We start from the raw sequence: 57,671 nt of genomic DNA on the forward strand, positions 1-57,671 counted from the left end.
GCGCCGATGATAGTGCGGATTCCCGTGTGAAAGTAGGTCATCGTCAGGCTATTAAACCGGAAACGCCCAGTCTAACGACTGGGCGTTTTTTTTCGTCTGAATAACTAGCATTCTGAACCTGCGTGTGCTGGACGATAAGCGCACGGCCTACACACGTTGACGCTGTGGGTGCTGCGATGAATTGTCGTAAACCACCTCAAACCAATTCAATTCAAAATTGGCCTAGCCTTTGTAAGATGATCTTTGCTTTGGGTTGGCTGCTCTAGGGAAAACCCGTATAGTTCAACCCATGTTTGAAACAAAGGCTTTAGTCAAGGAACCGTTGCAAGTTGAAAGGGCGCCATTACGCTCAGATACAGAGGATTTCATGTCGCCATTTGAATCTAGAAAATCGTCTGTGCTGGTGCCCATTCGCTCGCTTGGATCCAATCATCGCGTGCGTATCGCCCGTCATTTGCTGGCGCTTGATCCGCCTGACCGTTATTTGCGCTTTGGATTTTCCGCCAATGACGAGCAAATTCAACGTTATGTGGACAGCCTGAACTTTGAACGTGATGAGATTTTCGGTATTTATAACCGGCGTCTTGACTTGATTGCCATGGCTCATCTGGCATTCTCCGCCGATAGCAACCTGGACGCTTGTGCTGAGTTTGGTGTTTCTGTTTTGAAGTCGGCCCGTGGCCGTGGTTATGGCGCCCGCCTGTTTGATCGGGCGGCCATGCATTCCCGTAACGATGGCGTTAGTCGAATGTTCATTCACGCGCTGAGCGAAAATTCCGCCATGCTCAAAATCGCCCGCAATGCCGGTGCGGTGGTTGAGCGGGATGGTTCTGAATCCGAGGCCCATTTGCTGCTGTTGCCCGCCACCCTTGACACCCGTTTGACGGAAATGCTTCAAGAGCAGTTGGCCCAGACCGATTACCGCATCAAGGTGCAGATCAAGCAGTTCTGGGACGTTCTGGCCGGGGTGCAGGCGCTTCGCCGGGGTGTGCAGGACGCACAACAAATCACCCCAAAGTAAGGCAGAACCAGACCCTGATACAAAGGGGTCGCGGTAATCCGCTATCCTAGAGGGTCGTAAACAACTGCATGTCCTGCTCCCCCGTCTGTGTCAGACCCCCATTTCCCGAGAATTCCCGATAGGGAAGACAAGCGTACTTTCCTGCAAAAACTGGCCGAGTTCATCCACCCGGGACCGGACTCTACCGCCGAGTTGATCGAAACGTTGGCGGAAGCTGAAGAAAACAACATCATTGGGGCTGAATCGCGGGCGATGCTCGAAGGCGTGCTGCGCATGGCCGATATGACGGCCGGTGATGTGATGGTACCCGCGACTCAAATGGACATCATCAACATTAACGAGCCGTACGATGCGCTGCTACACGGGGTGATTGACACAGCGCACTCCCGTTTCCCGGTGTATGAGACCGACCGCGAAAACATCATTGGCATCTTGATGGCCAAGGATTTGCTCAAACTCCAGCGCGCCCCGGAACTCAATATCCGGGCGTTGTTGCGCCCCGTCGTATTTGTGCCAGAAAGCAAGCGGCTGAATGATCTGTTGCGCGAATTCCAGGGCAACCGCAATCACCAGGCAATCGTGATCGATGAGTTTGGCCGGGTCGCCGGTCTTATTACCATTGAGGATGTGCTGGAGCAAATCGTCGGCGAGATCGAAGATGAGTTCGATATTGCCGAAGATGAAGGCGATATTTTTGGTCTGGCGGACCGCACCTACCGCGTCAGCGGCGACACCACCATCGAGCGCGTCGATGACGCCTTTGGTGTCAAGCTGACCAGTACCGACCCGGAAGACGAGTTTGACACCATTGGCGGCTTGATTGCCCATGAAATGGGCCATGTGCCCAAGCGCGGTGAGCGCTACACCCTGGCTGGGCTGGATTTCGTGGTGTTGCACACCCGCGGCGGTGCCGTCAAATGGTTCAAGGTGTCGCCGGTAGTTGATGAAGCCACTTAGAACGAAACGCAGGTGGCCCATCCTGTCGGCTCATGTGACAGGGTGGCAAGTGGCAATCGCTTTGCTCGCTGGCGGCGCCCAGGCGGCCAGCTTGGCTTGGCCCTTGGTCCTGCCGACATTCCCTTTTCACCTGCTGGGCTTGCGCTATGGCCAGCCTGTTTGGTGGCTGCAGTGGTTGGCCCTGGGCTTGCTGGCATGGTTGCTGGTGGGTGGCCGCCGGCAGGAAGCCGGTAATTGGCGACCGGCCGCGCTGTTGGGCTGGTTGTTTGGCACCGCCTGGCTGACCGGCACCTTTGGCTGGACCTTTGTCGCCATGCACACGTACGGCGGCTTGCCGTTCATGCTGGCGGCGCTGGCGGTGCTGGCCCTGGCCGGTCTGCTGGCTATGTTCTATGCCGCTGCGTGTGGGCTATTTGTGGTGCTAGCCCCCGTCAATCGGGCGTGGGCAGCTATTGTTTTTGCAGCGCTTTGGTTGTTGGCCGAATTGGCGCGCGGCACTTGGTTGACCGGTTTTGGCTGGGGCGCCACCGGCTATGCGCATGTGGACGGACCGCTGGCGGGCTTTGCCCCCTGGTTGGGCGTGTTTGGGTTGTGTGCCATCACCGCCTGGCTGGCCATGACCCTGGCGCAAGCCGGACTGGCGCGCTCCTGGCGCCCGCGCGCGGCCAGCCTGATTGCTGTGCTGGTGGTGCTGGCCTTGCCGCTGGGTTACCGGCTGCTCGTGCCGGACTTGTCGACGTCAACGGGGCGCTTGGGCCTGACCCTCCTGCAGGGCAACATTCCCCAGGATGAGAAGTTTGAAGTCGGCAGCGGTGTGCCGCTGGCCCTGCAGTGGTACGCCGAGCAACTGCAAAACAGTCGCACCTCGCTGGTGATCGCGCCGGAAACGGCGATACCGGTGTTGCCGCAGCAGCTGCCGCCCGCTTATTGGGATGCACTGCAGCAACGGTTCGCCACGGGCCCGCAGGCGGCGCTGATTGGTACGCCCTTGGGCAACTACCAGCAGGGCTATACCAACTCGGTGGTGGGGCTGAAACCCGGCCTGGCGCTGCCTTGGCAATACGACAAGCAGCATCTGGTGCCGTTTGGTGAATTCATCCCGCCGTTTTTCAAATGGTTCACCGCAATGATGAACATTCCGCTGGGGGACTTCAATCGTGGCGCGTTCATGCAGGCGCCCTTTGACTGGCAAGGACAGCGGCTAGCCCCTAATATTTGCTACGAAGATCTGTTCGGCGAAGAACTGGCGCCGCAATTTAGCAACCCGGCACACACCCCCACTATCTTCGTCAACGTCAGCAACCTGGCCTGGTTCGGCCGTAGCATGGCGATGGACCAGCACCTGCAGATTGCACGCATGCGCACGCTCGAGTTCGCGCGGCCTTTCGTGCTGGCCACCAACACCGGTTTGAGTGCCATCGTGGACCATCAAGGTCGCGTGGTCAGCACCATTGCCCGCGACACCCGGGCGGTGTTGGTGGGCGAGGTGGAGGGGCGCGCCGGGGTGACGCCTTATGCGGGGTGGGTGGCCCGTTTCGGGCTGTGGCCATTCTGGCTGCTGGCGCTCGGCATCGTCTGGCTGGCGCTGCGTCGCCACCGCTTGCGAAAACTCTAATTCGTCGCCCGGCCGCCGTGTTACGGTGGCAAGCTCGAACCCCCGTAAAATCAATTTTTTACGCACGACCCCGTGTGTATTTCCAAACCCCAGGGCCGTAGCCCGCCGAAGCCCACTCAAGTCATGTTGACCTTCCAGCAAATTATTTTGAAACTGCAGTCGTACTGGGATGCCCAGGGCTGCGCGTTGTTGCAGCCCTACGACATGGAAGTCGGCGCCGGCACCTCGCACACCGCTACATTTTTAAGAGCGCTCGGGCCGGAGCCCTGGAAGGCGGCCTACGTGCAGCCGAGCCGGCGCCCGAAAGACGGTCGTTATGGCGAAAACCCGAACCGGCTGCAGCACTACTACCAGTACCAGGTGGTGCTGAAACCCGCCCCCAGCAATATTCTGGAGTTGTACCTCGGCTCGCTCGAAGCGCTCGGCTTTGACTTGAAGAAGAACGACATTCGTTTCGTCGAAGACGATTGGGAAAACCCGACGCTGGGCGCCTGGGGTCTGGGCTGGGAAGTCTGGCTGAACGGCATGGAAGTCACGCAGTTCACCTATTTCCAGCAGGTCGGCGGCATCGACTGCAAGCCGATCACCGGCGAGATCACCTACGGCCTGGAGCGCCTCGCCATGTACCTGCAGGGCGTCGACAGCGTCTACAACCTGAAGTGGACCGACACGCTGAGCTATGGCGATGTCTATTTGCAAAACGAAAAAGAGCAGTCGGCCTACAACTTTGAGCACAGCGACGTGGACTTTTTGTTCACCGCCTTCGCCGCGCATGAAAAGCAGGCCAAAAACCTGATCGAGCAGCAACTCGCGTTGCCGGCCTACGAACAAGTGCTGAAGGCCGCGCACAGCTTTAACCTGCTGGACGCCCGTGGCGCCATCAGCGTGACCGAGCGCGCTGCCTACATGGGGCGCATCCGCAATGTGTCACGCGCCGTGGCGCAGAGCTATCTGGAAAGCCGGGAACGGCTGGGCTTCCCGATGGCCCCGCCCGAGTGGGTGGCACAGATGCCAAAGAAGGCTGCATAAAAATGACAACTAAAAATCTTCTCGTTGAATTGTTTGTGGAAGAGTTGCCGCCCAAGGCGCTCAAGAAACTGGGCGAGGCGTTTGCCAGCCAGTTGGCGGACCAGCTGCGCGCGCAGGGCCTGGCCACCACCGACTCCGTGGTGACGGCCTATGCCTCGCCGCGCCGGCTGGCGGCCCACATCAGCCATGTCTGGCTCAAGGCCGCTGACAAGGCGGTGCAGCAAAAGCTCATGCCCGTGAAGGTGGGGCTGGATGCCGACGGCCATGCCACGCCCGCGCTCATCAAGAAACTGCAAGCGCTGGGCGCCGATGTGTCCGACCCGGCCGCCGCGGTGGCCGCGCTCAAGCGCGCACCCGATGGCAAGGCCGAAGCCCTGTTTTATGACAGCCTGGTCACTGGCGCCACGCTCGACACCGGCCTGCAAAAAGCGCTGGAAGAAGCGCTTGCCAAGCTGCCGATCCCGAAGGTCATGAGCTACCAGCTGGAGACCGATTGCGACTTGCCCGGCTGGAGCAGCGTGCATTTTGTGCGTCCGGCGCACGGCCTGGTTGCGCTGCACGGCAGCACCGTGGTGCCGGTCAAAGTACTGGGTCTCAAAGCCGGTAACAGCACGCAGGGCCATCGTTTTGAAGCCAAGGTGTCGCCGGTGCTGATCGCTGACGCGGACAGCTATGGCGCCACGCTGACGAATGATGGCGCGGTGATTGCCTCGTTCGCGGACCGCCGCGCCGAGATCGTGCGCCAGTTGGCCGCTGCGGCGGCCCAGGTCGGCGGTGGCGTCAAAGCCATTGACGACGAGGCTTTGCTCGACGAAGTGACCGGTTTGGTCGAGCGCCCGAACGTGCTGGTTTGCGCGTTTGAAGAACAGTTTCTCGGCGTGCCGCAGGAATGCCTGATCCTCACGATGAAGGCCAACCAGAAGTACTTTCCGCTGCTCGATGCGTCCGGCAAACTGACCAACAAGTTTCTCGTCGTCAGCAACATCAGCCCGGCGGATGCGAGTGCCGTGATTGGCGGCAACGAGCGCGTGGTGCGCCCGCGGCTGGCCGATGCCAAGTTCTTCTTCGATCAGGACCGCAAGAAAACGCTGGAGTCGCGTGTGGCGGGGTTGGACAAGGTGGTTTATCACAACAAGCTCGGCACGCAGGGGGAAAGGTCAATTCGTGTTGCCTATTTCGCCCAGACCATTGGCGCTCTCATAGGCGGCGATATATTAGCAACTCAGGCAGATAAAGCAGCTCGGTTGGCTAAAACAGACTTGCTTACTGACATGGTGGGCGAGTTCCCCGAGCTGCAGGGTGTCATGGGACGTTACTACGCAATTAACGACAAGTTATCGGCTGAAGTTGCTGACGCAATAGAAGACCACTACAAGCCGCGTTTTGCCGGCGATGAGTTGCCGCGCAACAGCGTGGGTCTGGTGGTAGCGCTGGCTGACAAGCTGGAAACGCTGGTTGGCATGTTCGGCATTGGCAATGTGCCGACCGGTGACAAGGATCCGTATGCGTTGCGTCGCCATGCCTTGGGCGTGATCAGGATGCTTATCGAAGCAGATCTGGACTTGAGGTTAGACCAGTTGCTTGATGAGGTATTGCTTTCTTCCGATGCGCTCGGACTGGGCAACGACCCCCAAAATGTAATGTGGGCAAGACAGCGAGATGACGGCGTAGAGCTTATTGAATTGAACCCTGAAACTGGAACCAAATTGATGGGTTTCATCTTCGACCGCCTCGCCGGGTCCCTGCGCGAGCAGGGCTACAGCGCGCAGGAAGTCGATGCGGTCGTGTCTCAAAAACCGCAACGTCTGGGCGACGTCCCCAAGCGCCTCGCCGCCGTGCGCGCCTTCGCCGCCTTACCCGAAGCCGCCGCGCTGGCCGCCGCCAACAAGCGCATCAGCAACATCCTGAAAAAAGCCCAGGACGTCGATGCCCATGTCAGCGAAGTGCTGCTCAAGGAGCCGGCTGAAATCGCCCTGTTTGCCGCGATGCAGGAGGTGGCACCCAAGGCGAAAGCACAATTCGAGGCCGGCGACTACACCGCCTCGCTGCAGACCCTGGCCGCGCTGCGCGCCCCGGTCGACTCCTTCTTCGATGGCGTGATGGTCAACGCAGAGGAACTGGACCTGCGCCTGAACCGCCAGGGCCTGCTGAAAAGTCTGCACGACGCCATGAACCGCGTGGCCGACCTGTCGCGGCTGGCGTCGTGAGCGTGGCCACAGCATGAAGCTTGTCATCCTCGACCGCGACGGCACCATCAACGAAGACAGTGACGATTACGTCAAAACGCCGGACGAATGGGCGCCCTTGCCCGGCGCGCTGGAAGCGATCGCCCGGCTCAACCATGCCGGCTGGCATGTGGTGATCGCCTCCAACCAGTCCGGCCTGGGGCGTGGCCTGTTTGATGTGTCCACCCTCAACGCCATGCACGCCAAGATGCACAAGTTGCTGGCGGCGGTGGGCGGGCGGGTGGATGCCGTGTTTTATTGCCCGCATGCGCCCGACGAGGGCTGTCGCTGCCGCAAGCCGGAGCCTGGCTTGTTCGAGCAAATTGGCGAGCGCTACGGCCTGGACCTGAGCGGTGTGCCAATGGTGGGTGACTCGGCGCGCGATGTGCTGGCCGGCTTGGCCGCCGGTTGTGAGCCGCACCTGGTGTTGACCGGCCGGGGTGCCGCGTACCGAGGCCGCCAGCTGCCCGACACCTTCCCCAAACAAACACGGGTGCACGCCGACCTTGCGGCCTTCGTCGACTTTCTGCTGGAGCGCGAAGCGGCCACCGTCTGAGTAGTTGGTTTGCTATAAAAATAATAGCTGCTTGCGCAGTATCAACGGGGGCTAGACGCCTAAATAACCCTAAATGTCCTTGATTCGATCGATCCTCCACATGGCGTGGATACTGCTCACCGTCATTCCGTGGGGCCTCACGCTGGTAGTCATTTCCGTGTGGGTGCGCCGCACGCCGCTGTGGTGGTTTGCCGTCAACTGGTTCCGGCTGGTTATTTGGGGCAGTCGCGTGATTCTGGGCATTCAGGTGCGCGTCAGCGGGCTGGACCATCTGCCGGTGGGCGCGACCAGTCCCGCGATTTTGCTGTCCAAACACCAGTCCACGCTGGAAACCCTGTTGCTGCCGACCCTGATGCCGCACCCGCTGGCCTTTGTGTTCAAGCGCGAACTGCTGCGCATTCCGTTCTTCGGCTGGTCGATGGCGCGGCTGGACATGATCCACATCAACCGTGAATCGCGTGCCGCCGCCATGAAGCATGTGATTGCGCAAGGCAAGGCGCGGCTGGCGCAAGGCACCTGGATCATCATGTTCCCCGAAGGCACGCGCATCGCCCGCGGCGAAAAAGGCACTTACCAGACCGCCGGCACCCGGCTGGCGGTAGAAACCGGCGCCCCGGTGTTCCCGATTGCGGTGTCGTCCGGCAAATGCTGGCCGCGCAAGGGCTTCATCAAGTACCCCGGCGTGGTGGAAGTGTCGATTGGCCCGGCCATTCCCAGTGTCGGCCGCGAGCCGAAAGAGCTGATGCGCGAGGTCGAGGCCTGGATCGAGGCCGAAATGCACCGGATTGACCCCGAGGCCTATCCCTGAACAGGACACCATGCATCCGCTGTTGAAGTTCACTCGCGATCTTTTTGAGTCAAATAAGCCGCTAGCCCCCGTCGTTAGTGCGAAGCCAGCTATTGAATCAATAGCGAAAATACCACGCCCGCCAGTGCAGCCGTTAGCCGGGCTGGGCCGCGCCGCCACCTTTCACCATCCGCGCGCCAATCGCGAACTGCAGTTGTGCAACGCCGTGGTGGCGTATGAATTCAAACGCGGTCAGCGCCGCACCATTGGTTTTTCGGTCGGGCCGGAAGGCCTGGTGGTGCGTGCACCCAAGTGGGTGCCGCTGCACGAGGTGGATGCCGCCCTGCAGAGCAAATCCGACTGGATCATCCGCAAGTTGGGGGAGACGACGGCGCGTCACGCGCGGCTGCAGGCCCAGCGCATTGAGTGGCGCGATGGCACGCGGATTCCTTTTTTGGGGGCGTCGCTGATGGTGGTGCTGACGCCGCCTTCGGCCGCAGACGCGGCCTTGAAAAAGCGCCGCGGCTACGCGCCGCGGGGTGTCGCCGAGGCGGTGCTCAGCCCGGTGGCCGATAGCGCCGCCCAGACCCTGCAGCTGGCGCTGCCGCACAGCGCGACGCCGGCGCAGATCCGGGATGCCGTGCAGGCCTGGCTGATGCACCAGGCCAGGCAGGTCTTCATCGAGCGGCTGGACCACTTTGCGCCGCAGTTGCAGGTGCAATGGCGCAAATTGGCCCTCAGCAACGCGGCGACGCGCTGGGGCAGCGCCCGGATTGACGGCTCCATCCGGCTCAACTGGCGCCTGATTCATTTCCGGCCGCCCATCCTCGACTATGTCGTGGTGCATGAACTCAGCCACTTGCGCGTGATGGACCACAGCCCGCGTTTCTGGGCCACGGTGCGCGCGGTCGTGCCCGACTACGCCACGCTGCGCGGCCAACTGAAGGACGAGGCGACGCCACGCTGGGACTAGCGGACGCGGCAACCCCAGGCGGCCAGTCTGCCCGGCCGGCGGCGACCCACGGCGTCGCATCCCCAGCATGGTGCGGAAGCCGCCGGCGTGCGGCCGCATTGGTCCGGCGTCTGGCGCTTGAAAAATTGTTTTACGGAGGGAACGCGTGCCCATGAACGGGTGGGCGCTGCCGCTGGCGCGCTACTTGCTCTGGTTTGACTGGAGTCAATAAATGCACCAATTCAACCCAGGACCTGCCATGACGCATCAAACTTTCAAACGTGCCGCTGTTTTCACCGCCATGGCGGTCTGTGGCCTCACGGCCCAGGCCGCCGACTGGAGCGATACCGCCATCGGCTACCGCTACGGCACCGATTTTGCCGAACCGTTCAACAACAACGCCATCCGCAAAAACATCCTCAATCTCAGTCATGTCAGCGGCTACAAGTACGGCATCAACTTTTTCAATGCCGACGTGCTCCTCTCCGACGAGAAAGACCCGTCCGCCGTCGGCGCCAGCAGCGGCGCGCAGGAGGTGTATGTGGTCTACCGCCACACGCTGGATCTGGGAAAGGTCAGCGGCAAGTCGTTCAAGTTTGGCCCGGTGCGCGGTGTCGGCGTCACCGCCGGCTTTGACGTCAACACCAAGAGCGACGCGGGCTACAACTCCAAGAAACGCATGCTGGTGGCGGGCCCGACCTTGATGCTGGATGTGCCCGGCTTCCTCAACGTCAGCCTGCTGGCGCTGTGGGAAAGCAATGCGCCCTTTAACGGCTACACCGGCATCTCGACCAACCGCTACACCTACGACACCCATCCGATGATCAATCTGGCCTGGGGGATTCCGTTCAGCATCGGCACCGTGCCGTTGTCCTTTGAAGGCTTTGCCAACTTCATTGCCGCCAAGGGCAAAAATGAATTTGGGGCCGACACCGCCGCCGAAACCAACATCGACATGCAGGTGATGTACGACCTGAGTGCCGCCGTCGGCGCCAGCAAGAACACCTTCAAGCTGGGCTTTGAGTACCAATACTGGAAAAACAAGTTCGGCAACGACACCGCCGGTGCGGCCGGCCAAGGTGCCACTGCCCGGACCCCGATGGTCCGCGCGGAATACCACTTCTAGGCCGGACTGGCCTGAAAGCGGTACACGCCGTCCTCGCCGAGGCTGCGCTGCAAGCGGCCCTCAAACCACAGTTTGTGCAGGTGAGCGATCGACTCGCCCATGGCAAAGGTGGTCTGGTGCAGGTCCAGCACCCGCTTGAACAGCACCGGCAGCATCTCGGCCGCACTGCCGGGCTGGGCGGTGCAGGCCTGCAGCACCTCGGCCAGACGGTCGCGGTGGTGGTCGTGCAATTGCTGAATGCGTTGGTGCAGGCCGGTGAACGGCTTGCCGTGCGAGGGCAGGGTGAGCGTCTGGGCATCGAGGGTGCAGAATTTGTCGATGGAGTCCAGGAACAGCTTGAGCGAGTTCGCTTCCGGCTCCATGTCGTACACGCTGACGTTGGTGGAAATGCGGGGCAGCATCATGTCGCCACCGATCAAGACCTTGCTTTCCTGGCAGCACAAGGCGATGTGTTCCGGTGCATGGCCGTAGCCGCTGATGCAGCGCCACTGGCGCCCGCCAATGCTGAGCGTGTCGCCGTCCGCCAGACGCCGGTATTGCGGCGGCACTGCGGGCACCAGCGAGGCATAGTAGTTGGAGCGTCGCTGTATTTTGGCCACCGAGGCCGGGTCGGTCAGCCCGTGCGAGGCGAAAAATGCCGCCGCCGAGTCACCGCCGAAACCGGTCGAGCCGTCGACGCTGAGGCGCGCCAGGCCGTAATCCGTGGCGCTGATCCACAAGCGCGCATTCCAGCGTTCACACAACCAGTGCGCCAGCCCGATGTGGTCCGGGTGCATGTGGGTGACGATGACGCGCAGGATCGGCAGGCCGTCGAGTTCGGTGGCAAAAATCTGCTCCCAGTGCGTTTTGACTTCGTCCGTGCTCACGCCGCAGTCGACCACGCTCCAGCCCGGTTGGCCGTCGATTTCATCGCGCAACAACCAGAGGTTGATGTGGTTCAGCGCAAACGGCAAAGGCATGCGCAGCCACTTCACCCCGGGCGCCACCGTCACGGCGGCGCCGGAGGCGGGCAGGGTATCGCCCAAGGGATAATGCAGCTGTTTTTCGAGTTCGTTGACGGCGTGGTTCAAAGGCGGCTCCTGATTTGCTCCATAATTGACGTTTACGTAAACGTCAATCAATCTTGACATTGTAGGTGGGGGTAGCCTCTGGCGCCGTCACCGTTGTCGACCACCACCTATGGCTATCACCTTCAGCATCAGCGATTTGGCGAAAGAGTTTGACCTGACCACCCGGGCCATTCGCTTCTATGAAGACATGGGTCTGCTGCAGCCGGAACGTTCCGATCCGGGCGGGCGCACCCGGGTTTACAGCGGGCGCGACCGCACCCGCCTGAAGCTGACGCTGCGGGCCAAGCGCCTGGGCTTGAGTCTGACCGAGGCCAAGGAAATCATTGACATGTACGACAGCCCGCGCGACACCGGGCCGCAGTTGCAGAAATTTCTGGTGGTGATTGCCGCGCACCAAAAACAGCTGGAAGCGCAAATGGCGGACCTGCAGGACAACCTGGATGAACTCAAGGTCCATCAGCGCGAAGCGAAGGCCTTGTTGGCAAAGGGCCTCACGCCCAATGACGCTAAAAGCGAATCAAAAAACAGTGTTGTCAAAGGAAAATCATGACCGATGCAAGTAGGTTGGCGCGGGTGCAAAGCAGCTTTGACCGGCAGGGTTTGATGCAGCATCTGGGCGCCCGCGTGGTGCGGGTGGCGTCGGGGCTGTGCGTGATCGCGCTGCCTTACTCGGACAAAGTGACGCAGCAGCAGGCCGGTTTTCACGGCGGCGCGATCGGCGCCATCGCCGATATTGCCGGCGGTTATGCCGGGCTGACGCTGGCGCCGGACGGCATGGAAGTCACCAGCGTCGAGTACAAGATCAACTTCCTGGCCGCCTTTCAAGGCGGGGAACTGCGCGCCACCGGGCATGTCGTCAAGGCCGGACGCCGCCTGATCGTGACCACCGCCGAGGTCATTCACATAGACGCCGAGGGCCGCGAGAGTGCCTGTGCCGTGATGCAGCAAACGCTGATGGCCGTCCCTCAAAGTTATTGAAACCCAAGCTAGCCAGTTAATTAATATAAAAGGAGCAATCATGAACATGCCAGGACTCAACTTTCAACTCGGTGAAGACATTGACGCTTTGCGCGACGCCGTGCGCGAATTTGCGCAAGCCGAGATTGCGCCGCGCGCCGCCGAGATTGACAAGAACGACCAGTTTCCGATGGACCTGTGGCGCAAGATGGGCGACCTCGGCGTGCTCGGCATCACCGTGAGTGAAGAGTTTGGCGGTGCCAACATGGGCTACCTGGCGCACATGATTGCGATGGAAGAAATCTCGCGCGCCTCCGCCTCGGTCGGCCTGAGCTACGGTGCGCACAGCAACCTGTGCGTGAATCAGATCAAGCGCAACGGCACCGATGAGCAGCGCAGCAAATACCTGCCCAAGCTGGTGTCCGGCGAGCACGTTGGTGCTTTGGCCATGAGCGAGCCTGGGGCTGGCAGCGACGTCATCAGCATGAAGCTGAAGGCCGAAGACAAGGGCGGCTACTACGTCCTGAACGGCACCAAGATGTGGATCACCAACGGCCCGGACGCTGACACGCTGGTGGTTTACGCCAAGACCGAACCCGAGCTGGGCGCCCGCGGCGTCACCGCCTTTCTGATCGAAAAAGGCATGAAAGGCTTCTCGTGCGCGCAAAAGCTCGACAAGCTCGGCATGCGCGGCAGCCACACCGGCGAGCTGGTGTTCAACAATGTTGAAGTGCCGGCGCAGAACATTCTGGGCGGCCTCAACAGCGGCGCCAAGGTGCTGATGAGCGGCTTGGATTACGAGCGCGCCGTCCTGACCGGTGGCCCGCTCGGCATCATGCAGTCGGTGATGGACAGCGTGCTGCCTTACATCCACGACCGCAAGCAGTTTGGCCAGAGCATCGGCGAGTTCCAGCTGATTCAGGGCAAAGTGGCCGATATGTACACCGTGCTGCAAGCCGGGCGTTCCTTTGCCTACACCGTGGCCAAGAACCTGGACCTGCTGGGCGTCGAGCATGTGCGCCAGGTGCGCAAAGACTGCGCCTCGGTCATTCTGTGGTGCGCCGAGCAGGCCACCAAAATGGCGGGCGACGGGGTGCAGATTTTTGGTGGCAACGGCTACATCAACGACTACCCGCTGGGTCGCCTGTGGCGCGATGCCAAGTTGTATGAAATCGGTGCAGGCACCAGCGAAATCCGCCGTATGCTGATTGGGCGCGAGCTGTTTGCCGAGACTTGCTGACATGATTTCTTTCTTCAGCCGGGGTGTGAGTGCTTTGTTGCGTGGCATCTGGCGTGCCTGGCTGTTGATTGTGCCGCTGGTGCTGGCCTTGTCGCTGGTCCGGCTCGGACAGTTGGCCTATTTTTGGCCGGCGGGGTTCAATGTGCCGGCGTCCGACGTGGCGATGATGGCTTTTCAGGGCCTGCGCTTTGACCTGAAAGTCAGCGCCATTGCCGGGGTTTTGTTGCTGCTGGTCTTGCCTTGGGTGTCTGGCCGGGTGAATGTTCGCATCGGCGCGACGGTGGTGTTTTTGTACGTCATGCTGTCGCTGGTCAATCTGCATTACTTCGGCTTTTACAAAACCCCCATCGATTCGTTGGTGTTTGGTTTGATGGAGGATGACACTTCGGCCGTGCTGCACACCATCTGGCACGATTTTCCGGTGATTTTTACGCTGCTGTTGGGGCTGCTCCTGAGCGCTGCCACCGTGACCCTCCAGCATGGACTGCTGAAGCGGCTGAACCCGGACACTATTTTGCAGACGCGTCATGTCGCGCTCAAGCTTAGTTGCGTGGTGATTGCTTTCTTCGCCCTGATTTTTGCGGGCAAGGGCACGCTGCGCGAAATGGCTTTGCAGCGGCAGCACATTACGGTCACGACCTCCCAGTTTCTGAACGACATGGTGCCCAATGGTGTCATCGCCCTGAAGTACGCATGGGACAGTCGAGGTCTATCCCAAAATTTACAGAATCCGTTGGCCGGTTTGCGCACCATGGGATTTGACTCGCCCATGGCCGCCGCCGAGGTGCTGGGGCTGCCGCACCACAATGAAGCCGAGGTCAAGGCCGCCTTGTCGGCCCACGCGGCGTTGCCGGCGGGAACGCCGAAGAAAAACCTGGTGTTCTTTTTGATGGAATCCTGGAGTGCCGAGCCGATGCTCTACCAGGGACCCAAATTCGATGTGTTGGGGCGACTGGCCCCGACCCTGGACACCGCCTGCCATTTCAGCAATTTTGACTCGGCACACGGCGGCACGCATCCCTCGCTGGAGGCGATTTTGTTTTCGACGCCCATCACGCCTTTGACACTGGGCGACGTGGGGCGCAAACCCATTCCCTGGGCGATTGCGCAAGTGGCACGACAAGCCGGCTATAAAACACTCTTTGTCTCGTCGGTCCGTTCGGGCTGGCGGGACCTGAATCGGGTTTTAAAAGTCCAGGGCTTCGATGAGGTCGTGGATGCCAACACCCTCAAGGAAGCCTATCCCGATGCGGAATTGGGCCTTTGGGGGGTGTGGGATACCTATGTGTTCAAGTACCTGAGCAAGCGTTTGGCGGCCCAGCCGGTGGACAAGCCGATTTTTGTGTTTGTGCTGACTTCCACCAACCACCCGCCGTATGACTTGCCCCGTGACTACCAGCGGGTGCCCCGCGACATGAGCCTGTGGCGCGGCGAAACCAGCTCGGAGTTCTTGCAAATGAATCTGGACTCTTATCACTATGCGGCCGATCTGCTGGGCGGCTTTGTGCAAGACGTGCAAAAAGGGCCGCAAAAAGATCGCACCATCATCGCCGCCACGGGCGACCACAACGTGCGTTCCTTCGGCGTCTACGCCGAACCCCAGCGCCGCTACCTGGTGCGCCAGGTGCCCTTTGTCATCTGGGGCGCGGGCGCGTCCTGCGGCCCGCAACGGGCGCTGCCGGCCAGCCACCGCGACATGTTCAGCACCTTGTTTCCGCTAGCCGGCATCGACGGTCAGTACATCAATGCCGGGCGCGACCTCTTGCGCAGCAATGTCAGCCCGGATGACCCCGTTAATGCGCCACGGGCCATGTTTTTCACGGGCGAAGCGCGCAATGACCAAGGCATTTGGCAACTGGGAAACAAAAGCTCTTTTGTTTGCTCATCGGCACAAAAACCAGCGGCCAATTGCCAATTCAATGCCTTGGACGATCAACAGGAGCGCGCACGTTTTGGCTTATTGGACTGGAATGTGCGCGTTTCGTTGAAAAAGCAATCTGCCATCGCCCCCCAATCCCTTGAGCGCTGAAAGTAGCCTCGCCCATTGTTTAACATCGACTCATGACTACATCCTTAAAAAACCTCTTCGATCACAACCGTGCCTGGGCCGCGAGAATGGAGAGCGAGCGCCCTGGCTTTTTCCGCAACCTGAAAAGCCAGCAAAACCCCAAATACATGTGGATCGGCTGCTCCGACAGCCGGGTGCCGGCGAACCAGATCACCGGTCTCGAGCCGGGTGAGGTGTTTGTGCACCGCAATGTGGCCAATGTGGTGGTGCATTCCGACCTGAACGCCCTGTCCACCATCCAGTTTGCGGTGGAGCGCCTGAAGGTGGAGCACATCATGGTGGTCGGCCACTACGGCTGTTCCGGTGTGCAGGCGGCGCTGGAAGGTGTGCGCATCGGGCTGGCGGACAACTGGCTGCGCCACATTCAGGATGTGCGCGACATGCACCGGGGCTTGCTCGACGCGCTGCCGGAGCCTTGCCGCTACGACGCGCTGGTGGAACTGAATGCCATCGAGCAGGTCATTAACGTGGCGCAAACCACGGTGATGCAAGACGCCTGGCAGCGCGGCCAGAAGGTCACCTTGCACAGCTGGGTCTATGGCGTGCATGACGGCCTGCTCAATGACCTGCACATGACGGTGACCTGCGCCGATGATCTGGAGCCGCGTTACCGGGCCGCGGTCGCCCGCGTCGCGTCGACCAGCCGCCCGCTGTAAATTATTCATGAAATTGACCTCTGGCCCCCGTCGGTATTGCGCAAGCAGCTATTAAAAAAAGAGCAATCATGTTCCCCACCCGTCTTGACTCCTCGCTCGCCTACGACATCGCCAAAGCCATGATGGATGGCTTTAACCGCCACTATCAGCTGTTCCGCACCGAGTCGGCGCGCGCCAAGCACCGGTTCGAGACCGCGGACTGGCATGGCCAGCAGCGGGCACAACGGGAGCGGATCGAGTTTTACGACCTGCGGGTGCGCGAATGCTCGAACCGGCTGGAACACGAATTCAAGGCCGGTGAGCAGCCGATGGACATCTGGCAGCAGATCAAGCTGCATTACATCGGCCTGCTGGTGAACCACCACCAGCCGGAGCTGGCGGAGACCTTCTTCAATTCGGTCACCACCAAAATCCTGCATCGCAGCTATTTCCAGAACGACTTCATCTTTGTGCGCCCGGCGGTCAGCACCGAGTACATTGAAAACGGCGAGTCCGAAGCGCGCCCCACCTACCGCTGCTATTACCCGACGCGCGACACCATGACCGCGGTGCTGGTGCAGATGGTGAACGACTTCGACCTGCGCAACCCCTTCGTCGACCTGGCGCGCGACGCCGCCCTGGTGCAAGAGGCCATGGTCGAGCGGCTGGGTGACGCCAAGCTGCGCGCCAACTTTCAGATCCAGGTGCTGACCAGCCTGTTCTTTCGCAACAAGGGCGCCTACATCGTGGGCAAGCTGATCAACGGTTTCAACGAATTTCCGTTTGCGCTGCCGGTGCTGCCGAACAAAGAGGGCCAGGTGGCGATTGACGCCGCCCTGTTTGGCGAGGATGACCTGCTGATGCTGTTCAGCTTCGCCCGCGCCTACTTCATGGTCGACATGGAGATTCCCTCGGCCTATGTGCTGTTTCTGCGCAGCATGATGCCGCGCAAGCCGCGCAACGAAATCTACAACGCGCTGGGCCTGGCCAAGCAGGGCAAGACGCTGTTTTACCGCGACTTTCTGCACCACCTGAGCCACTCCAGCGACCAGTTCCGCATCGCACCCGGCATCAAGGGCATGGTGATGCTGGTGTTTGACTTGCCGTCTTTTCCCTACGTGTTCAAGGTCATCAAGGACTACTATCCGCCGCAGAAGGACACCACGCGCGAGCAGATCAAGGGCAAGTACCTGCTGGTCAAGCAGCATGACCGCGTCGGCCGCATGGCCGACACGCTGGAGTACAGCGAGGTCGGCTTTCCACGCGACCGCTTCAACGACGAACTGATTGCCGAGATCGAACAGTTTGCCCCGAGTCAGCTGGAAATTGTGGACCGCGATGGCGATGGCCGCCTTGAAGTCATCATCAAGCACGTCTATATTGAGCGGCGCATGATTCCGCTCAACATCTACCTGCAGGAAGCCTTCGACGCCGGCGGTGCGGAGCCGAATCCGGCCGAGGGCGCCGCGGCCCGGGCGCATGAGCAGATTGAGCGCGGCGTCATCGAGTACGGCAACGCCATCAAGGACTTGGTGGCGGCCAACATTTTCCCCGGTGACATGCTGTGGAAGAACTTTGGCATCACCCGCAATGGCAAGGTGGTGTTTTATGACTACGACGAGATCGAGTACATCACCGACTGCAACTTCCGCCGCGTGCCCCAGCCGCGCAACGAAGAAGAAGAAATGTCGGGCGAAATCTGGTACAGCGTCGGCCCCAAAGACGTGTTTCCCGAGACCTTTGCCCCGTTCCTGCTCGGTAACCCGGCGGTGCGCGAAGTGTTCATGAAGCACCACGCCGACTTGCTGGATGCCGCCTTTTGGCAAAGCCACAAGGAGCGTATCCAGCAAGGCTATGTGTACGACGTGTTTCCCTATGAGCAGGACAAGCGCTTCCACGTCGCTCATCCGGACGCGCCACTGCCGGCCTCGATTTGAGATTCGCTCTTTATTTGATAGCTACTCACGCAGGCGCTGCCTGCGCTCCACCTGATTTTCATTGAAAGGACTAAAAATGACTGACTCCATCGCTGACCCTGTCGTTATTGTCGGAGCCGCCCGCACCCCCATGGGGAGCTTCCAGGGCGAGTTTTCTTCGCTGGCCGCGCATGACCTGGGTGGCGTTGCCATCAAGTCGGCGGTGGCGCGCGCGGGGGTGTCCGTCGAGCTGGTCGATGAAGTGCTGTTTGGCAACTGCCTGATGGCCGGCCAGGGCCAGGCGCCAGCGCGCCAGGCGGCCTTCAAAGGCGGCTTGCCGATCAGCGCCGGGGCGGTGACGCTGTCCAAGATGTGCGGCTCCGGCATGCGCGCGGCCATGTTCGGCCACGACATGCTGCTGGCCGGCAGCGCCGATGTGGTGGTGGCCGGCGGCATGGAAAGCATGACCAACGCACCTTACCTGTTGCAAAAAGCCCGTGGCGGTTACCGCATCGGCCACGACCGCGTGATGGACCACATGATGCTCGATGGCCTGGAAGACGCGTACGAGGCCGGCCGCTCCATGGGCACCTTTGGCGAAGACTGCGCCGCCAAGTACGGCTTCACCCGCGAACAGCAAGACCAGTTCGCCATCACCAGCGTGCAGCGGGCGCAGGCCGCGACCAAGTCGGGCGCGTTTGCCGCCGAAATCACGCCGGTGACGGTCAAGGGCCGCGCCGGGGATACCGTGATCTCGACCGACGAAGCCCCCGGCAAAGTCAAGCTGGAAAAAATCCCGACGCTGAAACCGGCGTTCAAGAAAGACGGCACCATCACCGCCGCCAGCAGTTCCAGCATCAGCGACGGCGCCGCCGCGCTGGTGATGATGCGGGCCTCGACCGCGGCCAAGATGGGCCTCACGCCGCTGGCGCGCATCGTCAGCCACGCCGTGCACGCGCAAGAACCCAACTGGTTCGCCACCGCCCCGATTGGCGCGGTGAACAAGGTGCTGGCCAAGGCCGGCTGGAGCGTCGGTGACGTGGACCTGTGGGAAGTCAACGAAGCGTTTGCCGTGGTGCCGATGGCACTGATGCATGACCTGAAACTGAGCCACGACATCGTCAACGTCAATGGCGGCGCCTGCGCGCTGGGCCACCCGATTGGCTGCAGCGGCGCCCGCATCATGGTCACCCTGATGTACGCGCTGCAAGCGCGTGGCCTGAAAAAAGGCGTGGCTACCTTGTGCATCGGTGGCGGCGAAGGCACGGCCGTGGCGCTGGAAATGCTATAAATTAAATAGCTATCTGCGTAGGACGGACGGGGGCTAGCGCCCCCTTTTTTATAAATTTGAAGAATGTTGGAGTGTCTGAACCATGTTGTTAACCCAAGACCAGGAAATGATCCGCGACGCGGTGCGCGACTTTGCCCAAGCCGAACTGTGGCCGCACGCCGCCAAGTGGGACAAGGAGCACACCTTTCCCAAGGAAGCGCACAAGGGCTTGGCCGCGCTGGGCGCCTACGGCATTTGCGTGCCGGAAGAATTTGGCGGCGCCAATATGGACTACCTGACGGTGGCGCTGGTGCTGGAAGAAATCGCCGCCGGTGACGGCGGCACCAGCACCGCCATCAGCGTCACCAATTGCCCGGTCAACGCTATCCTGATGCGCTACGGCAATGCCGCGCAAAAGAAGCAGTGGCTGACCCCGCTGGCACAAGGCCAGATGCTGGGCGCTTTTTGCCTGACCGAGCCGCATGTCGGCTCCGACGCCTCCAGCCTGCGCACCACCGCGGTGAAAGCGGGCGACGAGTACGTCATCAACGGCGTCAAGCAGTTCATCACCAGCGGCAAAAACGGCGATGTCGCCATCGTCATTGCCGTCACCGACAAGGGCGCCGGCAAAAAAGGCATGAGCGCCTTCCTGGTGCCGACCAGTGCCCCCGGCTACGTGGTGGCGCGACTGGAAGACAAGCTCGGCCAGCACTCAAGCGACACGGCGCAGATCAATTTTGACGACTGCCGCATTCCGGTGGAAAACCTGATTGGGGCTGAGGGCGAAGGCTACAAGATCGCCCTCGGTGCGTTGGAGGGCGGCCGCATCGGCATTGCCGCGCAAAGTGTCGGCATGGCGCGCAGCGCGTTTGAGGTGGCGCTGGCCTATTCCAAGGACCGGCAAAGCTTTGGCACCGCCATCTTCAACCACCAGGCGGTCGGTTTCCGCCTGGCCGACTGCGCGACGCAAATCGAAGCGGCGCGCCAGCTGATCTGGCACGCTGCCGCCCTGCGCGACGCCGGTCGCCCGTGCCTGAAAGAAGCCGCCATGGCCAAGTTGTTCGCCAGCGAAATGGCGGAGAAAGTCTGCAGCATCGCCATCCAGACGCTCGGCGGCTACGGCTATGTGAGCGACTTCCCGGTCGAGCGCATCTACCGCGACGTTCGCGTGTGCCAGATTTATGAAGGCACCTCCGACGTGCAGAAAATCATCATCCAGCGTTCGCTGGCCTGAGCGGTGGCGGGACAGTCGCCGCGCTGGGCGCCGGCGCTGTCTTGGCCTGAGCAGGGGGCGTGTAACAATACCGCCAGCAAGGTTATTGCTGTCCCCTAAAAAAAAACGAGTCACACCCCCTCATGGTTTCCGTTCATCGTATTTTTGACGGCCGGCGACTGCTGGCCTTGCTCAGCCTGCTGCTGGCGGCGGGCTTTTTTGCCACCACCCTGGGCAGCTACTTCGTTTCCAAAAACGTCATCCGCCAGGCCATCATCGGGCAGGAGCTGCCGCTGACTTCCAGCAATATCTACGTCGAGTTGCAGAAGGATCTGGTGCAGCCGGTGGTGATTTCCTCCACCATGGCGCACGACACTTTCCTGCGCGACTGGGTGCTCCAGGGTGAGCGCAATGTGGACGAGATGAACCGCTACCTGCAGGAAATCAAGATGCGGTATGGCGCCTTCAGCAGCTTCTTTGTCTCCGAGCGCAGTGCCAACTACTACACCGGCAGCGGTGTCCTGAAGAAAGTGTCGGCCAGCGAGCCGCGCGATGCCTGGTACTACCGGGTGCGCGAGCTGAAGGACGCTTACGAAATCAATGTCGACCTGGACCTGGCCAACAAAGACGCCATGACGATCTTCATCAACTACCGGGTGTTTGACTTTGCCGGGCAGTACCTGGGCGCCACCGGCATCGGCCTCACGATCGATGCCATGCACCGCCGCATCAAGGATTACCAGCAGCGCTACCAGCGCTCGATTTATTTCGTCGACACCAAGGGCCAGGTCGTGTTGGGGGGGCAAAAAAACCTGCAGCAGCAGCCGGACCTGCACGCCCGGCCCGGCCTGCGCGACATCATTGACGGCATCCTGCGCGACAAAAACGGCGGCTACCAGTACGAGGCCGATGGCGTCACCTACCTGCTCAATGTGCATTACATCCCGGAGCTCAACTGGTACCTGTTTGTCGAAAAAGATGAGTCTGAGGCCCTGGTCGAAGTGCGCAAGACGCTCTATATCAACCTCGCGATCTGCCTGTTCGTCACCCTGGTGGTGGTGATGCTGATGAACGTGTCGCTGACGCGTTACCAGCGCCGCATTGAGCAAATGGCGTCCACCGACAAGCTCACCGGCATGCTGAACCGGCAGGCCTTCACCATCCTGATGGACAAGGTGCTGGCCGAGTACGAGCGCCAAGCGCGGCCGGTGTCGATGTTGCTGCTGGACCTGGATCATTTCAAGCACGTCAACGACCAGCATGGTCATGCGACGGGCGACCGGGCGCTGTGCCATGTGGCGGCGCAACTTCAGCAGGGCTTGCGCAAGTCCGACATTGCGGTGCGCTGGGGCGGCGAAGAATTTCTGGTGGTGCTCAACAACTGCGGCCTGGAGGAGGCGCAGCTGATTGCGGAAAAAATTCGCCAGCGCATTGCCGAGGGCAAGCTCGAAGTCGACGGCCACGCCCTTGCGCTGACCGTCAGCATTGGGGTGAGCCAGTTCAGCGGCGCGGAGCCGACCGAGCAGACCATCAGCCGGGCCGACGCCGGGCTTTACCTGGCCAAGCAGGGCGGGCGCAACCAGGTCGCGGTGGCCCCCGCACCGTCGTCGTCGTCGTCGGCGGCGTGACATCCGGCTCGCAGACCTGTTAATTCGATTAATCCCAAGGAGACGTTCATGCCCATTACCAAAAGCTGTCAACAACTCGTGGCCGAAGCCATGGCCCAGGTCACCACCTATTCGGTGGCCGAGGTGCAGGCCCGCATGAACGATGGCCACACCCAGATCGTCGATATCCGCGACCCGCGCGAACTCGAGCGCGACGGCACGGTGGTTGGTGCCTACCCGGCGCCGCGCGGCATGCTGGAGTTTTGGGTCGACCCCGGCTCGCCCTATCACAAGCCGCTGTTTGCCGATGAGTCCAAAGAGTTCATCCTGTTCTGCGGTGCCGGCTGGCGCAGCGCGCTGGCCGCCAAGGCGCTGCAGGACATGGGCATGACCAACGTGGCCCATATCGACGGTGGTTACGCCGCCTGGGTCAAGCAGGGCGCCCCGACCGAAACGCTGGACGCGCAAAAAGCACGGCGCCAACCCAAGGCCTGAGTGCCTGCAGTTATCAATAAAATAAGCCTCTAGCCCCCGTCCGCTATGCAGGAGTAGCTATTAAATTTGAAGCGCCCGTAATTTGACGGCGACGGCGTGCTGGTAGACCGTGAACCGATCACCAACGCTGTCTTGCGCGACATGCGAAAAGAGCGTGGCCCAAGCTCCTGCCTGTTTGGCAGGCATCACGCTGCAGCCCGCGCCCGGTCTGGCTTTGCCGGGGTTGTTCCGGGGCTGGTACACAAAGTTATCCACAAAAATTGTGCATGAGAAATCAGGCTTGCGACGCCGCCCGCGGTGGGGCTCCGGTTGATTATTTATTTTGCAAAATTTGTGGCCGGTCTTTGGGTTTAGAGGTCTTTGGGACGATCTTTCTGGTATGGGTTTTCATATCTTTGGCCTGGAATTCACGACTTATACGGTCTGCCTATTTGCTAGGCATCGTGTTGCAGCCCTTGCCGAATAAGGCTTTGAAGGGTTTTCCCTAGGCTGATGCACATAGTTATCCACAGAAGCTGTGGAATCAAATTTATTTGATTTAAATTTCGTGCTATTTTGGGCTGCCTGTTTGGCAGGCATCGCAGTACAGCCCGCGCCGGGCCTCGCTTTGGCGGGGTTGTTCCGGGGCTGGTGCACAAAGTTATCCACAATAATTGTGGAGTGTCGGTCGAGTGTTTTGTGTTAGGCCGAGAAACCCTTAAAACCCACTAAATCCGCAAATCACACCAGGGGTGCGCCGGCGCGTCGGAACTCCGCCGGTGATTCGCCGGTCCAGCCGCGAAAGGCGCGGATAAAGCTCTTTTCGTTCTGGAAACCTGCCGCTTCGGCTACCTGCTTGATCGGGCGCGCGGTGCGCAACAGCAACTCCAGCGCCCGGTTCTTGCGCACGTCATCTTTGAGCGCCTGCAGCGAGGCGCCTTCGTCTTTGAGTTGCCGGTGCAGGGTGCGTGGCGAGACGTGCAGCAGGGCGGCCAGGGCCTCAGCGCTGTGGGTCAGCGTGGGATGGGAGACCAGCGCTTGGCGCACGCGCTGCACCAGCAGGCGGTCGCGCCGGTATTGCAGCACGGTCAGCGGCAGGGCGCGTTTCAGCATCTGTTGCAGGGCGGGCTCGTCCCGGCGCAGTGGCAGCGCCAGGTAGCGGGCGTCGAAACGGATGCCGGCCGGCGCGGTGTCGAATGCCGTCGGGCCGGAAAACAGCACGCCATACACGTCATGGTGCGCTGGTGCGGCAAACGGGAACTGCGCGCTTTGTAGCGGGATGCGCGAGTCGACCAGCCAGCAGGCCAGGCCGTGGATATTGCACAGCACCGAGACCAGACAGAACTCGCGCAGCGCGCCCAGATCCCGGTGCTCGGTGATGGTCAGCGTTGCCACCTCCCCGGCCACCGTCAAATTCAGCGTAATGTCGTCCGTCAGCAGGCCGTGATGCCGGCACCAGCGCTTGAGCGCCACGTCCAGCGTCGGTGCGCTGAGGGAGGCGCGGGCCAGCATGCCGTAGCTGCCCCAAGGCAGGCGGCGGCTGAACCAGCCTAAGGCTTCGTCGTCCAGTTCCAGCATGGCGGCGCCGGAGATGCGCTCCATTTGTGCGGCGGTGATGCGGGCGGCCGGATCGGTCAACGCGGTTGGCGCAATTTGTGCCAGCGCCAGCGCTGCGGCCGGGTTTTGGTTGCGCTGGGTGTAGGCTTGCACAATCGCATGCACAAAAGCAATCGGCGTGACCGCCGGTCCAGGCGTGAGAGGAGCCGCCACGAAAGGCGCCGGGGGTGCGTAAAAAGACATGGGTTGGAGTATGTGGCCATGTGGCACGATTTGCAACCTATGTGGCCGGCGCAAAGAGGCGTAAGCCTCTATGCTTCCATTTGAGATGGTTTCTGGGGTCCGTGCCCTACAAGGAAATAAACATGACAGCAGCATCTGTAAACACCCTGACCGCGCCACTCTTGACGCGCAGTTTGTCCCGTGGCGCCACCGACGTACCCTTGATCGAACAAACACTGGGCGACTTCTTTGATGCCATGGTGGTCCGCCAGCCGGAACATGAGGCCCTGGTCAGCGCCCACCAGCGGGTGCGCTACACCTACCGCGAGTTGCAGGCCGCCAGCAACCAGCTGGCCAGTGCCTTGCTGGGGCTCGGGCTGGCGCCGGGCGACCGGGTCGGCATCTGGTCGCACAACAACGCGCAATGGCTGCTGATGCAGCTGGCCACCGCCAAGGTCGGCCTGATACTGGTCAACATCAACCCGGCGTATCGGGTCGCCGAGCTGGACTATGCGCTCAACAAGGTGGCGTGCAAGGCCTTGGTGACCATGGCCCGCTTCAAGACCAGCGACTATGTCGGCATGTTGCGCGAACTGGCGCCGGAACTGAGCACGGCGCAGCCGGGCGCGTTGCAGTCGGTCCGCCTGCCACATCTGCGCAGCGTGGTCTGGATTGACGAGCCGGGGCAGGGCGATGAGTTGCCGGGTCTGCTGCGCTTCTCGGCGCTACTGGCAACCGGTAATGCCGCGGACCCGCGCCTTGCAGCCACGGCCAAACTGCTACACGCCACCGACCCGATCAACATCCAGTTCACCAGCGGCACCACCGGCTTCCCGAAAGGCGCCACGCTGACGCACCGCAACATTCTGAACAACGGTTTTTTCATTGGCGAAGCCATGAAGCTGACGCCCAAGGACCGCTTGTGCATTCCTGTGCCGCTGTACCACTGCTTTGGCATGGTGCTGGGCAACCTGGCCTGCCTCACGCACGGCGCCACCATTGTTTACCCGAACGACGGCTTTGATGCCTTGAGCGTGCTGCAAACCGTGCAGGACGAGCAATGCACCGGGCTGCACGGCGTGCCGACCATGTTCATCGCCGGCTGGATGCACACCGGCGACCTGGCGACGATGGACGCCGAGGGCTACGTCAACATCGTCGGCCGCATCAAGGACATGGTGATCCGTGGCGGTGAAAACATCTACCCGCGCGAGATCGAGGAATTTCTCTACCGCCACCCCCAGATTCAGGACGTGCAGGTGGTCGGCATTCCAGACGCCAAATACGGCGAAGAACTGTGCGCCTGGATCATCCTGAAGCAGGGTCAGACCCTCACCGAAGACGATATCAAGGCCTTCTGCAAAGGGCAGATTGCGCACTACAAGGTGCCGCGCCACATCCGCTTCGTCAGTGCGTTCCCGATGACCGTGACCGGCAAGATCCAGAAGTTCAAAATCCGAGAAGAAATGAAACTGCAGCTGGGACTGCAAGAAGACAAAACCGCCTGAAAGAAGTTGTATGCCCATTCTTGACACCAAACTCAACGCCCGCTCTGCGGACTTCCTGGCCAACGCCGCCGCCATGCGCGGCCTGGTCGATGACCTCAACGCCCAGATCGCCAAGGCTTCGCTGGGGGGCGGCGACGCCGCCCGCGCCAAGCACACCGGGCGCGGCAAGTTGCTGCCGCGCGACCGCGTGCAGATGCTGCTCGACCCCGGCACGCCGTTTCTGGAGCTGTCGCCATTGGCCGCGCTGGGCTTGTACCCGGACCGCGACGGCAGCGACAGCGCCCCCAGCGCCGGGGTCATTGCCGGCATTGGTCGCGTTAGCGGGGTCGATTGCATGATCGTCTGCAACGACGCCACCGTCAAAGGCGGCACCTATTACCCGATGACGGTGAAAAAGCATTTGCGGGCGCAAGAGATTGCGCAGCAAAACCGCCTGCCCTGCATTTACCTGGTGGACTCGGGTGGCGCCAACTTGCCGAACCAGGACGAGGTGTTTCCGGACCGCGACCATTTCGGCCGCATCTTCTTCAACCAGGCCAGCATGAGCGCGCAGGGCATCGCCCAAATTGCGGTGGTGATGGGCAGTTGCACGGCAGGCGGCGCCTATGTGCCGGCCATGAGCGACGAAGCGATCATTGTCAAGAACCAGGGCACGATCTTTTTGGGCGGCCCGCCGCTGGTAAAAGCCGCCACCGGTGAAGTGGTGACGGCGGAAGACCTGGGCGGCGGCGATGTGCACACGCGCCTCTCCGGCGTGGCCGACCATCTGGCCGAAAACGACCTGCACGCGCTGGCGTTGGCCCGCCTTGCGGTCTCGCATTTGAACCAAAAGAAGGCTCTAGCCCCCGCGCTGCTTGCGGTGACAGCTCCTAAATTTGAAGCAGAAGAGTTGTACGGCGTGATCCCGACCGACACCCGCAAGCCGTTTGATGTGCGCGAGATCATCGCCCGCATCGTCGATGGCAGTGAGTTGCACGAGTTCAAGCCGCGTTATGGCACCACGCTGGTCACGGGCTTTGCCCACATCGAAGGCATGCCGGTCGGCATCATCGCCAACAACGGCATTTTGTTCAGCGAGTCGGCCTTGAAGGGCGCGCACTTCATTGAGCTGTGCTGCCAGCGCAAGATTCCGCTGGTGTTCCTGCAGAACATCACCGGCTTCATGGTCGGGCGCAAGTACGAGAACGAAGGCATCGCCCGCAACGGCGCCAAGATGGTCACCGCCGTGGCGACCGCTGCCGTGCCGAAGTTCACCATCATCATCGGCGGCAGTTTTGGCGCCGGCAACTACGGCATGTGCGGCCGTGCCTTCAGCCCGCGTTTCTTGTGGATGTGGCCGAACGCGCGCATTTCGGTGATGGGCGGCGAGCAGGCCGCCAGCGTGCTGGCCACCGTGCGGCGCGATGGCATCGAACTCAAAGGCGGCGCCTGGAGCGCGGAGGAAGAAGAAGCCTTCAAGGCGCCGATTCGCCGCCAGTACGAAGAGCAGGGCCACCCCTATTTCGCCACCGCCCGTTTGTGGGACGACGGCATCATCGACCCGGCCGACACGCGCCGCGTGCTGGCGCTGGGCTTGAGCGCGTCACTGAACGCGCCGATCCCCGAGACCCAGTTTGGCGTGTTCCGGATGTAATGAAAAGAGACTCACATGTTTAACAAAATACTCATTGCCAACCGGGGCGAGATCGCCTGCCGCGTGGCGGCCACCGCCCGTCGCCTGGCCATCAAGACCGTCGCGGTGTACTCCGATGCCGACGCCAACGCCAAACACGTCAGCGTCTGTGACGAGTCGGTCTATATCGGCGGCAGCGCGCCCAAAGACAGTTACCTGCGCTGGGAAAACATCATCGCCGCCGCCAAGGCGACCGGCGCGCAAGCGGTGCATCCCGGCTACGGTTTCTTGAGCGAAAACGTCGAGTTTGCCCAGGCCTGCGCGGACGCGGGGCTGGTGTTCATCGGCCCGCTGCCGTCCAGCATCAAGGCGATGGGGCTGAAAGCCGAGTCCAAGCGGCTGATGAATCTGGCCGGCGTGCCGCTGGTGCCGGGTTACCACGGTGCCGACCAGGACCCGGCGCTGCTGCAGCGCGAGGCCGACAGCATCGGCTACCCGGTGCTGATCAAAGCCAGTGCCGGCGGCGGCGGCAAAGGCATGCGCGCGGTCGACAGCTCGGCCGAGTTTGCCGCGGCGCTGGCCAGTTGCAAGCGCGAAGCCATCAACAGCTTTGGCGACGACGCGGTGCTGATCGAGAAGTACGTGCAGCGGCCGCGCCACATCGAAATTCAGGTGTTTGGTGACACACTGGGCAACTATGTGTACCTGTTTGAGCGCGATTGCTCGGTGCAGCGCCGCCACCAGAAGGTGCTGGAAGAAGCGCCGGCACCCGGCATCACCGAGGAATTCCGGCGGCAAATGGGCGAGGCGGCGGTGGCGGCGGCCCGCGCCGTGGACTATGTCGGCGCTGGGACGGTCGAGTTCATCGTCGAGCAAAAGCCCGATGGTTCGATGATTTTCTTCTTCATGGAAATGAACACCCGCTTGCAGGTGGAGCATCCCGTGACCGAAGCCATCACCGGCCAGGATTTGGTGGAGTGGCAATTGCGCGTCGCCTCTGGCGAGCCGCTGCCGCGGGCACAGGACCAACTCAAAATCACCGGCCACGCGATCGAAGCGCGCATCTGCGCCGAAAACCCGGACAACAACTTCTTGCCCGCCACCGGCGCGCTGCACGTCTATGGCTTGCCGGAGTGCGTGACCTTTGCGCGCAACAGCGGCGGCGTGCGGGTTGATTCCGGCGTGCGCGAAGGCGATGTCATTTCGCCGTTCTACGATTCGATGGTGGCCAAGCTGATCGTGCATGGCGAAACCCGTGAGCAGGCCCTGTCCCGGCTCGACTCCGCGCTGGCGCAGACCCACATTGTCGGCTTGAGCACCAACGTGCAGTTCTTGCGCAACGTGGTGCAAAGCCGCTCGTTTGCGCAGGCCGATCTGGACACGGGCCTCATTCCGCGTGAAGAGGCGGTGTTGTTCAAGCAAGAAAAAGTGGGCTTGAGCCTGGCCGTGGCGGGTGCCATTGCGCACACGCTGCTGCAGGAAAAAGCGGCGGAAGCGCAAGTGGCCAGCCGCGCCGTCTGGCTCGACCCGTGGGCGCGGCAGGATGGCTGGCGCTCGCATGGGCCCAGTTCGCGCCGCTTTGACTACGCGTTCCAGGACGTGGTGCAGGTCGTGCACATGACCACGCTGCACGACGGCGCGTTGCAGCTCAACGTGGCGGGCGAGGTTGGCGTGTTTTCGTTTACGCCCGTCATCCATGGCATCGACGTGCGTTTTGCGGAAAAGCGCCAGATTGTGAATGTGTATACCAATGGGGCTGTAGCCCATGTCTTCACTGCGCAAGGCGCTACGCAAATCATAGCGATTGATGCGCTGGCGCATGCCGGCGACACGCAGTCGGAGGGTGGCCGCCTGACCGCGCCGATGCCGGGCAAGGTGGTGTCGTTCGCCGTCAAGGCCGGCGACACGGTCACCAAGGGCCAGGCGCTGGCGGTGATGGACGCCATGAAGATGGAGCACACCATTGCCGCGCCGATGGACGGCGTGGTGGCCGAGTTGCTCTACGCGCCGGGCGACCAGGTGACGGAGGGCGCGGAGCTGCTCAAGCTGGTCGCGGCCTAAGGCCGGTTACGCCGGTTACGCTTGGTGTCCATGAAAATCACTTTTTGTTGCGCCGAGACCAAGTCCGAGCCCTGGCTGGCTGGCCTTCAATCGGTTTTGCCAACGGCTCAAATAACCGTTTGGCAACCCGGCGCGCCGCTAGCAGACCATGCCGTGGTGTGGACGCCGCCGCAACAGTTTTTTGACGAACAGCCACAACTCAAAGGCGTGTTCAACATCGGCGCGGGCGTTGATGCGCTGCTGAAATTGCGCCTGCCGCCGCAAGCGGTGCTGGTGCGGCTGGATGATGCCGGCATGTCGGTGCAGATGGCCGAGTACGTGTGCCATGCCGTGATCCGGCACTTTCGCGAGTTCGACGCTTACGAAGCGGCGATGCGGGCCGGCCAGTGGTCGTACCGCAAGCCGCGCCGCCGGGCCGATTTCGCCGTTGGCGTGATGGGGCTGGGCGTGCTGGGCGAGCGCGTGGCGCGGGCGCTGCAAATGTTCGAGTTCCCGGTGAACGGCTGGAGCCGCAGCGCCAAAAGCATCGACGGCGTCCGGAGCTTCTGTGGCGCGGAACAGTTCAACGACTTTCTGGCGGCCACCCAAGTGCTGGTCAACCTGCTGCCGTTGACCCCCGAAACGCGCGACATCATGAACCGGGAAACCCTGTCCCAACTGCAGCCGGGCGGTTATGTCATCAACGTGGCACGCGGCGCGCACCTGGTGGACGAGGATCTGATCGCGCTGATCGACAGCGGGCATCTGTCAGGGGCCACGCTCGACGTCTTTCGCACCGAGCCCTTGCCTTCGGATCACCCGTTCTGGCAGCACCCCCAAATCACGCTCACGCCGCACACCTCGGCCCGCACGCTGCGCGAGGAATCGATTGCGCAGATTGCTGGCAAGATACTGGCGCTGGAACAGGGCTATTGCGTTGCCGGTATCGTGGACCCCGTGCGCGGCTACTGAAATACGTTGCGCCGGTCAAAATTTAGGAAAACAAGATGAGCATTCCCACCCGAGTCAAACTGGTCGATGTCGGCCCCCGCGACGGCCTGCAAAACGAAAAACAACCGGTGCCAGCCGCCATCAAGATCGAGCTGGTGCAGCGGCTGCAGGACGCCGGCCTGACCGAGATCGAGGTCACCAGCTTTGTCTCGCCCAAATGGGTGCCGCAGATGGCCGACAACGCCGAGGTCATGGCCGGCCTCCAGCGCAAAGCCGGTGTGCGCTATTCGGTGCTGACGCCGAATCTGCAGGGCTTCGAGGCGGCACTGAAGTCGAAACCGGACGAGATCGTGGTGTTCGGCGCCGCCAGTGAAGCCTTCAGCCAGAAGAACATCAACTGCTCGATCGCCGAAAGCATTGAGCGCTTTGCGCCCGTGGTGCAGGCGGCCCGCGCTGCCGGCATCTACGTGCGCGGCGCCATGTCCTGCACCGTTGGTTGCCCGTATGAGGGCGAGATTGCGCCGGAACGGGTCAGCTACCTGGCTGGTCTGATGAAAGGCATCGGCGTGCAGCACGTCGGCGTGGCGGACACCATCGGCGTCGGCACCCCGCTCAAGGTGCAGCGCGCGATGGAAGCGACGCTGAAGCATTACGACATCAATGACGTGTCGGGCCACTTTCACGACACCTATGGCCAGGCCTTGGCCAACACGCTGATCTGTTTACAAATGGGCGTCTGGCAGTTTGACACCTCGGTCGCCGGTTTGGGTGGCTGTCCGTACGCCAAGGGCGCGACCGGCAATGTGGCCTCCGAAGATGTGGTCTACCTGCTGCACGGCATGGGCATCGAAACCGGCATTGACCTGGATAAATTGGTTGACGCCGGCAAATTCATCAGCGATTTTCTGGAGCGCAAGCCCAATTCGCGCGCCGCCACGGCCCTGCTCAACAAGCGGGTGGCCTGAGATGAGTGCGCTTGAGTTGACGCCGCCCGCCGCTAAAGAAGAGATCAATGCGCCTGAATTAATAGCTGCTCGCGCCATACTGGCAAGGGCTGCAATTGATAATGTGCCATCACCCTGCATCTCGGTGTGCCGCATGAGCAAACTGACCGATTGGTGCGAAGGCTGCTACCGCACGATCGACGAGATTCGTCAGTGGAATAAATCGGATGACGCGGCCAAGCGCGCGCTCTGGCTGCAGATTGAACAGCGCGTTGCGAAGAGCTTGCCATGAAACACATCACCTGCTACCTGGATTTCATTTCGCCCTACGCCTACCTGGCGTTTGAGAAGCTGCCGCTGGCCCTGATGGGCCACAGCTACAGCATGACCTACAAACCGATTCTGTTTGCCGCGCTGCTCAAGCACCACGGGCAACTGGGTCCGGCCGAGATGCCGCCCAAGCGCGACTGGACTTACCGCCAGGTGCTGTGGCTGGCCCACACCCAGAAGGTGGCGCTGCAATTGCCCGCGAGCCACCCGTTCAACCCGCTGCCACTGTTGCGCCTGGCGGTGGCCAGCCATGCCGAGGGCCTGCCCAACCGCTATGTGGTGGAAACCTTGTTCAAACATGTCTGGCAGGGAGGGGCCGAGGCCGCCGACCCGGCGCGGCTGGAGGCGTTGACCGCGCAACTGGCGCCACCGCGCGCCGTCAACAGCGACGAGGTCAAGGCCCAGCTGAAGGCGCATACCGATGAAGCCATCGCGCTCGGTGTCTTTGGCGTGCCGACCTTTGTTGTGGACGGCAAACTGTTTTGGGGTTTTGATGCGCTGCCCATGCTGCAGTCCTACCTGGCGGGCGATCCGTGGTTTGATGAGGCATGGACCTCGGTTGCAAGCGTGGCGCAAGGCATCCGGCGTTGAATCCCATGACTTATGCCCAATGCTTTCAATTTTTCCGCCTCGCCGTTTGACTGCCTGAACCCGGACGAGCAACGGCTGGTTCGCGACAGCGTCGACGTGGTTTACTTCCGCGCGACCGAAACGATTCTCGACATCGGGATCGCGCCGACACACCTCTTCGTCATCATCAAGGGTTTCGTCACCCAGCTCGACGGCGACGAGGTCATCACCACCTACGGGCCGGACGACTGTTTCGATGGCCGGGGCCTGGTGGCCGGCAAGGTCAGCAGCCGTTTTGTGGCGGCCGAAGAAGTCGTGGCCTACCAGTTGGCCCATCAGGCGGTCAGCGACCTGATTGCCTCGAACGCCACCTTTGGCGCACTGCTGTTTTCAGACCTCAGCAACAAGCTCAGCGCCCTGTCGGCGCGAACGAGCCAGCACGAGCTGCAATCGCTCACCTTGTCCCGGGTGGACGAGGCCTTTTTACGGCCGGCGCATGTGGTCGAGGCCGAGACGGACATTCTGTCGGTCGTCAAACTGTTTCAGGCCGAGCGCACCTCCAATGTGCTGGTGCGCGACACCAAGACGGAGCCGCCGCGCTTGGGCATTTTTACCGCCACGGCGCTGCAGCGTGCCATTCTGGATGGCCGCCCGCTGGACCAGCTGGCGGTGGGCGAACTGGCCAACTTTTCCCTGATCGAAGTACGCCCCTCCGACCAGCTCGGCGACGCCATGGCGGTGATGCTGCGCCATCGCGTGCACCGGGTCGTGGTGGCGGAGGGCAAGCAGGTGGTGGGAATTCTGGAGGCGCTGGACCTGTTCAGTTTCCTGTCCAACCAGTCGCACCTGATCACGGTGCAGATCGAGGAGGCAAAAGACCTGGCGGGTCTGAGTCAGGCGGCGGCCAAGATTACCCGCATGATTGTGTTGCTGCATCGCGGTGGCTCGCGCGTCAACCTGATCGCCAAACTGGTGCAACAGCTCAATGCCCGCCTGTTCGAGCGCGCCTGGCACCTGGTGGCGCCCGCGGACCTGGTGGCCAACAGCTGCCTGTTTGTGATGGGCAGCGAGGGCCGCGGTGAGCAGCTGCTGAAAACCGATCAGGACAACGGCCTGATCCTGCGTGACGGCTATGTGCCACCCGCAGAGCTGGACGCGATCTGTCAGCAGTTTTCCAGCGCGCTGCAGGATTTTGGTTACCCGCCCTGTCCGGGCCACATCATGGTGAACAATCCGCAGTGGCGCAAAAGCGCCAGCGAATTCGGCCAGATGACGCGCCAGTGGCTGATCCTGCCCGACACCGACAGCCTGATGAATCTGGCGATCTTCATGGACGCGCACACCGTCTGCGGCGACGCCCATCTGCTGGAGACGGTGCAGAAAGGTCTCATGGCGCTGGCCATCGACAACGACGCCATGCTGAGCCGGTTTGCCGCCGCGATCGACGCCTTTGGCAGCAGCGCCGGCTGGTGGAACCGGCTGCTGGGCATGGGCGACGCCAACCAGCAACTCAATCTCAAAAAAGAAGGTATTTTTCCGCTGGTGCATGGTGTGCGCAGCCTGGCGCTGGCGCACCGCGTGACGGAAACCGGCACCACCGGACGCATTGCCGCCTTGGTGAAGGACGGCAAACTGGAGGCGAACCTGGGCGCTGACCTGACGGACAGCCTGTACTTCTTCATGGGACTCAAGCTCAAGGCCGGGCTGGCTGAGCTGGACACGGGCAAGCCGGTCACCGGCACGATCAACGTGAGCCGACTCAGCAGCCTGGACCGGGACCTGCTGAAGGACACGCTCGGTGTGGTCAAACGCTTCAAGGTGCAGCTGCGCCATCGCTTCCATCTGGAAGCTGTTGCGTGAACGCCTTATTCTCCCCGCCGCGCTGGTGGCACACGCTCAAACGCGAGTGGCTGCTGTACCACCTGGGCGACCCGGCGTTTCGCTTCATGTTCGACGAACCGCCGGCCAACGAATGGGTTGCGCTTGACTGCGAGACGACCGGCTTGAATACGCGCACGGACGAGATCATCTCGATTGGGGCGGTGCGGATTGTCGGCAACCGCATCATGACCAGCGAACGGCTGGAGTTGCTGGTGCGGCCCGAGCGCGGCATCTCCAGCGAGAGCGTGCGCATACATCGATTGCGCGAAAGCGACGTGGCCCAGGGCCTGCCGATTGAAGACGCCATGAAGCAGCTGCTGCATTTCATCGGCAGCCGGCCGCTGGTGGGCTATTACCTGCAGTTTGATGTCGCCATGATCAACCGGGCGCTCTTTCCCCTGCTGGGCCAGGGCCTGCCGCAAGCCAAAATCGAAGTGTCGGCGCTGTATTACGACTACAAGTTCCGGCAGTTGCCGGCCTACCGGCAGCAGGACAATGCCGACATTGACCTGCGCTTTGCCACCTTGATGAACGAGCTGAACCTGCCCCTGCGCGAGGCGCACGATGCCCTGAACGACGCGGTAATGGCGGCGCTGGCGTTCATCAAGCTGCGCCAGTTACGCGGCGAGTGACCGGAAACGGATAATTGACGGGGGCTTTAAATCTCAGAGATACTTCGCGAAGTTACAAATTACGATCTTCTGAACCGAGGTCTGCGCACATGGTCTTTTTATCTCGGAAAATCCTTTGCCTCGCCTTCCAATCGGCCATGCGCCTTCCGTCCTGGGTTGCGCCGCTAAAGCGTCGTGCGAAGGCGATGGTTCGCGGCGGCCTTGGCGGTATGTTGCTCGCGCTGTGTGGACTCAGTGGCGCGTACGCCGCCGCTCCTGATTGCGCCCGGACTTACACGCTGGCCTTGCATGATCACGGCTTGCTTTATTCCGCCATTTCCGACACCGGCATCGATAAGGATTTTGCTGATGAACTCATGCGCCGCAGTGGCTGTAAATTTGTCGTCAGCTTCATGCCGCGCGCCCGCATCTGGCAACTGATCGAATCCGGCGCACTCGATTTCAGTCTGTCCGGCATCACCAATGCCGAGCGCGACCGGTTCGCGTCTTTTGCCTGGTACTTCAGCAATAAATATTATCTGTTGGTCCGCAAAGATGCGGGCGTGCGCAGTCTGGCTGATTTCGAGCGCAACGAGCGTCTTCAGTTGGGCGTCATTCGCAGCTTCCGTTACAGCGAAACAGCCAATCGGTTTGTCGACAAACTGCATGCCGAAAATCGCGTCAGTCAGGCGGGCGGACTTTCGCCGTTGTATCAGACACTGATCCTCAACCGCATCCAGGGCATGGTGATCGAGCCCTTCGATTACCCGGCGCTGGAGGAAAAAAAGATCCGGGATTTCACCGCCATCATCGAGTTCAACGATCATGCCGTGCCCCACGGCCTCATCATGTCAAATAAAGCGCTGTCGCCGCCAGAGCAGGAAAGTTGGCGGCTGCTGGTCAATGGCATGCGGGCCGACGGCACCGTCCGGCGCATTTTTGAAAAATACTTTACGCCTGATCTGGCGGCCGCCTTGGTTGATTTTCAGGCACCCCGGTGACCGCCGCGCGCCTGCTCCTGCTGCCCTGGCTGATCTTGATCGCCGGGGTGGGTGTCACCTGGATGGCGTGGGATCACGAGCGCGAGGCGACCCGCAAGGAACTGCATTCGCAGTTTGATTTTTCCCTGCGCGATGCGGTCAATCGGGTTGAGCAGCGCATGGCCGCTTACGAGCAAATGCTGCGCGGGGTGCAGGGCCTGTTTGCCGCCACCGACATGATGGATCGCGCCACTTTTCGCGATTATGTTGGCGCGCTTCAATTTGATGCCAATTTTTCAGGCATTCAGGCCATTGGCATCGCCGATGCATGTGACGGCTGGGCGAAAGAACGCCCATGTTGATGCGATGCGCCGACTGGGCTTCTTCGACTACGCCATCACGCCTGATGGCTTGCGTGAAAGCTACGCGCCCGTTATCCAGCGCGAACCTTATGTTGGACCGAATCAAATCGGATCGGGTTTCGATGCCTGGAGTGACCCCGTGCGACGACTCGCCATGGCGCAAGCGCGCGATTCCGGCATGGCGACGATTTCCGGCAAGGTCCGCCTGACGGTGGATGCCGAGGCCGAGGTCTCACCTGGTTTCATCATGTACCTGCCGATTTATGCCCGTGGACAGCCGCATGACAGCGTCACACAGCGTCGTGAGCACCTTGTTGGCTGGGTCTTTTCGTCCTTTCGCATCAAAGACCTCATGGCCAGCCTGTACGGCGAGCAATCGCCGGGCCTCGCCTTCGCTATTTACGACGGCGTCGAACCGTCGGACGCCGCGCTTCTTTATCGCACGGCTGAAACAGACCCGCGGCATCAGCAGAGCGCCCTTGCCGCCAATGAGTACCTGGTGGTCGCGGGCCATACCTGGACCCTTGCCATGAACGCCCAAGACGACTTTGAGGCCCGCTTTGGCCGTGATGCTGCCACGCTGATTGCCGTCGCCGGCACGGGGCTCAGCCTGTTGCTGGCGTTGCTCGCCTGGCTGATGGCCACTGGGCGTGCCCGGGCGCTGCAACTGGCCGCCGAGATGACCCTGGAGTTGCGTGAGAGCGAGCAGCGCTGGAAAGACATTGTGGGTCGCGATGTCAACACCATTGACGATTGGGAAAAATTGATTCATCCCAACGACCAGTCGCAGGTCATGGCGGCCATCCAAATTTGTTTTGCCAGTCGACCTGGCTCTAGCGTCACCTGCATTGCCGAATACCGTATCCGGTGCGGTGACGATCAGTGGAAATGGGTCCTCTCGCGCGGCATGGTGGTCGAGCGCAATGCCGACGACCTTCCGCTGCGCATCATCGGCACCATCACTGACATCAGTGACCGCAAGCTGGCGGAAGAAAAGATCGAGGAATTGGCTTTTTTTGATTCCCTGACCCATTTGCCCAACCGGACACTGTTGATGGATCGCCTGAAACAGGCGATGACGGTTGGCAACCGCAATGGAACTTGTGGTGCTGTTCTGTTCATCGACCTGGACCATTTCAAAACGCTGAACGATACCCTGGGGCATGACAAAGGAGACTTGCTGCTGCAGCAGGTGGCGCAGCGTCTGGTGGTCTGCGTCCGTGAAGGTGACACGGTGGCGCGACTGGGCGGCGACGAGTTCGTGGTCGTACTGGGAAGCCTGGACGAGAGTGCCCAGGAGGCGGCGACCCAGACCGAAGTCGTGGGTGAAAAAATCCTGGCCTCTCTCAGTCAAATATATCGGCTGGGCGATATTGATCACCGCAGCACGGCGAGCATCGGTGCCACTTTGTTTTGTGGCCATCAGTCCTCCATTGACGATTTGTTAAAGCAGGCCGATCTCGCCATGTACAAGGCCAAGGAAACAGGACGCAATGCGGTACGTTTTTTTGATCCCGCCATGCAAACCGCCGTGATAGAGCGTTCCATTCTGGAGTCGGGTTTGCGCCGGGCCATTCAGGAAAATCAGTTGGTACTCCACTATCAGGCGCAAGTGGTCGGCGAGGGCCGCGTGACCGGTGCCGAGGTGCTGGTGCGTTGGCAGCACCCCGAGCGCGGTTTGGTGCCGCCGGCCGAGTTCATCCCCTTGGCCGAGGAAACCGGATTGATCTTGCCCTTGGGGCATTGGGTTCTGGAGTCTGCTTGTTCCCAGTTGGCACTTTGGGCTGGGCAGCCCGATCTGGCCCTTTTGACCGTCGCGGTGAATGTCCGTGTTCAACAGTTTCGCGAGTCTGGCTTTGTTGCCAAAGTCTTGGCGGTTCTGAGTCAGACCGGGGCCAATCCGAACCGGTTGAAGCTGGAGCTGACCGAGAGTCTGTTGGTCGACAACGTGGAAGACATCATCGAAAAGATGCACTTGCTGAAAGCAAGAGGCGTGGGTTTCTCGCTGGACGACTTTGGAACCGGCTATTCCTCGCTGTCCTATTTGAAGCAACTGCCGCTGGATCAATTGAAGATTGACCAGACGTTTGTCCGCGATGTGCTGGTTGACCCCAACGATGCGGCGATTGCCAAAACCATCGTGGCGCTGGCCCAAAGCCTCGGACTCGGGGTGATCGCCGAGGGGGTTGAAACACAGGCGCAACGAGACTTCCTGGCCAAGGCGGGCTGCTATGCCTATCAGGGCTATTTTTTCAGCCGGCCCCTGCCACTGGACGGGTTTGAAGAATTTGCGCGGCGGGCTGTCGCTATCAACTGAACGTTCTCCCGTTGCTGTGGACATAAAAAAACCGGGCACATGACCCGGTTGATGTTTTGCATAACGCGGGCCGACAGCCCGCGTTATTGTTTTTCGGCTTAGTGGCCGGAGGCTCCAGAGGCACCGTAGCCGGTTTCCGAGCGCACTTGCTGCGCGGGGAATGCAGCACGTTCCTTGGCGGCATTGGGGCTGCGATCCAGAATGGAGAACAGCCAGATGCCGACGAAACCGATGGTCATGGAGAACAGCGCCGGCGAGCTGTAAGGGAACCAGGCCGAACCTTTTGGGTAGCCCAGCGTTGCTTCCCAAACCGAGGGTGACACGATGGTCAGCGCAACGGAAGAGAACAAGCCCAGGAAGCCGCCGATCACCGCGCCCTTGGTGGTGCAGTCTTTCCAGAGCACCGACATAAAGAGCACGGGGAAGTTGGCCGACGCCGCAATGGCGAAAGCCAGTGACACCATGAACGCAATGTTCTGTTTCTCAAACGCGATGCCGAGAACCACGGCGACGACGCCCAGGACCAGCGTGGTGATCCGCGATACCTTGAGTTCGGACGCGCTATCGACGTTGCCTTTTTTGATCACGGTTGCGTAGATGTCATGCGAGACAGCCGAAGCGCCTGACAGGGTCAGACCAGCCACCACCGCAAGAATCGTCGCAAAGGCAACGGCGGAGATAAAGCCGAAGAAGACATTGCCGCCAACAGCTTTTGCCACCAGCACCGCAGCCATGTTGGCCGAGCCGCCACCGCCCTTGATGATGCCCTTGGCGGTATCAGCAAATTCAGGATTGGTCAAAACAAGGGTGATCGCACCAAAGCCGATGATGAAAATCAGCACGTAGAAGTAGCCAATCCAGGTGGTCGCCCACAGCACGGATTTACGCGCTTGCTTGGCATCAGGCACCGTGAAAAAGCGCATCAGGATGTGGGGCAGACCGGCCGTGCCGAACATCAGTGCCATACCAAAGGAAATGGCCGAAATCGGGTCCTTGATAAAACCGCCCGGGCCCATGATGGCGAGTCCAATGGCGGCCGCGTCGACCTGGGTCTTGCCGCCGTTGATGGCCAGTTGGGTTTTAACCTCAACGCCTTTGGCGAACAGTGCTTCAAAGCTGAAGCCAAAGTTTGACATCACCATGAAGGCCATGAAGGTCACGCCCGCCAATAGCAAACACGCCTTGATAATCTGCACCCAGGTGGTCGCGGTCATGCCGCCAAACAACACGTAGATCATCATCAGGGCACCGACAATCACCACGGCCAGCCAGTAGTCCAGACCGAACAGCAGTTTGATCAGTGCGCCTGCACCCACCATTTGGGCGATCAGGTAAAAAGCGACTACGACCAGCGTGCCGGAGGCCGCAAAAATACGGATCGGTTTCTGCTGGAAGCGATAACCGGCGACGTCGGCAAAGGTGAATTTGCCGAGGTTGCGCAAGCGTTCTGCCATCAGGAAGGTGACCACTGGCCAGCCCACCAAAAAGCCGATGGAGTAAATCAAGCCGTCATAGCCGGAGGCCATGACCGCTGCGGAAATACCCAGAAAAGATGCTGCTGACATGTAATCGCCGGCAATCGCCAGGCCATTTTGAAAACCGGTGATGCCGCCGCCGCCCGTGTAAAAGTCCGCAGCGGACTTGGTCTTGGCGGCAGCCCACTTGGTGATGAACAGCGTCATGATCACGAAGCCGGCAAACATGCTGATGGCAACCCAGTTGGTGGGTTGTTTCTCAACTTGTCCGAGGTCAGCGCCCGCGGCCAGCGCAGTGCCTGCCGCCAGCAACATCAGCAGCGCTGCGAGAGGTGCTTTGGGGATTTTCATTTGGAGACGTCTTTCAGGATGGCGGTGGTCAACGCGTCAAATTCGCTGTTGGCGCGACGCACGTAAATGGCCGTGATCAGAATGGTGAAAACAATGATCCCCATGCCAATTGGAATTCCCAGCGAGGTCACGCCTGCGCCAATGGGCTGGGCCAGGAAGGGTTTGTCGAACGCGATCAGTGCGATGTAGCCGTAATACACGACCATCATCAGCAGTGTCAGGCCCCAGCCGAAAAGGTTACGTTTTTTCCGAAGTTCCAGATACTTTGGATGACTCTGGATTTTGTTGACCACTGGATCAATCATGCGGGCCTCCTCAATGTTGGTTGAAATAGATAACGGGAAATGTGTCTTTCATCACATTTTTTCAATTCTGCAAAGAAGGACTGACCAAGCCCTTACGAGTGGCATGGGGGAAAACCCTGACTCGAAACCCCTGCGCGAGGTGGGGGGAAATAAAAAACAAAGTAAATGCTTCATTCTGTGATCCGCATGAAGATCGCCTGATAAGGCCGTCTTCTTCGTGTTTTTCGCGCTGAATTCCGTATCGTAAAAAAGTGGCTAATGGTTTGCCCTTGATTTGTAAGGAATTGGATTTAAGGATGTAAATTTGCGTAATAAATTTGTCAGATTCACGTCAGTCACCCGCTCGATAGTCCGCCTCAGACGCCTGGGAAGGGGTCAATTATTTAATCATTGGAGACATGAATATGGCAACAACAGCGGTCGCAAGGCCAATGACAGCCGAAGAAAAGAAGGTCATCTTCGCCTCGTCATTGGGGACGGTTTTTGAGTGGTACGACTTTTACCTTTACGGCTCACTCGCAGCCATTATTGCCAAGCAGTTTTTCAGCGGACTGGATGAGGGCTCGGCCTTCATCTTTGCGCTGCTGGCGTTTGCCGCCGGCTTCATCGTGCGCCCGTTTGGCGCGCTGGTGTTTGGCCGCCTGGGTGACATGATCGGCCGCAAGTACACCTTCCTGGTGACGATTCTGATCATGGGCTTGTCCACTTTCATCGTGGGTATCTTGCCCAACTACGCCACCATCGGCGTGGCCGCTCCGGTTATCCTGATTGCCCTGCGCATGCTGCAAGGCCTGGCACTCGGTGGTGAGTACGGTGGTGCCGCGACCTATGTGGCCGAACACTCGCCACATGGCAAGCGTGGCGCCTACACCTCCTGGATTCAGACCACCGCCACCTTGGGCCTGTTCCTGAGCCTGATGGTGATTCTGGGTACGCGAACCCTGATTGGTGAGGCTGCGTTTGCCGACTGGGGCTGGCGTGTTCCGTTCATTGTCTCGATCCTGTTGCTGGCGGTGTCGGTGTGGATTCGTTTGAGCATGAACGAGTCGCCCGCTTTCGCCAAGATGAAGGCTGAAGGCAAGACCTCCAAGGCACCTTTGAGCGAGTCTTTCGGTCAGTGGAAAAATCTGAAGATCGTGATTCTGGCCCTGGTCGGCCTGACCGCCGGTCAAGCCGTGGTCTGGTACTCGGGTCAGTTCTACGCCTTGTTCTTCCTGACGCAAGCGCTCAAGGTGGACGGTGCGACCGCCAACATTTACGTGGCCGTTTCCCTGCTGATCGGCACGCCGTTCTTCATTTTGTTTGGCTCCTGGTCAGACAAGATTGGCCGCAAGCCCATCATCATGGCCGGTTGCCTGTTGGCTGTGTTGACTTACTTTCCCGTGTTCACCGCCCTGACCAAAGCCGCCAACCCTGCGCTGGCTGCCGCTCAAGCCGCGAACAAGGTGGTCGTGACCTCGGACGACAAAGAGTGCTCTTTCCAGTTCAATCCGACCGGTACGGTCAAGTTCACCAGTTCGTGCGATATTGCCAAGCAGGTGCTGGCAGGTGCTTCGGTGAGCTATGACAACGTTCCTGGCGTTGCTGGCACGCCGGCCACCATCACGATTGGCTCAACCGTGATCCCGAGTTATTCGTCTAAAGGCCTGCCCGCTGCCGAGGCCAAAGCCAAAGACGGTGAATTCAAGAAGGCTGTCGCTGACGCTCTGAAGGCCGCTGGCTATCCTGCCAAGGCCGACATGGCCAAGGTCGATACCTTCATGGTGATCGCCATCCTGACCTACCTGGTGATCCTGGTCACCATGGTGTACGGCCCGATTGCGGCCATGTTGGTGGAGATGTTCCCCACCCGCATTCGCTACACCTCGATGAGCTTGCCGTACCACATCGGTAATGGCTGGTTTGGCGGCTTGCTGCCCACCACGGCCTTTGCCATCGTGGCGCAGACCGGCAATATGTACAACGGCTTGTGGTACCCCATCATCGTGGCCGGCATGACGTTTGTGATCGGTATGCTGTTTGTCAAAGAAACCAAAGACGTGGATATTTACGCCAACGACTAAGGTTTGTTTTTAAGTTGGACCGGGTTCACTTTGACCTGGTCTTCATCAAAAGGGCCCTCCGTGTGAGGGCCCTTTTTTCAAGGAATTTGGTATGTGGAAAATTGCAGTGGGTTTCATCATTTTTGCCGGCTTGGCCATCTTTATCTTGAGCAAAGGGGGCAATATCGACATGGGCGGCGAAAAGCATGGGATTGAAACCACCCCTGAGTCCGTGGTCAGCTCGCCGGCAACGGCCCCCGCCAGTACCAGTAAATAGTGGTTGCTGGCGTGATGTCACGCTAGGGTCTATTCAAGGGAAAACCCCTGTCGGTTGATTTGCGTCGCAACATTAGAATGCAGAATGAGGTATTCGAAAACTGAATCTGGTCAGCAGGCTTTTAAAGCCCGGTCGACACTTTTGTCGGCACGCCAGCGCTCAGCCTTCATTTTGTTTGATGGTGGCAAATCAAACCTTCAGGTGCTGGCCGCCACGGCCGGCCTTGGCATTACCCAAGTTGATATCGATCATCTCGTGGAACAAGGCTTTCTGGTGGCCGCGGGTCATGCATTGGCCGCCAATGATTCAACTTCCCCGTCATCAGGCACGTTGGTCGCTGAACCGCCGGCTTTGCCGGTCAGCACGCTTTCACCCCAGGAGCGCTACAGCGCGGCCATGCCGATTGCAACCAAGCTCACCGCCAGCCTCGGTTTGCGCGGTTTTCGGCTGAATCTGGCGGTGGAGGCCGCCAGCGGCTTTGACGGCTTGCTGGCCTTGCTGCCCAAAATTCAGGATGCGGTGGGCAGCAAGTCTTGTGCTGCGCTGACGCAGGCGCTGAAAGGTTAGTTCTTTGCCCGGTTTCAGGCGCAACGCCTGCTTCCTCCGCGATAACCCCGTGGCGCGCTCCTGCCGGATGATCTGCCTAGAATGGCTGGCCCCCACAGGAAAGACATCAAGCCATGCCACACGGTCTCATCCGCATTCGCGGCGCACGCCAGCACAACCTCAAAAATATTGACCTCGACATTCGCACTGGCGAGTTAACGGTGGTGACCGGCCCCAGCGGTTCGGGCAAGTCAAGTTTGGTGTTTGATACGCTGTATGCGGAGGGCCAGCGGCGTTATGTCGAGACCTTCTCGGCGTATGCCCGCCAGTTTTTGGACCGCATGGACAAGCCCGCCGTGGACAAGGTGGAGGGCGTGCCGCCGGCCATTGCCATTGACCAGACCAACCCGGTGCGCTCCTCGCGCTCCACCGTGGGCACGATGACCGAGATCAATGACCACCTGAAGCTTTTGTTTGCGCGGGCGAGTCAGTTGTTTGACCGTGACACGGCGGCACCGGTGCGGCATGACTCGGCGGAAACGATTTACGCGCAGTTGCAGGAGCGTGTCGGGTCAGACGATTCGCGGCTCGTGGTGACCTTCTCGGTGGAGTTGCCGGCCAACACCTCGGCGGAAGAAATCGAGCAATGGCTGTCGGTGAGCGGCTTTACCAAAGTGCAGGCGCAGCGCGAAGTGGCGACGCTGACGGGGCCGCGCAAAGTGCTGGATGTGGTGGCGGACCGGTTCCGACTCGGTAGCGTGGAGCGGGCGCGCGTGCTGGAGGCGATTGAGGTCGCGCTCAAGCACGGCACGGGTCGCATGGCGGTTTATGTATTAAATGAGGCGGTAGCCCCCGTCAATGCTGCGCAGGATGCTACTGATGTGGTAGCAAGTTCGGCGCCGGAAATCTGGAAATTTTCCACCGGTCTGCATTGCCCGGAAAGCGATGTGCGCTACGTCGACCCGATTGCGTCGGCCTTTTCCTTCAACTCGGCGGTCGGCGCCTGCGACACCTGCCGCGGCTTTGGCCGGGTGATTGGGGTGGATTACGGGCTGGTGATCCCGAACGAGAAGCTGACGCTTCGCTCCGGCGCCATCAAACCGATGCAAACCCCGGCCTGGCAAGAAGCCCAGGAAGACTTGATGCGCCACGCCGAGGCCGCGGGCATTCCGCGCGACACGCCCTGGTACAAGCTGACGCCGGAGCAGCAGTACTGGGTGATCAATGGTTCGCCGAACTGGAATGGCAAATGGAGTCAGCACTGGTTTGGCATCAAACGTTTTTTTGAATACCTGGAAACCAAGTCTTACAAAATGCACATTCGGGTGCTGCTGTCCAAGTACCGCAGCTACACGCCGTGTGGTGTCTGCGGCGGCGCCCGGCTGAAGCTGGAGAGTTTGTTGTGGCGCATCGGCAGCCAGGCGGATGCTGACGCGGTGCTGGCGTCGGCCAAGCGTTTCATGCCGGTGGGGGTGAAGTGGTCGCGTGCCCAGCTTGAGGCCTTGCCGGGGCTGTGTCTGCATGATTTGATGCTGCTGCCGCTGGATCGGTTGCGACGCTTTTTTGATGGGCTGCAGGCGGGCGTGGGCGAAGCGGGGGCGCCGGGTGCCTCCGACGCAGGCTCAGCATCGTTGCCCGGCGCCCCCGCTTCGCCCACGCCCGCGCGCTCTTCGGCGGAGTTGAAGACGATGAGGCTGTTGTTTGAAGAGGTCAGCACGCGGCTTAAATACTTGTGTGACGTCGGCATTGGTTACCTTACGCTGGACCGGCAAAGCCGGACTTTGTCGGGCGGCGAGGTGCAGCGCATCAACCTCACGACTGCGCTGGGCACCTCGCTGGTGAACACGCTGTTTGTGCTGGACGAGCCCAGTATCGGTCTGCATCCGCGTGATATGCATCGCATTATTCTGGCGATGCAGCGGCTGCGCGATGCCGGTAACACGCTGGTGGTGGTGGAGCACGATCCGGCGGTGATGCTGGCGGCCGACCGCATGATCGACATGGGTCCTGGCCCGGGTGAGCGCGGCGGTCAAATTGTGTTTGATGGCAGCACGGCGGACCTGCGCAACGCGGACACCCTGACTGGCGCCTACCTGGGCGGGCGCAAGCAGGTCGGCATGGGCTTCCAACGGCTGGTGGAGCCGGGTACGCCGCGCCTCATTCTGGAAGGAGCGCGAGACCACAACCTGAAGAACGTGACGGTTGAATTCCCGCTGCAGCGCCTGGTCTGCGTGACCGGTGTCAGCGGCTCCGGCAAATCGACGCTGATCCAGGACATTCTGGCGCCGGCCCTGATGCGCCACTTTGGCAAAGCCACTGAAGCGGCCGGTGCGCATGAACGTCTGCTGGGTGCTGAGATGCTCAGCGATGTGGTGTTTGTGGACCAGTCCCCGATTGGCAAAACCGCGCGCTCCAACCCGGCGAGTTACGTCGGCGCGTGGGATTCGATTCGTGAAATCTTTGCCACCGCGCCTCTGTCAAAGCAGCGCGGCTACACCGCCTCCAAATTCAGCGCCAACAGCGGTGATGGCCGCTGCGCCACCTGTGGCGGCTCGGGCTTCGAGCATGTCGAAATGCAGTTCTTGAGTGACGTTTATCTGCGCTGCCCGGACTGCGACGGCAAGCGCTATCGCCCTGAAATTCTCGAGATCACGATTGAACGAAAAATGGGGTCCGACCCCGTGCCTCGCGCGCTCAACGTGGCTAACGTCTTGAACCTCACCGTCAGCGAGGCTGCTATCATTTTTGCATCGGATCGCGACGTCATTCGTGCGCTACAGCCCATTATGGATGTGGGGCTGGAGTACGTGAAGCTCGGTCAGCCGGTGCCCACGCTGTCGGGCGGCGAGGCGCAGCGTCTCAAGCTGGCCGGCTTTCTGGCCGAAGCGGCCAAAAGCGCGACGGCCAGCCGCCAGGCCACGGCCAAACGCGGTTCGCTGTTCATGTTTGACGAGCCCACCACCGGGCTGCATTTCGACGATATTGCCAAGTTGATGCGCGCCATGCGCAAGCTGCTCGATGCCGGTCATTCGTTGATCGTGATTGAGCACAACCTGGATGTGATCCGCGCCAGTGACTGGCTGATTGACCTCGGGCCGGAGGGGGGCGAGGCGGGCGGTGAGGTGGTGGCTTTTGGTACGCCGGATGATGTGTGTCAACACCCGACTTCCCATACCGGAAAGGCTTTGCGCGACTACGCGGCGGCGATGGGGGGTGTGCATGGGGTGAGTGAATTCATGGGGAGCTATTTGGTGCGCGCTGCGGCGGATGGGGTTGCGCCGGGCGCCTCAGACGCAAGCTCAACATCGTTGCCCAGCGCAACCCCATCCGCCGCGGATTCTGGTGTGCAAACATCTGAAGGCAATATCCAGATCATCAACGCGCGCGAGCACAACCTCAAGTCGCTGAGTGTCAATATTCCGCGTGGCAAGTTCACGGTGGTGACGGGCGTGTCGGGGTCGGGTAAATCGACGCTGGCATTTGATATTTTGTTTAACGAAGGGCAGCGCCGTTATCTGGAGTCGCTTAACGCTTATGCCCGTTCCATCGTGCAACCGGCCGGACGGCCGGAGGTGGACGCGGTGTATGGCATTCCGCCGACGGTGGCGATTGAGCAGCGCTTGTCGCGGGGTGGGCGCAAATCGACCGTCGGCACCACGACCGAGGTCTGGCATTTCTTGCGCTTGTTGTTTGTCAAGCTCGGTACGCAGCATTGCATCCATGACGGCACGCCGGTGGCGCCGCAAACGCCTGACAGCATTGCGGCGCAGTTGCTGAAAAACTTTCGTGGCCAGCACATTGGTTTGCTGGCGCCGCTGGTGATGAACCGCAAGGGTGTCTACACCGAGCTGGCGGACTGGGCGCGACCGCGCGGCTTCACGCATTTGCGGGTGGATGGCAACTTTTTGCCCACCACCGGCTTCCCGCGCATTGACCGCTTCAAGGAGCACACCATTGAGCTGCCGGTGGCCAGCCTGGATGTGACGCCCGAGAACGAAGCGCCATTGCGCGTCGCCCTGGCAGCCGCGCTGACGCATGGCAAAGGCGTGCTGCATGTGTTGAGCAACTTGGGTGGTTTGCAGGCCTTGATGCAAGCCGGCACGCCGACGGCCGGCGTCGGCACCTTGAGCGTGTTTTCCACCAAGCGCGCCTGCCCGGTGTGCAGCACCAGTTATCCCGAGCTGGACCCGCGCCTGTTCTCCTACAACAGCAAGCACGGCTGGTGCCCGGACTGTGTCGGCACTGGCGTCAAGCTGACCAAAGAGCAGCGCAAGGTGTTTGACGATTCGGTGCGGGACGACGACAACAAGGGGCGGGAGCAGACCTTTGCCGAGCCCGAGGTGGAAGACTTGCTGGACGCGGCGTGCCCGACTTGTCAGGGCACGCGCCTGAACGCGACGGCCCGTGCCGTCAAGTTTGGCCTGCAGCTGGCCACCGGGGCTACTTCAGGCAAGGCTGGGCAGCAGGCGATTGAAGGCATTGCCATTACCGAACTGGCCCGCATGAGCGTGACCGATATCCGGCAATGGGTTGCCACGCTGCAGGTCAAGGGCCGCATGAGCCAGCGCGAAACTGACATTGCGCGTGACCTGGTGCCCGAGATCAAGAGCCGGCTGGAGTTTTTGGAGCAGGTGGGGCTGGGCTATCTCACGCTGGATCGCGGTGCGCCGACGTTGAGCGGCGGCGAGGCTCAGCGCATCCGGCTGGCGGCGCAGTTGGGCAGCAACTTGCAAGGCGTGTGTTACGTGCTGGACGAGCCGACCATTGGTTTGCACGCGCGGGACAACCAGATTTTGCTGAGCGCGCTGAAAAGCCTGAGTGACAAGGGCAATACGCTGGTGGTGGTGGAGCATGACGAAGACACCATTCGCCATGCCGATCACATCATTGACATTGGGCCGAGTGCGGGTAAACGGGGCGGGCGGCTGGTGGCGGAAGGGACGGTGGCGGATATCGAGAAAGCGGCCGCTTCTCAAACTGGGCGTTACTTGTTGCATGCCATGAAGCATCCGTTGAAGGTGCGGCGTGCTGTGGCGATGTTCGCTGCGGCCGAAGCCGGTTCGCCGGGCAACGATGTTGAGCGTGCGTCTGAGGCGCCCGGCGAACCGGCTTCGGCCGCGATGTCGTTGGCTCAGCGCGGGAACTTGAGTGCGCTTGCGTTCGCATCGGAAAATGCTACGGCGGTCGTGAATTTGGGGTCGAATGCCATTTTTACGCCTAAGCCTGCCAAGAAGAAAAAATCTCCCGTGAAATTGGACTCAGACCCCAGTCTCACGGCCCCCGACGTACAACGCTGGCTCACCGTGAAAAACGCCACGATGCACAACCTGCAAACCGTCACCGCCCATGTCCCGTTAAGCCGGCTCGTCGCCGTCACTGGCGTCTCCGGCTCCGGTAAATCAACCTTAGCCCGCGACGTGTTGCTGGCCAACGTGCAAACCGCGGTACAAAAGCGCAGCACCAAAGCCGGTCGCGACGCGCTGGCCGCTGGCGAACAAATCGCCTGGGCCGGCTGCGAATCCGTCACCGGTTACGAGACCGTGGACCGCGTGCTGGAGGTCGACCAAACCCCCATCGGCAAAACGCCGCGCAGCTGCCCCGCCACCTACATCGGTTTCTGGGACATCATTCGCAAGCTGTTTGCCGACACGCTGGAAGCCAAAGCGCGCGGTTATGCCGCCAATCGCTTCAGCTTCAACACCGGTGACGGTCGTTGCGCTGGCTGCGAAGGGCAGGGCATCCGCACCATCGCTATGAGCTTTTTGCCGGACGTGAAAGTGCTGTGCGAAACCTGCAAGGGCGCCCGCTTCAACCCGGAGACGCTGGCCGTTACCTGGCGCGGCAAAAACATCGGCGACGTGCTGCAAATGGAGGTGGACGAAGCGGTCGAATTCTTCGCCGCCATGCCCAACATCGGCCACCCGGTGCAACTGCTGAAAGACGTCGGGTTGGGCTACCTGACGCTGGGGCAACCCTCGCCCACGCTCAGTGGCGGCGAGGCGCAGCGTATCAAGCTGGTGACGGAACTCAGTAAGGTGCGCGACGACATCACCCGCCGCGGCCAAAAGGCGCCGCACACCTTGTACGTGCTGGATGAACCCACCGTGGGCCTGCACATGGCCGATGTGGAAAAACTGATCAAAGTGCTGCACCGGCTGGTCGATGGCGGCCACAGCGTGGTGGTGATTGAGCACGATCTGGATGTGATTGCCGAAGCCGACTGGGTGATTGACCTCGGGCCCGATGGCGGTAACGCCGGTGGCCGGGTGGTGGCGGCGACGACACCGGAAGAGGTGGTGAAGCTGGGCACCCACACCGGGCTGGCGCTGAAGTCGGTGCTGGCGCGCTAGTCGACGGTTTGTGAAATTGCTATGTAAATAATAGTTGCTTGCGCAGACAGGACGGCGGCTAGCGGCTGGTTTTGCTTAAACTTCCTTTGACCTGCCGCTCAAACGTCGGCGGGGCGGCTGAACTTGAGGATGCGGGTGGCCAGCAGGGTTTCGGTCAAAAAGCATAAAAGCGCCAGCAAGAAGCAGACGACGCCGGACAGGAACGAGATCGTCGCGAGCCGCAGAATCTGCAGTTGTGTGGTTTCGCCGAGAAACAGTGCCACGATGGTCAGCCCGATCAGGATGGCGCAGAAGGTGAGTAGGGCAATGCACACGTTCACCAGTCCGCCGCGCAAGCGCAGTCGCCCCAACTCATCGTAGGCGGACGTCATCAAATCCCCGGCCCGGGCGGCTTCAATCCGATCTTCCAGAATGCGGGCGCGGTCAATGATGCGCGCCAGCCGCCCCGCCACGGTGCCGATCATCGCCGCCACGGCCGTGAGCAGGAAGACCGGGGCGACGGCCAGTTGAATGGCGTGGGTGACGGTGTCGAGGTCGGTGGCAAAAAACATGGCAGCCTCCGAACCTAGCCGGCCGACTGCAGCGCCAGTCCGGCGTGTTCGCGCAGCGGGTGGAAGTGGATTTTGGGGAAGCGCTCCTGCGCCAGCCGCACGTCATATTGCGAGGTGGTCAGGTAGGCCAGCGTGTTGGCGGCGTCGCGCGCCATGCGCATCGGGTAGGCCTCGCAAAAGGTCTTGAGCTCGGCCGGCGTGTCGGCGGTGATCCAGCGCGCGCCGGTGTACTGGCTGCCTTCCAGCCGGATGTCGGCGTCGTATTCGCTTTTCAGGCGGTGCTGCACCACTTCAAACTGCAGCTGGCCGATGGCGCCGAGCAGCATGTTGCCGCCGATCTCGGGGCGGAACACCTGAATCGCACCTTCTTCGCCCAGCTGCGCCAAACCCTGCTGCAACTGCTTGGTGCGCAGCGGATTGCGCAGCACCACGGTCATGAACAGCTCGGGCGCAAAGAAGGGCAGGCCGGTGAACTGCAGGTTGACCGAACCGTCGGTGATGGTGTCGCCCAGTTGCACGCCGCCGTGGGTGGTAAAGCCGACGATGTCGCCGGCGTAGGCTTCTTCCACCGCTTCGCGGCGCTGGCTCATGAAGGTCACCACGCTGGTCGGGCGCAGTTCTTTGCTGGTGCGCATGACTTTGAGTTTCATGCCGGGCGTGTACTTGCCCGAGGCCATGCGCACAAAGGCGATGCGGTCGCGGTGATTGGCGTCCATATTGGCCTGCACCTTGAACACCACGCCCGAGAAGAAATCGTCTTCCGGCTGAATTTCCCGGATCACCGGCTGCTTGTTGACGACGAAGGAACTGGTGCGGGGCTGGGGCTGTGGTGCCAGATCGACCAGCGCGTCCAGCACTTCCATCACGCCAAAGTTGTTGACGCCGGAGCCAAAGAACACCGGGGTTTGCTTGCCGGCCAGAAAGGCCTCGCGGTCCCAGGTCGGCGACGCGCCGGTGGCCAGTTCCATGCTCTCAAACGCGGTCTCAAACTCATGACCAAAGCGTTTCAGCAAGGTGGCCTGATCGCTCATGGGAATGGTGGTGAAGTCCTTCGGGCCGCGGTCGCTGCCGGGCTCGAACACCGTCATGGCCTGCGTGCGCAGGTTGATGATGCCGCCAAAGGTCTTGCCCTGTCCGACCGGCCAGGTCATCGGCACGCAGGGCATGCCAAGTTCGCGTTCGATCTCGTCCAGAATGTCCAGCGGCTCGCGCACTTCGCGGTCCATCTTGTTGACGAAGGTGATGATCGGCGTGTTGCGCTGGCGGCAGACTTCAATCAGGCGCCGGGTTTGCGCTTCCACGCCGTTGGCGGCGTCAATCACCATCAGTGCCGAGTCCACCGCGGTCAGCACGCGGTAGGTGTCTTCCGAGAAGTCCTTGTGGCCGGGGGTGTCGAGCAAGTTGATGACGTGGTCGCGGTACACCATCTGCATCACGCTGGAGGCCACCGAAATGCCGCGCTGCTTCTCGATTTCCATCCAGTCCGAGGTGGCGTGACGGGTCGCTTTGCGCGCCTTGACCGAGCCGGCGATCTGGATCGCGCCCGAGAACAGCAAGAGCTTTTCGGTCAGCGTGGTTTTACCCGCATCCGGGTGGGAGATGATGGCAAAGGTGCGGCGGCGGCGGGTTTCGGCTTGATAAGACATGAAAGAAATCAGTAAAGGCTGGAGGCGATCGGGTTGCGCTGCCGGGTTGGGACGTCTTTGGAAAGACGTTCGCGCGAACCTGTAGACAGTGAAAGTCTGGAAAAGGTAGAATTATCGCCTTCCGAGGAGCGTTGCAGTTCACGTTTGTTGAACGAGGCTCGGACCGCGTGAGTTGGCAGCTGCCACTCGCCGCATCAACTGCGCTCACCCACTGCGCTGTGAGGTGAGTCTTCTCAAAAGATTTCCGCACAGGCCGTGGTTTTTCAAAATTACATTTGGAGTGAGCCATGAGCGCCGTATTGAAATCCGTGAAAACCCAAGTCAAAGCCCAAGCCAAGGCGACCGCTAAAGCCCCTGTCAAGGCGCCAGCCAAGGCCGCCGTCAAGGCGCCCGTCAAAGCCGTTGCCAAAGTCGAAGACTACGTCATTGCCGACCTGAGCCTGGCCGCTTGGGGTCGTAAAGAATTGAACATTGCCCAGACCGAAATGCCCGGCCTGATGGCGATTCGCGAAGAGTTCGCCAAGGCGCAACCCCTGAAGGGCGCGCGCATCACCGGCTCGCTGCACATGACGATCCAGACCGGCGTGTTGGTCGAAACCCTGCAAGCGCTGGGTGCCGAGGTGCGTTGGGCGTCCTGCAATATTTTCTCCACCCAGGACCACGCTGCGGCCGCCTTGGTTGAAGCTGGCACGCCAGTGTTTGCCTACAAGGGCGAAAACCTGACCGACTATTGGGACTACACCCACCGCATCTTCGAATTTGGCGGTAAAAAAGGATCAGCGGCCGAAGGTCCGAACATGATTCTGGACGACGGTGGCGACGCGACCTTGCTGATGCACCTGGGTGCCAAGGCCGAGAAAGACATCAAAGTGCTGGCCAAGCCCGGCAGCGAAGAAGAGATTTGCCTGTTCACCGCCATCAAGGCCAAGCTCAAGCTCGACCCGACCTGGTACAGCCGCCGCCTGAAAAACATCCTCGGCGTGACCGAAGAAACCACCACCGGCGTGCTGCGTTTGAACGAAATGTCGGCCAAGGGTGAGCTCGCTCTGCGCGCCATCAATGTCAATGATTCAGTGACCAAGAGCAAGTTCGACAACTTGTACGGCTGCCGCGAATCGTTGGTGGACGCCATCAAACGCGCGACCGACGTGATGATCGCCGGTAAAGTGGCTTGCGTGGCCGGTTACGGCGACGTCGGCAAAGGCTCGGCCCAAGCGCTGCGCGCCCTCTCCGCGCAAGTCTGGGTGACGGAGATTGACCCGATCAACGCGCTGCAAGCCGCGATGGAAGGCTACAAAGTGGTGACGATGGAATACGCCGCTGACAAGTGCGATATTTTTGTCTCCTGCACCGGCAACAAAAACGTCATCACCTACAAGCACATGGATGCCATGAAAGACCAGGCCATCGTCTGCAACATCGGTCACTTTGACAATGAAATCGACGTCGCTTCGCTGTCCAAATGCAAGTGGGAAGAGATCAAGCCGCAAGTGGACCACGTGATTTTCCCAGCCAAGGGCAAAAAGCCAGCCAAGCGCATCATCCTGCTGGCCAAGGGCCGTTTGGTCAATCTGGGTTGCGGCACCGGCCACCCCAGCTTTGTCATGTCCTCCAGCTTCGCCAACCAGACCATCGCCCAGATCGAACTGTTCACCAAGCCCAAAGAATACAAAGTCGGCAAGGTTTACGTGTTGCCCAAGCACCTGGACGAAAAAGTGGCGCGTTTGCACCTGGCCAAAGTCGGCGCCATGCTGTCGGTACTGACCGACGAGCAAGCCGCCTACATCGGCGTGAGCAAATCCGGCCCGTACAAGGCCGATACGTACCGCTACTAAAAACCGGCGTGGGCATTGCAGGCGAGTCCTGCAAGCCCTGCCGCCCCGTCTCCTTTTTGAATGACCCCTACAAACATGCGTGCTGACCAATTACTCGTTCAACGGCAACTTGCCAGCACTCGCTCACAAGCGCAGCGTCTCATCGCTGACGGCGTGCAGTGGCTCAAAGGCGCGGAGTGGAAGACCGTGACCAAAAATGGTGACGAGATTCCGCTTGAGGCTGAGTTGAAGTTGCTGGACGATTCCGAGGCGCGTTACGTGTCCCGGGGTGGATTGAAGCTGGAGGCAGCGTTGAAGCAAGTGGGCCTGTCGGTGACCGGCCTGGCCTGCCTGGATGTCGGGCAGTCCACCGGCGGCTTTACCGACTGCCTGCTGCAGCACGGTGCCGCCTCGGTGGTCGGGGTGGATGTGGGCAGCGCCCAGTTGCACCCCAGTCTGCGCGAAGATCCGCGCGTGTTGTGCGTCGAAAAAGTCAATGCCCGATCCCTGGTTGCTGCTGATTTGATAGCTGCGTACGCGGACAGCACGGGGGCTGATGGCCAATTTGATGTTGAAGAGGATGAGGTGGAAATCACCGAGTTCGCCCCCGAGTTTGACCTGATCGTGGCCGATCTGTCGTTCATCTCGCAAACCTTGGTGCTGCCGGCCATCGTGCCTTTGCTCAAAAACGGCGGTACCTTGCTGACGCTGGTTAAACCCCAGTTTGAGTTGCAACCCGGCCAGGTCGGCAAAGGCGGCATCGTGAAAGATGCCAGCTTTTACCCGCTGATCGAACAGCGCCTGCGCGAGGCCTGCGAAGCGCTCGGCCTGAGCGTGACCGCCTGGTTTGACTCGCCGATTGCCGGCGGCGACGGCAACCGCGAATTTTTCATCTGCGCCCGCAAGCCGGCCGATTCTGTTTCCTGAAGTTGAGCCCGTCATGACCATGACCACCGCAACACCCCTGAGTATTGAGTTCTTTCCTCCAAAAACCTCCGAGGGCGTGGAAAAGCTGCGCCTGGTGCGCCAGCAGTTGTATGCCCTGAAGCCCGAGTTTTGCTCGGTGACCTTTGGCGCGGGCGGCTCCACGCAAGAGGGCACTTTCAATACGGTGCGCGACATCCTGGCCGAGGGCGTCAGCGCCGCCTCGCATTTTTCCTGCATCGGCGCGACCCGCGCCACGGTGCGGGCGCAGCTGGCCACCCTCAAGGCCATGGGCGTGAAGCGTCTGGTCGCCTTGCGCGGTGATCTGCCCAGTGGCTACGGCGCTGGCGGTGAGTTTCAGTACGCCAGCGATCTGGTGACGTTCATCCGCGCTGAAACCAGCGACGACTTTCATCTCGAAGTGGCCGCCTACCCCGAGGTGCATCCGCAAGCCAAGTCGCCTGCCAGCGACCTGCAGGCCTTTGCGGCCAAAGTCAAGGCCGGCGCCAACTCCGCCATCACCCAGTATTTTTATAACGCCGACGCTTACTTCCGTTTTGTGGAAGAGGTCGACGCGATGGGACTGACCATTCCGGTGGTGCCCGGCATCATGCCGATCACCAGCTCCACCCAGTTGATGCGCTTCAGCGATGCCTGCGGCGCCGAGATTCCGCGCTGGATTCGCTTGCGTCTGCAAAGCTTTGGTGACGATCTCCCGTCCATCAAGGCCTTTGGCCTGGACGTGGTCACCGACCTGTGTGCGCAACTGCAGGCCGGTGGCGCTCCGGGCCTGCACTTCTACAGCATGAACCAGAGCGTGGCCACGCTCGAGATCTGTAAACGGCTGGGTTGTTGAAAAGTTCGCACGCCTAGTTGATGCGCCGCTGCTGGTGGTGCATTGACCTGTCGGATTAAATTACAGCACCGCGTGAATGCTGGTTCAGGCGCGGCCCCCAAGCGCATTGGGACAGCCCTAAGTCATTGATTTGTTTCGCTTTGTCTCGCGTGGGTTCTTGCTCGGCATAGTTAATGCTTTAAAGCCTTTCAGAGGCTAAAGCTTGACCGACCGGCTTGAAGTCACATGCGATCGGTATTGCGTGGCATGTCATGGTCGACGGATGTTACTGAACCATGAAACACCTAACAAAACCAAACAAAACACAAGCCGAAAAACATGAACGGGGTGCCGACCGATTTGCAACCGAGTTGCCGATCGAAATGGGCCTTGTTCATGGCTTGACCCGCAACATCAGCGCAACAGGCATTTATTTTGAAACAGAAAATGCGCAAGAGCCGGGCTCCCGAGTGCACTTGGCTGTCGAGGTGGTTGTTCACGGCGAGCGGTTAAAACTGGTCTGCGACGGGAGCGTGGTTCGGGTCGATCACAAGGGGGGTGTGCTGGGTATTGCCGCGAAGCTTGATGGTTCTTTTTTTTCCGATACTGCGGAGGTCATTGATATTGACGCAAGTTCTTTGGCGCCCAGGTATTAAGATCGGCCCGAATCAACGGGCTCGAACATCGATCTATGAAAATACTACTGACGGGGGCGGCAGGCTTCATTGGCATGACGACTGCACTGCGCTTGCTGGCGCGCGGGGACGAGGTGGTGGGGCTGGACAACCTCAACGACTATTACGACGTCACCCTGAAAGAAAATCGACTCAAGCGGTTGCTGTCGCATGCCAGTTTTCGCTTCGTCAAAATGGATGTGGCCGATCGCCAGGCCATGGTCCAGCTTTTTGCGGCTGAAAAATTTGACCGCGTCATTCATCTGGCGGCCCAGGCGGGTGTTCGCTACTCCCTGCAAAATCCGCACGCTTACATCGACAGCAATATCGTGGGGTTTATGAATATTCTGGAGGGTTGCCGCCATGCCGAGGTGCGGCACCTGGTTTACGCATCCAGTTCCAGCGTTTACGGTGGCAATACCAAAATGCCATTTTCTGAACACGACAGCGTAGACCACCCGGTGAGTTTGTACGCCGCGACCAAGAAAGCCAATGAACTCATGGCGCACACCTACAGTCATTTGTATGGACTGCCCACCACGGGGCTTCGTTTTTTTACGGTGTACGGTCCGTGGGGCCGGCCTGACATGGCACTCTTCCTGTTCACCAAGGCCATCCTGGATGGGCGTCCCATTGACGTCTTTAATTATGGCCATATGCAGCGCGACTTTACTTTTGTCGACGACATCGTTGAAGGCGTCATTCGCGTGACTGATCGCATCGCGACCCCGAGTCCGACCTATGACGCCGCAGCGGCAGACCCGGCCACCAGCAATGCGCCCTTCAGACTATTTAACATCGGCAATAACAACCCGGTGCCACTGCTCGACTTCATTGGCTGCATTGAAGAGGCCTTGGGCAAGAAGGCCGAGAAGAATCTGCTGCCCCTGCAAGATGGTGATGTTCCTGCCACCTACGCCAACACCGACGCTTTGAATGAATGGATCGGGTTTGTTCCCGGTACATCGATTGAGCAGGGCATTGGTCGTTTTGTGGCGTGGTACCGCGACTATTACAAGGCGTAGTCAGAACGGGGAAGCAGAAAGCCTTTGCGCGGTCCAGTGCTTGATTAAGCCACGGGCACCGGCCTCGCACAGCGTCAAGACGCGCTCGAATCCTTCCCTGTTGCCATAATACGGGTCGGCGACTTCAGTTTCATTCAGTCCTTCGGCAAACGTCAGAAACAGCCGCAGCTTGTTCAGATGCTCGGGTGGGGAAAGACGCCGAAGTTCATGCAAATTACGGGCGTCCATTGCCAGAAGCATGTCGAAGTTCTGA

The 57,671-nt window shown here is 60.7% G+C and carries 47 protein-coding genes and 1 riboswitch (1 of these 48 running past the window's edge); of the genes, 40 read left to right on the forward strand and 7 right to left on the reverse strand.

Features of this window, described 5'->3' with window-relative positions; all coding sequences use genetic code 11:
* Nucleotides 1-367: 367 nt before the first annotated feature.
* The 9 genes from HHJ17_RS10895 (at nt 368) to HHJ17_RS10935 (ending at nt 10,268) form a co-directional block, all read left to right on the forward strand.
* On the forward strand, nt 368-1,021 hold the full coding sequence (locus HHJ17_RS10895) for a GNAT family N-acetyltransferase (protein ID WP_296499730.1): 654 nt from the start codon (nt 368-370) through the stop codon (nt 1,019-1,021).
* 87 nt (nt 1,022-1,108) lie between these two features.
* On the forward strand, nt 1,109-1,978 hold the full coding sequence (locus HHJ17_RS10900; RefSeq protein ID WP_296499731.1) for a transporter associated domain-containing protein: 870 nt from the start codon (nt 1,109-1,111) through the stop codon (nt 1,976-1,978).
* 49 nt (nt 1,979-2,027) lie between these two features.
* Entirely contained in the window at nt 2,028-3,593 is a 1,566-nt protein-coding gene (gene lnt / locus HHJ17_RS10905) for an apolipoprotein N-acyltransferase (RefSeq protein WP_366557536.1), read from the forward strand.
* Nucleotides 3,594-3,716: 123 nt separating this feature from the next.
* Nucleotides 3,717-4,622 carry a glycine--tRNA ligase subunit alpha gene (gene glyQ / locus HHJ17_RS10910; protein ID WP_296499735.1) on the forward strand — a complete coding sequence of 302 codons (906 nt, stop codon included), beginning with the start codon at nt 3,717-3,719 and terminating at the stop codon, nt 4,620-4,622.
* 2 nt (nt 4,623-4,624) lie between these two features.
* The gene (gene glyS / locus HHJ17_RS10915) at nt 4,625-6,829 is read left to right on the forward strand and encodes a glycine--tRNA ligase subunit beta (RefSeq protein WP_296499736.1); all 2,205 of its coding nucleotides are present in this window, start codon (nt 4,625-4,627) and stop codon (nt 6,827-6,829) included.
* A gap of 13 nt (nt 6,830-6,842) precedes the next feature.
* Nucleotides 6,843-7,403, forward strand: a complete 561-nt coding sequence (gene gmhB / locus HHJ17_RS10920; RefSeq protein ID WP_296499738.1) for a D-glycero-beta-D-manno-heptose 1,7-bisphosphate 7-phosphatase — start codon at nt 6,843-6,845, stop codon at nt 7,401-7,403.
* A gap of 73 nt (nt 7,404-7,476) precedes the next feature.
* Nucleotides 7,477-8,211, forward strand: a complete 735-nt coding sequence (locus HHJ17_RS10925) for a lysophospholipid acyltransferase family protein (protein WP_296499740.1) — start codon at nt 7,477-7,479, stop codon at nt 8,209-8,211.
* 10 nt (nt 8,212-8,221) lie between these two features.
* Nucleotides 8,222-9,163, forward strand: coding sequence for a SprT family zinc-dependent metalloprotease (locus HHJ17_RS10930; RefSeq protein ID WP_296499742.1), 942 nt, complete (start codon nt 8,222-8,224; stop codon nt 9,161-9,163).
* A 280-nt stretch (nt 9,164-9,443) separates the two neighbouring features.
* Nucleotides 9,444-10,268 (forward strand): outer envelope protein, encoded by an 825-nt coding sequence (locus HHJ17_RS10935; protein ID WP_296499776.1) that lies wholly within the window; start codon nt 9,444-9,446, stop codon nt 10,266-10,268.
* Here HHJ17_RS10935 and HHJ17_RS10940 read toward each other — a convergent pair.
* A complete protein-coding gene (locus HHJ17_RS10940; RefSeq protein ID WP_296499744.1) occupies nt 10,265-11,338 on the reverse strand; it encodes an MBL fold metallo-hydrolase in 1,074 nt (357 codons plus the stop codon). The genes HHJ17_RS10935 and HHJ17_RS10940 overlap by 4 nt on opposite strands.
* Before the next feature lie 109 nt (nt 11,339-11,447).
* Here HHJ17_RS10940 and HHJ17_RS10945 point away from each other — a divergent pair, with 109 nt between their 5' ends.
* The 10 genes from HHJ17_RS10945 to HHJ17_RS10990 all read left to right on the forward strand — a co-directional run bounded on the left by HHJ17_RS10945 (nt 11,448) and on the right by HHJ17_RS10990 (nt 22,739).
* Nucleotides 11,448-11,888, forward strand: a complete 441-nt coding sequence (locus tag HHJ17_RS10945; RefSeq protein WP_296499745.1) for a MerR family DNA-binding transcriptional regulator — start codon at nt 11,448-11,450, stop codon at nt 11,886-11,888.
* A complete protein-coding gene (locus tag HHJ17_RS10950) occupies nt 11,885-12,316 on the forward strand; it encodes a PaaI family thioesterase (RefSeq protein ID WP_296505769.1) in 432 nt (143 codons plus the stop codon). The genes HHJ17_RS10945 and HHJ17_RS10950 overlap by 4 nt, the downstream gene beginning before the upstream one ends.
* Before the next feature lie 40 nt (nt 12,317-12,356).
* Entirely contained in the window at nt 12,357-13,535 is a 1,179-nt protein-coding gene (locus tag HHJ17_RS10955) for an isovaleryl-CoA dehydrogenase (RefSeq protein ID WP_296505770.1), read from the forward strand.
* 1 nt (nt 13,536) lies between these two features.
* Entirely contained in the window at nt 13,537-15,564 is a 2,028-nt protein-coding gene (locus HHJ17_RS10960) for an LTA synthase family protein (RefSeq protein ID WP_296505771.1), read from the forward strand.
* A 32-nt stretch (nt 15,565-15,596) separates the two neighbouring features.
* Nucleotides 15,597-16,259, forward strand: a complete 663-nt coding sequence (can, locus tag HHJ17_RS10965; protein WP_296499749.1) for a carbonate dehydratase — start codon at nt 15,597-15,599, stop codon at nt 16,257-16,259.
* Nucleotides 16,260-16,327: 68 nt separating this feature from the next.
* Nucleotides 16,328-18,175, forward strand: a complete 1,848-nt coding sequence (gene aceK, locus HHJ17_RS10970) for a bifunctional isocitrate dehydrogenase kinase/phosphatase (protein ID WP_296505772.1) — start codon at nt 16,328-16,330, stop codon at nt 18,173-18,175.
* A 76-nt stretch (nt 18,176-18,251) separates the two neighbouring features.
* Complete coding sequence (locus HHJ17_RS10975) at nt 18,252-19,445, forward strand: acetyl-CoA C-acyltransferase (RefSeq protein ID WP_296505773.1); 1,194 nt, start codon at nt 18,252-18,254, stop codon at nt 19,443-19,445.
* An 82-nt stretch (nt 19,446-19,527) separates the two neighbouring features.
* Nucleotides 19,528-20,658, forward strand: a complete 1,131-nt coding sequence (locus tag HHJ17_RS10980; RefSeq protein WP_296505774.1) for an acyl-CoA dehydrogenase family protein — start codon at nt 19,528-19,530, stop codon at nt 20,656-20,658.
* A gap of 122 nt (nt 20,659-20,780) precedes the next feature.
* Nucleotides 20,781-22,265 (forward strand): sensor domain-containing diguanylate cyclase, encoded by a 1,485-nt coding sequence (locus HHJ17_RS10985; RefSeq protein WP_296499753.1) that lies wholly within the window; start codon nt 20,781-20,783, stop codon nt 22,263-22,265.
* 48 nt (nt 22,266-22,313) lie between these two features.
* Nucleotides 22,314-22,739, forward strand: coding sequence for a rhodanese-like domain-containing protein (locus HHJ17_RS10990; RefSeq protein ID WP_296505775.1), 426 nt, complete (start codon nt 22,314-22,316; stop codon nt 22,737-22,739).
* 720 nt (nt 22,740-23,459) lie between these two features.
* Here the strand turns inward: HHJ17_RS10990 and HHJ17_RS10995 are convergent.
* The gene (locus tag HHJ17_RS10995) at nt 23,460-24,518 is read right to left on the reverse strand and encodes an AraC family transcriptional regulator (RefSeq protein ID WP_296505776.1); all 1,059 of its coding nucleotides are present in this window, start codon (nt 24,516-24,518) and stop codon (nt 23,460-23,462) included.
* 122 nt (nt 24,519-24,640) lie between these two features.
* Here HHJ17_RS10995 and HHJ17_RS11000 point away from each other — a divergent pair, with 122 nt between their 5' ends.
* The 12 genes from HHJ17_RS11000 to HHJ17_RS11055 all read left to right on the forward strand — a co-directional run bounded on the left by HHJ17_RS11000 (nt 24,641) and on the right by HHJ17_RS11055 (nt 38,603).
* Entirely contained in the window at nt 24,641-26,005 is a 1,365-nt protein-coding gene (locus HHJ17_RS11000; protein ID WP_296505777.1) for an AMP-binding protein, read from the forward strand.
* A gap of 10 nt (nt 26,006-26,015) precedes the next feature.
* Nucleotides 26,016-27,638, forward strand: coding sequence for a carboxyl transferase domain-containing protein (locus tag HHJ17_RS11005; RefSeq protein WP_296505778.1), 1,623 nt, complete (start codon nt 26,016-26,018; stop codon nt 27,636-27,638).
* Nucleotides 27,639-27,653: 15 nt separating this feature from the next.
* Nucleotides 27,654-29,678 carry an acetyl/propionyl/methylcrotonyl-CoA carboxylase subunit alpha gene (locus tag HHJ17_RS11010; protein ID WP_296505779.1) on the forward strand — a complete coding sequence of 675 codons (2,025 nt, stop codon included), beginning with the start codon at nt 27,654-27,656 and terminating at the stop codon, nt 29,676-29,678.
* Nucleotides 29,679-29,708: 30 nt separating this feature from the next.
* The gene (locus HHJ17_RS11015) at nt 29,709-30,629 is read left to right on the forward strand and encodes a glyoxylate/hydroxypyruvate reductase A (protein ID WP_296505780.1); all 921 of its coding nucleotides are present in this window, start codon (nt 29,709-29,711) and stop codon (nt 30,627-30,629) included.
* A 35-nt stretch (nt 30,630-30,664) separates the two neighbouring features.
* The gene (locus tag HHJ17_RS11020; RefSeq protein ID WP_296505781.1) at nt 30,665-31,573 is read left to right on the forward strand and encodes a hydroxymethylglutaryl-CoA lyase; all 909 of its coding nucleotides are present in this window, start codon (nt 30,665-30,667) and stop codon (nt 31,571-31,573) included.
* 1 nt (nt 31,574) lies between these two features.
* Nucleotides 31,575-31,844: a DUF1289 domain-containing protein gene (locus HHJ17_RS11025; protein ID WP_296499768.1), complete on the forward strand. Its 270-nt coding sequence runs from the start codon at nt 31,575-31,577 to the stop codon at nt 31,842-31,844.
* The gene (locus tag HHJ17_RS11030) at nt 31,841-32,473 is read left to right on the forward strand and encodes a 2-hydroxychromene-2-carboxylate isomerase (protein ID WP_296499769.1); all 633 of its coding nucleotides are present in this window, start codon (nt 31,841-31,843) and stop codon (nt 32,471-32,473) included. The genes HHJ17_RS11025 and HHJ17_RS11030 overlap by 4 nt, the downstream gene beginning before the upstream one ends.
* Before the next feature lie 12 nt (nt 32,474-32,485).
* The gene (locus HHJ17_RS11035; protein ID WP_296499771.1) at nt 32,486-34,312 is read left to right on the forward strand and encodes a DUF294 nucleotidyltransferase-like domain-containing protein; all 1,827 of its coding nucleotides are present in this window, start codon (nt 32,486-32,488) and stop codon (nt 34,310-34,312) included.
* Complete coding sequence (locus HHJ17_RS11040) at nt 34,309-34,965, forward strand: 3'-5' exonuclease (RefSeq protein WP_296505782.1); 657 nt, start codon at nt 34,309-34,311, stop codon at nt 34,963-34,965. The genes HHJ17_RS11035 and HHJ17_RS11040 overlap by 4 nt, the downstream gene beginning before the upstream one ends.
* A 185-nt stretch (nt 34,966-35,150) precedes the next feature.
* Nucleotides 35,151-35,945, forward strand: coding sequence for a transporter substrate-binding domain-containing protein (locus HHJ17_RS11045; RefSeq protein ID WP_296505791.1), 795 nt, complete (start codon nt 35,151-35,153; stop codon nt 35,943-35,945).
* Nucleotides 35,942-36,286, forward strand: coding sequence for a hypothetical protein (locus tag HHJ17_RS11050; RefSeq protein WP_296505783.1), 345 nt, complete (start codon nt 35,942-35,944; stop codon nt 36,284-36,286). Before HHJ17_RS11045 ends, HHJ17_RS11050 begins: the two co-directional genes overlap by 4 nt.
* Before the next feature lie 4 nt (nt 36,287-36,290).
* Nucleotides 36,291-38,603: an EAL domain-containing protein gene (locus HHJ17_RS11055; RefSeq protein WP_296505792.1), complete on the forward strand. Its 2,313-nt coding sequence runs from the start codon at nt 36,291-36,293 to the stop codon at nt 38,601-38,603.
* 98 nt (nt 38,604-38,701) lie between these two features.
* On the opposite strand, the gene HHJ17_RS11060 is transcribed toward HHJ17_RS11055, so the two are convergent.
* Nucleotides 38,702-40,429 carry a cation acetate symporter gene (locus tag HHJ17_RS11060; protein WP_296502416.1) on the reverse strand — a complete coding sequence of 576 codons (1,728 nt, stop codon included), beginning with the start codon at nt 40,427-40,429 and terminating at the stop codon, nt 38,702-38,704.
* A complete protein-coding gene (locus HHJ17_RS11065) occupies nt 40,426-40,734 on the reverse strand; it encodes a DUF485 domain-containing protein (RefSeq protein WP_296505784.1) in 309 nt (102 codons plus the stop codon). The genes HHJ17_RS11060 and HHJ17_RS11065 overlap by 4 nt, the downstream gene beginning before the upstream one ends.
* Before the next feature lie 404 nt (nt 40,735-41,138).
* Here HHJ17_RS11065 and HHJ17_RS11070 point away from each other — a divergent pair, with 404 nt between their 5' ends.
* From HHJ17_RS11070 to uvrA, 4 genes are all read left to right on the forward strand, one after another.
* Complete coding sequence (locus tag HHJ17_RS11070; RefSeq protein ID WP_296505785.1) at nt 41,139-42,797, forward strand: MFS transporter; 1,659 nt, start codon at nt 41,139-41,141, stop codon at nt 42,795-42,797.
* Between the two features lie 91 nt (nt 42,798-42,888).
* Entirely contained in the window at nt 42,889-43,053 is a 165-nt protein-coding gene (locus tag HHJ17_RS11075) for a hypothetical protein (RefSeq protein ID WP_296505786.1), read from the forward strand.
* Between the two features lie 84 nt (nt 43,054-43,137).
* Entirely contained in the window at nt 43,138-43,620 is a 483-nt protein-coding gene (locus tag HHJ17_RS11080) for a hypothetical protein (RefSeq protein ID WP_296505787.1), read from the forward strand.
* A 113-nt stretch (nt 43,621-43,733) separates the two neighbouring features.
* A complete protein-coding gene (gene uvrA, locus HHJ17_RS11085) occupies nt 43,734-49,949 on the forward strand; it encodes an excinuclease ABC subunit UvrA (RefSeq protein ID WP_296505788.1) in 6,216 nt (2,071 codons plus the stop codon).
* Nucleotides 49,950-50,047: 98 nt separating this feature from the next.
* Here uvrA and HHJ17_RS11090 read toward each other — a convergent pair whose 3' ends face one another.
* A complete protein-coding gene (locus HHJ17_RS11090) occupies nt 50,048-50,500 on the reverse strand; it encodes a DUF2721 domain-containing protein (protein WP_296502400.1) in 453 nt (150 codons plus the stop codon).
* A 14-nt stretch (nt 50,501-50,514) separates the two neighbouring features.
* Nucleotides 50,515-52,146, reverse strand: a complete 1,632-nt coding sequence (locus HHJ17_RS11095; protein ID WP_296502398.1) for a peptide chain release factor 3 — start codon at nt 52,144-52,146, stop codon at nt 50,515-50,517.
* A gap of 117 nt (nt 52,147-52,263) precedes the next feature.
* Nucleotides 52,264-52,359: riboswitch (S-adenosyl-L-homocysteine riboswitch) on the forward strand.
* 74 nt (nt 52,360-52,433) lie between these two features.
* Between HHJ17_RS11095 and ahcY the strand changes: the two genes are divergently transcribed.
* The 5 genes from ahcY (at nt 52,434) to HHJ17_RS11120 (ending at nt 57,418) form a co-directional block, all read left to right on the forward strand.
* Complete coding sequence (ahcY, locus tag HHJ17_RS11100; RefSeq protein ID WP_296502396.1) at nt 52,434-53,981, forward strand: adenosylhomocysteinase; 1,548 nt, start codon at nt 52,434-52,436, stop codon at nt 53,979-53,981.
* Between the two features lie 75 nt (nt 53,982-54,056).
* Nucleotides 54,057-54,887, forward strand: a complete 831-nt coding sequence (locus tag HHJ17_RS11105) for a TlyA family RNA methyltransferase (protein WP_296505789.1) — start codon at nt 54,057-54,059, stop codon at nt 54,885-54,887.
* Between the two features lie 13 nt (nt 54,888-54,900).
* Nucleotides 54,901-55,740 carry a methylenetetrahydrofolate reductase [NAD(P)H] gene (gene metF / locus HHJ17_RS11110; RefSeq protein ID WP_296502393.1) on the forward strand — a complete coding sequence of 280 codons (840 nt, stop codon included), beginning with the start codon at nt 54,901-54,903 and terminating at the stop codon, nt 55,738-55,740.
* Between the two features lie 275 nt (nt 55,741-56,015).
* Nucleotides 56,016-56,375 carry a PilZ domain-containing protein gene (locus tag HHJ17_RS11115; RefSeq protein ID WP_296502391.1) on the forward strand — a complete coding sequence of 120 codons (360 nt, stop codon included), beginning with the start codon at nt 56,016-56,018 and terminating at the stop codon, nt 56,373-56,375.
* Between the two features lie 35 nt (nt 56,376-56,410).
* Nucleotides 56,411-57,418: an NAD-dependent epimerase gene (locus HHJ17_RS11120; protein ID WP_296502387.1), complete on the forward strand. Its 1,008-nt coding sequence runs from the start codon at nt 56,411-56,413 to the stop codon at nt 57,416-57,418.
* Here the strand turns inward: HHJ17_RS11120 and HHJ17_RS11125 are convergent, their stop codons facing one another.
* Nucleotides 57,419-57,671: the end of a low molecular weight protein-tyrosine-phosphatase gene (locus HHJ17_RS11125; RefSeq protein ID WP_296505790.1), read on the reverse strand. Its footprint extends 329 nt past the window's final position; only the last 253 of its 582 coding nucleotides appear in the window; the start codon falls outside the window, past its right edge; its stop codon occupies nt 57,419-57,421.

The sequence above is a fragment of the Rhodoferax sp. genome (assembly GCF_012927445.1).
Classification (GTDB): Bacteria; Pseudomonadota; Gammaproteobacteria; order Burkholderiales; family Burkholderiaceae_C; genus Rhodoferax.

Coding starts and splice junctions, on each gene's coding strand:
- HHJ17_RS10895 (WP_296499730.1), top strand. CDS start 368: ATGTCGCCATTTGAATCTAGAAAATCGTCTGTGCTGGTGCCCATTCGC.
- glyQ (WP_296499735.1), top strand. CDS start 3,717: ATGTTGACCTTCCAGCAAATTATTTTGAAACTGCAGTCGTACTGGGAT.
- glyS (WP_296499736.1), top strand. CDS start 4,625: ATGACAACTAAAAATCTTCTCGTTGAATTGTTTGTGGAAGAGTTGCCG.
- gmhB (WP_296499738.1), top strand. CDS start 6,843: ATGAAGCTTGTCATCCTCGACCGCGACGGCACCATCAACGAAGACAGT.
- HHJ17_RS10925 (WP_296499740.1), top strand. CDS start 7,477: ATGTCCTTGATTCGATCGATCCTCCACATGGCGTGGATACTGCTCACC.
- HHJ17_RS10930 (WP_296499742.1), top strand. CDS start 8,222: ATGCATCCGCTGTTGAAGTTCACTCGCGATCTTTTTGAGTCAAATAAG.
- HHJ17_RS10935 (WP_296499776.1), top strand. CDS start 9,444: ATGGCGGTCTGTGGCCTCACGGCCCAGGCCGCCGACTGGAGCGATACC.
- HHJ17_RS10945 (WP_296499745.1), top strand. CDS start 11,448: ATGGCTATCACCTTCAGCATCAGCGATTTGGCGAAAGAGTTTGACCTG.
- HHJ17_RS10950 (WP_296505769.1), top strand. CDS start 11,885: ATGACCGATGCAAGTAGGTTGGCGCGGGTGCAAAGCAGCTTTGACCGG.
- HHJ17_RS10955 (WP_296505770.1), top strand. CDS start 12,357: ATGAACATGCCAGGACTCAACTTTCAACTCGGTGAAGACATTGACGCT.
- HHJ17_RS10960 (WP_296505771.1), top strand. CDS start 13,537: ATGATTTCTTTCTTCAGCCGGGGTGTGAGTGCTTTGTTGCGTGGCATC.
- can (WP_296499749.1), top strand. CDS start 15,597: ATGACTACATCCTTAAAAAACCTCTTCGATCACAACCGTGCCTGGGCC.
- aceK (WP_296505772.1), top strand. CDS start 16,328: ATGTTCCCCACCCGTCTTGACTCCTCGCTCGCCTACGACATCGCCAAA.
- HHJ17_RS10975 (WP_296505773.1), top strand. CDS start 18,252: ATGACTGACTCCATCGCTGACCCTGTCGTTATTGTCGGAGCCGCCCGC.
- HHJ17_RS10980 (WP_296505774.1), top strand. CDS start 19,528: ATGTTGTTAACCCAAGACCAGGAAATGATCCGCGACGCGGTGCGCGAC.
- HHJ17_RS10985 (WP_296499753.1), top strand. CDS start 20,781: ATGGTTTCCGTTCATCGTATTTTTGACGGCCGGCGACTGCTGGCCTTG.
- HHJ17_RS10990 (WP_296505775.1), top strand. CDS start 22,314: ATGCCCATTACCAAAAGCTGTCAACAACTCGTGGCCGAAGCCATGGCC.
- HHJ17_RS10995 (WP_296505776.1), bottom strand. CDS start 24,518: ATGTCTTTTTACGCACCCCCGGCGCCTTTCGTGGCGGCTCCTCTCACG.
- HHJ17_RS11000 (WP_296505777.1), top strand. CDS start 24,641: ATGACAGCAGCATCTGTAAACACCCTGACCGCGCCACTCTTGACGCGC.
- HHJ17_RS11005 (WP_296505778.1), top strand. CDS start 26,016: ATGCCCATTCTTGACACCAAACTCAACGCCCGCTCTGCGGACTTCCTG.
- HHJ17_RS11010 (WP_296505779.1), top strand. CDS start 27,654: ATGTTTAACAAAATACTCATTGCCAACCGGGGCGAGATCGCCTGCCGC.
- HHJ17_RS11015 (WP_296505780.1), top strand. CDS start 29,709: ATGAAAATCACTTTTTGTTGCGCCGAGACCAAGTCCGAGCCCTGGCTG.
- HHJ17_RS11020 (WP_296505781.1), top strand. CDS start 30,665: ATGAGCATTCCCACCCGAGTCAAACTGGTCGATGTCGGCCCCCGCGAC.
- HHJ17_RS11025 (WP_296499768.1), top strand. CDS start 31,575: ATGAGTGCGCTTGAGTTGACGCCGCCCGCCGCTAAAGAAGAGATCAAT.
- HHJ17_RS11030 (WP_296499769.1), top strand. CDS start 31,841: ATGAAACACATCACCTGCTACCTGGATTTCATTTCGCCCTACGCCTAC.
- HHJ17_RS11035 (WP_296499771.1), top strand. CDS start 32,486: ATGCCCAATGCTTTCAATTTTTCCGCCTCGCCGTTTGACTGCCTGAAC.
- HHJ17_RS11045 (WP_296505791.1), top strand. CDS start 35,151: ATGGTTCGCGGCGGCCTTGGCGGTATGTTGCTCGCGCTGTGTGGACTC.
- HHJ17_RS11055 (WP_296505792.1), top strand. CDS start 36,291: ATGCGCCGACTGGGCTTCTTCGACTACGCCATCACGCCTGATGGCTTG.
- HHJ17_RS11060 (WP_296502416.1), bottom strand. CDS start 40,429: ATGAAAATCCCCAAAGCACCTCTCGCAGCGCTGCTGATGTTGCTGGCG.
- HHJ17_RS11065 (WP_296505784.1), bottom strand. CDS start 40,734: ATGATTGATCCAGTGGTCAACAAAATCCAGAGTCATCCAAAGTATCTG.
- HHJ17_RS11070 (WP_296505785.1), top strand. CDS start 41,139: ATGGCAACAACAGCGGTCGCAAGGCCAATGACAGCCGAAGAAAAGAAG.
- HHJ17_RS11075 (WP_296505786.1), top strand. CDS start 42,889: ATGTGGAAAATTGCAGTGGGTTTCATCATTTTTGCCGGCTTGGCCATC.
- HHJ17_RS11080 (WP_296505787.1), top strand. CDS start 43,138: ATGAGGTATTCGAAAACTGAATCTGGTCAGCAGGCTTTTAAAGCCCGG.
- uvrA (WP_296505788.1), top strand. CDS start 43,734: ATGCCACACGGTCTCATCCGCATTCGCGGCGCACGCCAGCACAACCTC.
- HHJ17_RS11090 (WP_296502400.1), bottom strand. CDS start 50,500: ATGTTTTTTGCCACCGACCTCGACACCGTCACCCACGCCATTCAACTG.
- HHJ17_RS11095 (WP_296502398.1), bottom strand. CDS start 52,146: ATGTCTTATCAAGCCGAAACCCGCCGCCGCCGCACCTTTGCCATCATC.
- ahcY (WP_296502396.1), top strand. CDS start 52,434: ATGAGCGCCGTATTGAAATCCGTGAAAACCCAAGTCAAAGCCCAAGCC.
- HHJ17_RS11105 (WP_296505789.1), top strand. CDS start 54,057: ATGCGTGCTGACCAATTACTCGTTCAACGGCAACTTGCCAGCACTCGC.
- metF (WP_296502393.1), top strand. CDS start 54,901: ATGACCATGACCACCGCAACACCCCTGAGTATTGAGTTCTTTCCTCCA.
- HHJ17_RS11115 (WP_296502391.1), top strand. CDS start 56,016: ATGAAACACCTAACAAAACCAAACAAAACACAAGCCGAAAAACATGAA.
- HHJ17_RS11120 (WP_296502387.1), top strand. CDS start 56,411: ATGAAAATACTACTGACGGGGGCGGCAGGCTTCATTGGCATGACGACT.